This is a genomic window from Micromonospora musae, assembly GCF_003626545.1.
GTDB classification, from domain to species: domain Bacteria; phylum Actinomycetota; class Actinomycetes; order Mycobacteriales; family Micromonosporaceae; genus Micromonospora; species Micromonospora musae.
Map to the genome: position 1 here is coordinate 343,905 of NZ_RAZS01000006.1, position 57,450 is coordinate 401,354.

General features: G+C 72.0%; 51 protein-coding genes (2 of these 51 running past the window's edge). 35 read left to right on the forward strand and 16 right to left on the reverse strand.

Annotated features, from left to right (window positions below; genetic code table 11):
* From thrB to D7147_RS18975, 3 genes are all read left to right on the forward strand, one after another.
* On the forward strand, positions 1–759 hold the 3' portion of the coding sequence (gene thrB / locus D7147_RS18965) for a homoserine kinase (RefSeq protein ID WP_120679463.1). Its footprint begins 186 nt before the window's first position; the window shows 759 of its 945 coding nt (coding positions 187–945); the start codon falls outside the window, past its left edge; its stop codon occupies positions 757–759.
* 294 nt (positions 760–1,053) lie between these two features.
* Positions 1,054–3,057 carry a transcription termination factor Rho gene (gene rho, locus D7147_RS18970; RefSeq protein ID WP_120679465.1) on the forward strand — a complete coding sequence of 668 codons (2,004 nt, stop codon included), beginning with the start codon at positions 1,054–1,056 and terminating at the stop codon, positions 3,055–3,057.
* Positions 3,058–3,247: 190 nt separating this feature from the next.
* Positions 3,248–6,667 (forward strand): phosphodiester glycosidase family protein, encoded by a 3,420-nt coding sequence (locus D7147_RS18975; RefSeq protein WP_120679467.1) that lies wholly within the window; start codon positions 3,248–3,250, stop codon positions 6,665–6,667.
* A gap of 37 nt (positions 6,668–6,704) precedes the next feature.
* On the opposite strand, the gene D7147_RS18980 is transcribed toward D7147_RS18975, so the two are convergent.
* A complete protein-coding gene (locus D7147_RS18980; RefSeq protein WP_120679890.1) occupies positions 6,705–7,601 on the reverse strand; it encodes a phosphatase domain-containing protein in 897 nt (298 codons plus the stop codon).
* A 302-nt stretch (positions 7,602–7,903) separates the two neighbouring features.
* On the opposite strand from D7147_RS18980, the gene rpmE reads away from it, so the two are divergent.
* Both rpmE and prfA read left to right on the forward strand, forming a co-directional pair.
* Positions 7,904–8,128, forward strand: a complete 225-nt coding sequence (rpmE, locus tag D7147_RS18985) for a 50S ribosomal protein L31 (protein WP_120679469.1) — start codon at positions 7,904–7,906, stop codon at positions 8,126–8,128.
* Between the two features lie 117 nt (positions 8,129–8,245).
* Positions 8,246–9,334, forward strand: a complete 1,089-nt coding sequence (gene prfA, locus D7147_RS18990) for a peptide chain release factor 1 (protein ID WP_120679471.1) — start codon at positions 8,246–8,248, stop codon at positions 9,332–9,334.
* Positions 9,335–9,473: 139 nt separating this feature from the next.
* Here prfA and D7147_RS18995 read toward each other — a convergent pair whose 3' ends face one another.
* On the reverse strand, positions 9,474–11,024 hold the full coding sequence (locus D7147_RS18995) for a GGDEF domain-containing protein (RefSeq protein WP_120679473.1): 1,551 nt from the start codon (positions 11,022–11,024) through the stop codon (positions 9,474–9,476).
* A gap of 73 nt (positions 11,025–11,097) precedes the next feature.
* Between D7147_RS18995 and prmC the strand changes: the two genes are divergently transcribed.
* The 4 genes from prmC to D7147_RS19015 all read left to right on the forward strand — a co-directional run bounded on the left by prmC (position 11,098) and on the right by D7147_RS19015 (position 15,521).
* Entirely contained in the window at positions 11,098–12,045 is a 948-nt protein-coding gene (gene prmC / locus D7147_RS19000) for a peptide chain release factor N(5)-glutamine methyltransferase (RefSeq protein ID WP_120679475.1), read from the forward strand.
* On the forward strand, positions 12,045–12,686 hold the full coding sequence (locus tag D7147_RS19005) for an L-threonylcarbamoyladenylate synthase (protein ID WP_120679892.1): 642 nt from the start codon (positions 12,045–12,047) through the stop codon (positions 12,684–12,686). The genes prmC and D7147_RS19005 overlap by 1 nt, the downstream gene beginning before the upstream one ends.
* Complete coding sequence (locus D7147_RS19010; protein WP_120679477.1) at positions 12,687–13,298, forward strand: arsenate reductase/protein-tyrosine-phosphatase family protein; 612 nt, start codon at positions 12,687–12,689, stop codon at positions 13,296–13,298. It abuts the gene before it with no gap.
* Positions 13,299–13,409: 111 nt separating this feature from the next.
* On the forward strand, positions 13,410–15,521 hold the full coding sequence (locus D7147_RS19015) for a transglycosylase domain-containing protein (protein ID WP_120679479.1): 2,112 nt from the start codon (positions 13,410–13,412) through the stop codon (positions 15,519–15,521).
* Here the strand turns inward: D7147_RS19015 and D7147_RS19020 are convergent.
* Entirely contained in the window at positions 15,496–16,983 is a 1,488-nt protein-coding gene (locus D7147_RS19020) for an SDR family oxidoreductase (RefSeq protein ID WP_120679481.1), read from the reverse strand. The genes D7147_RS19015 and D7147_RS19020 overlap by 26 nt on opposite strands.
* Before the next feature lie 35 nt (positions 16,984–17,018).
* Between D7147_RS19020 and D7147_RS19025 the strand changes: the two genes are divergently transcribed.
* From D7147_RS19025 to D7147_RS19085, 13 genes are all read left to right on the forward strand, one after another.
* Positions 17,019–18,308 (forward strand): serine hydroxymethyltransferase, encoded by a 1,290-nt coding sequence (locus D7147_RS19025; protein ID WP_199734205.1) that lies wholly within the window; start codon positions 17,019–17,021, stop codon positions 18,306–18,308.
* Complete coding sequence (locus D7147_RS19030; protein ID WP_120679483.1) at positions 18,301–18,732, forward strand: hypothetical protein; 432 nt, start codon at positions 18,301–18,303, stop codon at positions 18,730–18,732. Before D7147_RS19025 ends, D7147_RS19030 begins: the two co-directional genes overlap by 8 nt.
* Before the next feature lie 182 nt (positions 18,733–18,914).
* Entirely contained in the window at positions 18,915–19,151 is a 237-nt protein-coding gene (locus D7147_RS19035; protein ID WP_120679485.1) for an AtpZ/AtpI family protein, read from the forward strand.
* A gap of 11 nt (positions 19,152–19,162) precedes the next feature.
* Positions 19,163–19,960, forward strand: coding sequence for a F0F1 ATP synthase subunit A (gene atpB, locus D7147_RS19040; protein WP_120679487.1), 798 nt, complete (start codon positions 19,163–19,165; stop codon positions 19,958–19,960).
* Positions 19,961–20,027: 67 nt separating this feature from the next.
* On the forward strand, positions 20,028–20,270 hold the full coding sequence (locus D7147_RS19045) for an ATP synthase F0 subunit C (RefSeq protein WP_120679489.1): 243 nt from the start codon (positions 20,028–20,030) through the stop codon (positions 20,268–20,270).
* 30 nt (positions 20,271–20,300) lie between these two features.
* Positions 20,301–20,837 (forward strand): F0F1 ATP synthase subunit B, encoded by a 537-nt coding sequence (locus D7147_RS19050; protein WP_120679491.1) that lies wholly within the window; start codon positions 20,301–20,303, stop codon positions 20,835–20,837.
* The gene (locus D7147_RS19055) at positions 20,837–21,658 is read left to right on the forward strand and encodes a F0F1 ATP synthase subunit delta (RefSeq protein WP_120679493.1); all 822 of its coding nucleotides are present in this window, start codon (positions 20,837–20,839) and stop codon (positions 21,656–21,658) included. The genes D7147_RS19050 and D7147_RS19055 overlap by 1 nt, the downstream gene beginning before the upstream one ends.
* Before the next feature lie 93 nt (positions 21,659–21,751).
* Positions 21,752–23,404 (forward strand): F0F1 ATP synthase subunit alpha, encoded by a 1,653-nt coding sequence (gene atpA, locus D7147_RS19060; protein ID WP_120679495.1) that lies wholly within the window; start codon positions 21,752–21,754, stop codon positions 23,402–23,404.
* 4 nt (positions 23,405–23,408) lie between these two features.
* On the forward strand, positions 23,409–24,338 hold the full coding sequence (locus D7147_RS19065) for a F0F1 ATP synthase subunit gamma (RefSeq protein ID WP_120679497.1): 930 nt from the start codon (positions 23,409–23,411) through the stop codon (positions 24,336–24,338).
* The gene (gene atpD / locus D7147_RS19070) at positions 24,338–25,774 is read left to right on the forward strand and encodes a F0F1 ATP synthase subunit beta (protein ID WP_120679499.1); all 1,437 of its coding nucleotides are present in this window, start codon (positions 24,338–24,340) and stop codon (positions 25,772–25,774) included. The genes D7147_RS19065 and atpD overlap by 1 nt, the downstream gene beginning before the upstream one ends.
* A gap of 223 nt (positions 25,775–25,997) precedes the next feature.
* Positions 25,998–27,137 carry an LCP family protein gene (locus D7147_RS19075; RefSeq protein ID WP_120679502.1) on the forward strand — a complete coding sequence of 380 codons (1,140 nt, stop codon included), beginning with the start codon at positions 25,998–26,000 and terminating at the stop codon, positions 27,135–27,137.
* 89 nt (positions 27,138–27,226) lie between these two features.
* Positions 27,227–27,511, forward strand: coding sequence for a F0F1 ATP synthase subunit epsilon (locus D7147_RS19080; RefSeq protein WP_120679504.1), 285 nt, complete (start codon positions 27,227–27,229; stop codon positions 27,509–27,511).
* Between the two features lie 12 nt (positions 27,512–27,523).
* The gene (locus D7147_RS19085) at positions 27,524–27,979 is read left to right on the forward strand and encodes a DUF2550 domain-containing protein (protein WP_120679506.1); all 456 of its coding nucleotides are present in this window, start codon (positions 27,524–27,526) and stop codon (positions 27,977–27,979) included.
* A 15-nt stretch (positions 27,980–27,994) separates the two neighbouring features.
* Here the strand turns inward: D7147_RS19085 and D7147_RS19090 are convergent, their stop codons facing one another.
* The gene (locus D7147_RS19090) at positions 27,995–28,414 is read right to left on the reverse strand and encodes a VOC family protein (RefSeq protein WP_120679508.1); all 420 of its coding nucleotides are present in this window, start codon (positions 28,412–28,414) and stop codon (positions 27,995–27,997) included.
* On the reverse strand, positions 28,390–28,962 hold the full coding sequence (locus tag D7147_RS19095; protein ID WP_120679510.1) for a cob(I)yrinic acid a,c-diamide adenosyltransferase: 573 nt from the start codon (positions 28,960–28,962) through the stop codon (positions 28,390–28,392). The genes D7147_RS19090 and D7147_RS19095 overlap by 25 nt, the downstream gene beginning before the upstream one ends.
* Here D7147_RS19095 and murA point away from each other — a divergent pair.
* Together murA and D7147_RS19105 are read left to right on the forward strand one after the other, a co-directional pair.
* On the forward strand, positions 28,961–30,400 hold the full coding sequence (gene murA / locus D7147_RS19100) for a UDP-N-acetylglucosamine 1-carboxyvinyltransferase (RefSeq protein WP_120679512.1): 1,440 nt from the start codon (positions 28,961–28,963) through the stop codon (positions 30,398–30,400). The genes D7147_RS19095 and murA overlap by 2 nt on opposite strands.
* A 78-nt stretch (positions 30,401–30,478) precedes the next feature.
* Positions 30,479–31,327: a 3-hydroxyacyl-CoA dehydrogenase family protein gene (locus D7147_RS19105; protein WP_120679514.1), complete on the forward strand. Its 849-nt coding sequence runs from the start codon at positions 30,479–30,481 to the stop codon at positions 31,325–31,327.
* 37 nt (positions 31,328–31,364) lie between these two features.
* Here the strand turns inward: D7147_RS19105 and D7147_RS19110 are convergent, their stop codons facing one another.
* Positions 31,365–32,591 carry an MFS transporter gene (locus D7147_RS19110; protein ID WP_120679896.1) on the reverse strand — a complete coding sequence of 409 codons (1,227 nt, stop codon included), beginning with the start codon at positions 32,589–32,591 and terminating at the stop codon, positions 31,365–31,367.
* 59 nt (positions 32,592–32,650) lie between these two features.
* On the opposite strand from D7147_RS19110, the gene D7147_RS19115 reads away from it, so the two are divergent.
* Positions 32,651–33,607, forward strand: a complete 957-nt coding sequence (locus tag D7147_RS19115) for a helix-turn-helix domain-containing protein (protein WP_120679516.1) — start codon at positions 32,651–32,653, stop codon at positions 33,605–33,607.
* Between the two features lie 25 nt (positions 33,608–33,632).
* Here D7147_RS19115 and D7147_RS19120 read toward each other — a convergent pair whose 3' ends face one another.
* Positions 33,633–34,478 (reverse strand): ABC transporter permease, encoded by an 846-nt coding sequence (locus D7147_RS19120; protein ID WP_120679518.1) that lies wholly within the window; start codon positions 34,476–34,478, stop codon positions 33,633–33,635.
* Positions 34,475–35,323 (reverse strand): ABC transporter ATP-binding protein, encoded by an 849-nt coding sequence (locus tag D7147_RS19125; protein ID WP_120679520.1) that lies wholly within the window; start codon positions 35,321–35,323, stop codon positions 34,475–34,477. The genes D7147_RS19120 and D7147_RS19125 overlap by 4 nt, the downstream gene beginning before the upstream one ends.
* A 151-nt stretch (positions 35,324–35,474) precedes the next feature.
* Here D7147_RS19125 and D7147_RS19130 point away from each other — a divergent pair, with 151 nt between their 5' ends.
* Positions 35,475–37,481, forward strand: a complete 2,007-nt coding sequence (locus tag D7147_RS19130) for a protein meaA (RefSeq protein ID WP_120679522.1) — start codon at positions 35,475–35,477, stop codon at positions 37,479–37,481.
* A gap of 152 nt (positions 37,482–37,633) precedes the next feature.
* Here the strand turns inward: D7147_RS19130 and D7147_RS19135 are convergent, their stop codons facing one another.
* Positions 37,634–37,930 (reverse strand): DUF1540 domain-containing protein, encoded by a 297-nt coding sequence (locus tag D7147_RS19135; RefSeq protein ID WP_120679898.1) that lies wholly within the window; start codon positions 37,928–37,930, stop codon positions 37,634–37,636.
* A 1,226-nt stretch (positions 37,931–39,156) separates the two neighbouring features.
* Between D7147_RS19135 and D7147_RS19140 the strand changes: the two genes are divergently transcribed.
* Entirely contained in the window at positions 39,157–39,750 is a 594-nt protein-coding gene (locus tag D7147_RS19140) for a hypothetical protein (RefSeq protein WP_120679524.1), read from the forward strand.
* 221 nt (positions 39,751–39,971) lie between these two features.
* Here the strand turns inward: D7147_RS19140 and D7147_RS19145 are convergent, their stop codons facing one another.
* Complete coding sequence (locus D7147_RS19145) at positions 39,972–40,589, reverse strand: DUF4126 domain-containing protein (protein WP_120679900.1); 618 nt, start codon at positions 40,587–40,589, stop codon at positions 39,972–39,974.
* 71 nt (positions 40,590–40,660) lie between these two features.
* On the opposite strand from D7147_RS19145, the gene nucS reads away from it, so the two are divergent.
* Positions 40,661–41,320, forward strand: coding sequence for an endonuclease NucS (gene nucS, locus D7147_RS19150; RefSeq protein WP_120679526.1), 660 nt, complete (start codon positions 40,661–40,663; stop codon positions 41,318–41,320).
* A gap of 37 nt (positions 41,321–41,357) precedes the next feature.
* On the opposite strand, the gene D7147_RS19155 is transcribed toward nucS, so the two are convergent.
* Complete coding sequence (locus tag D7147_RS19155; RefSeq protein WP_120679528.1) at positions 41,358–42,854, reverse strand: aldehyde dehydrogenase family protein; 1,497 nt, start codon at positions 42,852–42,854, stop codon at positions 41,358–41,360.
* Positions 42,855–43,105: 251 nt separating this feature from the next.
* Between D7147_RS19155 and D7147_RS19160 the strand changes: the two genes are divergently transcribed.
* The 5 genes from D7147_RS19160 to D7147_RS19180 all read left to right on the forward strand — a co-directional run bounded on the left by D7147_RS19160 (position 43,106) and on the right by D7147_RS19180 (position 47,969).
* On the forward strand, positions 43,106–43,519 hold the full coding sequence (locus D7147_RS19160; RefSeq protein WP_120679530.1) for an FHA domain-containing protein: 414 nt from the start codon (positions 43,106–43,108) through the stop codon (positions 43,517–43,519).
* A gap of 146 nt (positions 43,520–43,665) precedes the next feature.
* Positions 43,666–44,739: an alpha/beta hydrolase gene (locus tag D7147_RS19165; protein ID WP_199716593.1), complete on the forward strand. Its 1,074-nt coding sequence runs from the start codon at positions 43,666–43,668 to the stop codon at positions 44,737–44,739.
* 198 nt (positions 44,740–44,937) lie between these two features.
* Positions 44,938–46,728 carry a 3-hydroxyacyl-CoA dehydrogenase family protein gene (locus D7147_RS19170; RefSeq protein ID WP_120679534.1) on the forward strand — a complete coding sequence of 597 codons (1,791 nt, stop codon included), beginning with the start codon at positions 44,938–44,940 and terminating at the stop codon, positions 46,726–46,728.
* 37 nt (positions 46,729–46,765) lie between these two features.
* On the forward strand, positions 46,766–47,092 hold the full coding sequence (locus D7147_RS19175; protein ID WP_120679536.1) for a hypothetical protein: 327 nt from the start codon (positions 46,766–46,768) through the stop codon (positions 47,090–47,092).
* Positions 47,093–47,159: 67 nt separating this feature from the next.
* Positions 47,160–47,969 (forward strand): alpha/beta hydrolase, encoded by an 810-nt coding sequence (locus tag D7147_RS19180; protein ID WP_120679538.1) that lies wholly within the window; start codon positions 47,160–47,162, stop codon positions 47,967–47,969.
* 80 nt (positions 47,970–48,049) lie between these two features.
* Here D7147_RS19180 and D7147_RS19185 read toward each other — a convergent pair whose 3' ends face one another.
* The 5 genes from D7147_RS19185 to mce all read right to left on the reverse strand — a co-directional run bounded on the left by D7147_RS19185 (position 48,050) and on the right by mce (position 55,738).
* On the reverse strand, positions 48,050–49,147 hold the full coding sequence (locus D7147_RS19185; protein WP_120679540.1) for an AI-2E family transporter: 1,098 nt from the start codon (positions 49,145–49,147) through the stop codon (positions 48,050–48,052).
* 365 nt (positions 49,148–49,512) lie between these two features.
* The gene (locus D7147_RS19190) at positions 49,513–51,777 is read right to left on the reverse strand and encodes a coiled-coil domain-containing protein (protein WP_120679542.1); all 2,265 of its coding nucleotides are present in this window, start codon (positions 51,775–51,777) and stop codon (positions 49,513–49,515) included.
* Between the two features lie 173 nt (positions 51,778–51,950).
* Positions 51,951–53,213: a DivIVA domain-containing protein gene (locus D7147_RS19195; RefSeq protein WP_120679544.1), complete on the reverse strand. Its 1,263-nt coding sequence runs from the start codon at positions 53,211–53,213 to the stop codon at positions 51,951–51,953.
* Between the two features lie 412 nt (positions 53,214–53,625).
* Positions 53,626–54,981, reverse strand: a complete 1,356-nt coding sequence (gene ccrA, locus D7147_RS19200; protein WP_120679546.1) for a crotonyl-CoA carboxylase/reductase — start codon at positions 54,979–54,981, stop codon at positions 53,626–53,628.
* 286 nt (positions 54,982–55,267) lie between these two features.
* Positions 55,268–55,738 (reverse strand): methylmalonyl-CoA epimerase, encoded by a 471-nt coding sequence (mce, locus tag D7147_RS19205; RefSeq protein WP_120679548.1) that lies wholly within the window; start codon positions 55,736–55,738, stop codon positions 55,268–55,270.
* 62 nt (positions 55,739–55,800) lie between these two features.
* Between mce and D7147_RS19210 the strand changes: the two genes are divergently transcribed.
* The gene (locus D7147_RS19210) at positions 55,801–57,000 is read left to right on the forward strand and encodes an acetyl-CoA C-acetyltransferase (RefSeq protein WP_120679550.1); all 1,200 of its coding nucleotides are present in this window, start codon (positions 55,801–55,803) and stop codon (positions 56,998–57,000) included.
* Positions 57,001–57,124: 124 nt separating this feature from the next.
* Positions 57,125–57,450, forward strand: partial view of a methylmalonyl Co-A mutase-associated GTPase MeaB gene (meaB, locus tag D7147_RS19215; protein WP_233563241.1) — the 5' end (the start) only. Its footprint extends 610 nt past the window's final position; only the first 326 of its 936 coding nucleotides appear in the window; the start codon lies at positions 57,125–57,127; its stop codon lies off the right edge, out of view.

The following is a 57,450-nucleotide window of genomic DNA, read 5'->3' on the forward strand; positions in this document are numbered from 1 at the left end:
GACCGTCACCTCGTGGTCCGGTCCATGCGTGCCACCTTCGACCGGCTCGGCGGGCAGCCGTCGGGGCTGGCCGTCGAGTGCGTCAACCGCATCCCGCAGGCCCGCGGGTTGGGCTCCTCCTCCGCGGCGATCGTCGCCGGTGTGCTGCTGGCCCGGGCGCTGACGGCCCACGGGGAGCGTCGGCTCGACGGCGCTGCCGTGCTCCGACTCGCCGCTGAGCTGGAGGGCCATCCCGACAACGTGGCGCCCTGCCTGCTCGGGGGTTTCACGATCGCCTGGACGGAGCCGTCCGGCGCGCGGGCGGTCACCCGTCCGGTCGCCGAGGGCGTACGCCCCACGGTCTTCGTGCCCGGCGGGCGCGGGCTGACCGCGGTGGCCCGCGCGGCGCTGCCGACCGCGGTGCCGCACGGTGACGCCGCGTTGAGCGCGGGGCGGGCGGCGCTGCTCGTGCACGCGCTCACCGCCGACCCCGCGCTGCTGCTGCCGGCCACCCTCGATCGGCTGCACCAGGATTACCGCGCGGACGGGATGCCCGAGACGGCCGCCCTGGTCAGCGAGCTGCGTGAGGCCGGTGTGGCGGCTGTGGTCAGTGGGGCCGGGCCGGCGGTGCTGGCGCTCAGCGCTCCGCCGGAGGGCTTCGACGCGGGAAGAGACTGGCAGGTCTGGCGGTTACCGATAGATGTCAGCGGTGCCCGGGTCACCCGGGGTAGACTTGGACACGCCGAGCGGGACCCTGTTGCCGCAGGTCGGAAGAGTTGATTACGCTCTAGACTTAGCACAGCCGCGAAGCATGCGATCTTCCTGCGGGTCGGCGCACCCCCGAAGCTCTCGGCGGTAAGCCCGTCACCCCTGCCAAGGCCACGCCGCACCGCAGTTTCCGCAGGTCGCCGCAGACGGCGAGACCTGCTCACCGAGGCTGGTGAGTCGGAAACGGACCGGCTGCTGTGTCACAGACTCCCGCGACGCGCTCACGCGAGGCGGGTGCACCGAGGCCGCCCGGCCACCTGCTTTGTCGACTCCGGGCAGTCACGGCCTATCGAGGGAAGGAATCCATTGAGCGACACCACCGACGTGACGTCGGATGTTTCCAACGTCGCTGGCGAAGCCACCACCGCCGCTCCCGCTCGTCGGCGGCGCAGCGGCACCGGTCTGTCGGCGATGCTGCTGCCAGAGCTCCAGAGCCTGGCCGCGTCGCTCGGCATCTCCGGCACGGCCCGCATGCGCAAGGGCGAGCTGATCAGCGCGATCTCCGAGCGGCAGGGCGGCGCCGCCGCCGGGACCCCTCGACCTCGGGCCGAGGTCGCGGCCGCGGCTGCTCCGGCCCGTGAGGAGGTGCACGCCGAGGTGCGGGAGACGACTGAGCGGCCGGAGGCCGAGAGGCGTACCGCCGAGGCGGCGCCCGCCGAGCAGGCCACCACCGAGACCGAGGGTCGCGGCCGGGGTCGGCGTCGGGCGCGTACCGAGGAGCGTGTCGCCGAGACTCGGACCGAGACGGCCGAGACCGGTGAGCGTGCCGATCGGGGCGAGGGCCGCGGTGGGCGTGACCGCAACGAGCGCGGCGACCGTGCCGAGCGCGGTGACCGTGCCGAGCGCGGTGACCGTGCCGAGCGTGGTGACCGCGGTGAGCGCAACGAGCGGGCCGAGCGCGGCGAGCGTGGGGACCGCAACGAGCGGGCCGAGCGCGGCGACCGGGCTGAGCGCGCGGACCGCAACGATCGCGGTGACCGCAACGACCGCGGTGACCGTGGTGACCGCAACGACCGTGGTGACCGGGGCCAGCGTGCCGAGCGGGAGCTCGACGGCGACGACGACGGCGAGGGCGGTGGCCGGCGGGGCCGGCGCAGCCGCTTCCGGGACCGTCGCCGCGGCCGTGGTGAGCGTGCCGAGGGCGGCGAGGGTGCCCGTGAGCCGCAGGTCGGCGAGGACGACGTGCTCGTCCCAGTGGCCGGCATCATCGACGTGCTCGACAACTACGCCTTCGTCCGGACCACCGGCTACCTCGCCGGCCCGAACGACGTGTACGTGTCGATGTCGCAGATCAAGAAGTACGGCCTGCGTCGCGGTGACGCGATCACCGGTGCCGTCCGGGCGGCTCGCGAGGGCGAGCAGCGGCGGGACAAGTACAACCCGCTGGTCCGGCTGGACACCATCAACGGGATGGAGCCGGAGGAGGCCAGGCGTCGGCCGGAGTTCTACAAGCTGACCCCGCTCTACCCGCAGGAGCGGCTGCGGCTGGAGACCGAGCCGCACATCCTGACCACCCGGGTGATCGACCTGGTCATGCCGATCGGCAAGGGGCAGCGGGCGCTCATCGTCTCACCGCCGAAGGCCGGTAAGACGATGGTGCTGCAGGCGATCGCGAACGCGATCACCCGCAACAACCCGGAGTGCCACCTGATGGTGGTGCTGGTGGACGAGCGTCCCGAAGAGGTCACCGACATGCAGCGGTCGGTGAAGGGCGAGGTCATCGCGGCCACGTTCGACCGTCCGCCGCAGGACCACACGACGGTGGCCGAGCTGGCGATCGAGCGCGCGAAGCGCCTGGTCGAGCTGGGACACGACGTGGTCGTGCTGCTCGACTCGGTGACCCGGCTCGGTCGGTCGTACAACCTGGCGGCCCCGGCCAGCGGCCGGATCATGTCGGGCGGTATCGACTCCACCGCGCTCTACCCGCCGAAGCGCTTCCTCGGCGCGGCCCGCAACATCGAGAACGGCGGGTCGCTGACCATCCTCGCCACCGCGCTGGTGGAGACCGGCTCGATGGCCGACACGGTCATCTTCGAGGAGTTCAAGGGCACCGGCAACGCCGAGCTGAAGCTGGACCGGAAGATTGCCGACAAGCGGGTCTTCCCGGCGATCGACATCAACCCCTCCGGTACCCGCAAGGAGGAGGTCCTGCTCGCGCCGGAGGAGCTGGCCATCATCCACAAGCTGCGGAAGGTCCTGCACTCGCTGGACTCTCAGGCGGCACTGGATCTGCTGCTGGACCGGCTCAAGCAGTCGCGTACCAACATCGAGTTCCTGATGCAGATCGCGAAGTCCACGCCGGGGGAGTGACCCCGGGGTAGGAGGCGACAGGAGGGGCACGGCCGGTCGGCCGTGCCCCTCCTGCTGTACCGGCCGGCGCGGCGACTTCCCCGTCCCATCGCTCCACTCCGGATCGACATCGCCGGACATGAGTGCAGCTTTCCTCCATTCATGCGGACGCTATTGAAACTTCTATTCAGTGTCCGGTTGACTGTCGTCCATGCGTACCCGCAGACGATTCGCCCACCTCGCCGGCGTCCTGCTGCTGACGCCGCTGCTGACCCTGGCCGGCCCACCACCGGCCACCGCCGCGCCGACCACCGCCGGCTACGCCGCGCCGGCCACCGCCACCGCCCCCGTCCCCGACGTCGACGTCGACGTCGAGCCGGCCGGTGGACTGGAGACCACGAGGACCAGCCGCCCCGTCGCGCCCGGAGTCCAGCTCACCTCCTTCGACCGGTACGACGCCGAAGGTTGGCTGCGCGCCGACGCGCTCACCGCCGACCTCAACGGCGGCGTCACCGTGGACTACGTCAACTCCGGCGTGGTCAGCGGAACAGAGCCGCTGCGCGCCGCCGTGGACCGTACCCGCGCGGTCGCCGCGGTCAACGGCGACTTCTTCGACATCAACAACTCCGGAGCCGCGCAGGGGGTCGGCATCCGCGACGGTGAACTCATCCAGTCGGCGGTAAGCGGGCACCGCAACGCGGTGGCGGTGACGAGCCAGGGCGTCGGCCGGGTCGTCGAGGTGAACTTCGACGGCACCGCCACCCTGCCCACCGGAGCGGTCACGCTCACCCAGTTCAACAACATGGTCCAGGCCGGCGGCGTCGGTGTCTTCACCGCGCTCTGGGGGACGTACCCCCGCGAGCAGGCGGTCTCCGGCGCGACGCGCGTCACCGAGGTCACCGTGGTCGACGGTCACGTGGCCCGGGTGGACCCGGCAGCGGGCAGCGGACCCATCCCCGCCGGGACCACCCTCCTGCTCGGCCGGGAGGGCGGCGCCGACGCGCTCGCCGGGCTGCGCCCCGGTGACCCGGTGGAGGTGGCCTGGCAGCCGAAGCCGTCCGACGGCAGCAACCTGCACGCCGCGGTCGGCGGCGGGAACGTGCTGGTCCGCGACGGCGTGGTGCAGACGATTGCGGATTCGTCGCTGGCGCCGCGCACGGCTGTCGGCTTCACCGCCGACGGCCGAAAAATGATCATGCTGACGGTGGACGGCCGGCAGGTCGACAGCCGAGGCGTCACGCAGACCGAGATGGGCCGGATGATGGCCGAGCTGGGTGCGCAGAACGCGCTCAACCTCGACGGCGGCGGCTCCTCGACGCTGCTCGCCCGCGAGCCGGGCGCGGCCGCCGTCCAGGTGGAGAACAGCCCCTCGGACGGCTCCGAGCGCCCCGTCCCCAACGGCCTCGCCCTCTACGCCCCGAAGGGCAGCGGGCGGCTGACCGGCTACTGGGTGGAGACGGCCGCCGACCCGACCGCCGCGCCGGGCGTCTCCCCGGTCCGCGGCGGCCGGCCGGACCGGGTCTTCCCCGGGCTCAGCCGCCGCCTCACCGCCGCCGGCCACGACGAGACGTACGGTCCGGCGGCCGGCAGGCCGAGCTGGCAGACCCGACCCGCGACGCGCGGCCGGGTGGATGGCGACAACGTCTTCCGCGCCCTGCTGCCCGGCCCGGCGACCGTCACCGCGCGCCGAGGTGGCGCCACCGGATCGCTCGACCTCACCGTCCTCGGGCCGCTCGCCGGCATCGACGCCACGGTCGAGCGGGTCGGCCTGACCGGGCTCGACGGCAGCGCACGCCTCGGCGTGGTCGGACGCGACGCCGAGGGGAACACCGCTCCGATCGAGCCCGCCGACCTGGAGCTGGAGTACGACCACGACCTGCTGCGGATCGTCCCCGACGACGACGGCAACCTCACGGTCACCGCGCTGCGCGACACCGGTGCCGCCCTCGTCACCGTCCAGGTCCGAGGGGAGCGCACCGTCGTCCCGGTCACCATCGGGCTGACCGACCAGCCGGTGGCGGACTTCGAGGACGCGGCCGCCTGGAGGTTCAGCCAGGCGCGGGCGAGCGGATCCGTCGCTCCCGTGCCGGGCCACACCGGCACCGGCCTGAAGCTCTCGTACGACTTCGGCCAGTCCACCGGCACCCGCGCCGCGTACGCGGACCCGCCGGCCTGGATCGAGGTCCCCGGTCAACCGCAGGCGTTCGGAATGTGGATCCACGGCAACGGCAAGGGGGAGTGGCCGAGCCTGCACCTGCACGACGCCCAGGACACCCAGCATGTGCTGCGCGGGCCGTACATCACCTGGACCGGGTGGCGGTACGTGGAGTTCGCCGTTCCGGCCGGGGTGCAGTACCCGGTGCGGATCCGGCGGTTCTACGTGGCCGAGACCGACGCCGCTGCCCAGTACACCAGCGAGATCGTCATCGACGACCTGGTGGCCAAGGTGCCGCCGTCGGTGGCCGTACCCGCCGAAGAGCCGGAGACCGACCGGGTGGTGGTCACCGACGGCACCGTCGACGCCGCGCCGTGGCGCTTCGCCGTGATGTCCGACGCCCAGTTCGTCGCGGCCGACCCGGAGAGTGAGCTGGTCGCCCAGGCCCGCCGTACGCTGCGCGAGATCAAGGCGTCCCGCCCGGACTTCCTGGTGATCAACGGTGATCTGGTGGACACCGCCTACCCGGCCGACTTCGAACTCGCGAAACGGCTGCTCGACGAGGAGCTCGGCGACGAACTGCCCTGGTACTACGTGCCCGGCAACCACGAGATCATGGGCGCGCCGATCAGCAACTTCCGGGCCGTCTTCGGCGACACGTCACGGGTCCTCGACCACCGGGGCACCCGCTTCGTGACGCTGGACACCTCGACCGGCTCCCTGCGTGGTGGCGGCTTCGACCAGGTGCGGATGCTGCGCGAGGCGCTCGACTCGGCGGCCACCGACCCGGCCGTCGGCTCCGTCGTCGTACTGCACCACCATCCGCCGCGCGATCCCAGCCCGGCGCAGGCGAGCCAGCTCGGCGACCGGAAGGAGGCGGCGCTGCTGGAGCAGTGGCTCGCCGACTTCCAGCACCGCACCGGCAAGGGCGCGCTCTTCGTCGGCGGGCACGTCGGCACGTTCCACGCCGAGCGGGTGGACGGCGTCCCGTACGTGATCAACGGCAACTCCGGCAAGACGCCCTCCACCCCGGCCGACCGGGGCGGCTTCACCGGCTGGACCGAGTTCGGCGTCGACCCGGTCAGCCCGGCCGAGGCCGACCGGGCCCGGCAGGACCCGCTCGCCGACGGGCCGCGCTGGGTGACGGCCGAGGTGCACGCGCACACCGACCGGCTCGCGGTGAACGCCCCGACCGGCGTCGCCCTCGGCAAGCCGGTCACGGTCACCGCCACGCTGACCCAGCCGGGTGGGCGTACGGTCCCGGTGGCCGCGCCGGTGAGCGCCGACTGGTCCGCGTCGCCGAACGTGCACATCGGGCCGCTGACCGGGCTGCGACCGTGGCACGTGGCCCGGTTCGACCCGGCCACCGGCCGGCTCACCGCGCTGCGCCCCGGCGCCTCGCTGGTGCTGGCGGTGACGGTCAACGGCGTACGCGCGCAGGCCACCATCACCACGGCGCTGCGCGCCGCCGCCTGAGCAGGGGAGGGGCCCCGGTCGCCGGGGCCCCTCCGCCTCAGAAGTCCCCGTCGGCGACCTGGAACACCGTGAGGCCCAGGGAACGCCACATCCGGACCACCTGCGCCCGGTCGTCGAAGACACCGACCACCCGGTAGCGGTCCCGCACCTCCCGCTCGTAGATCTCCCGCTTGACCATCGAGTCCTTCCGGGCGTCACCCACCGCCCGCAGGTGCAGCGCGAGGTACGGCACCCGGACGTGCCGCGCCAGCCAGGCCATCGTGTCGACCCGCGCCGAGGCGTCCCGGCCGGAGCAGAAGACCACCCCGTACCCGGCCGCGTGCATGGCCCGGACCGCGGCGATCACCGCCTCGTTCGGCTCGTCCTCGGCGACCCGCGTCATGTCGTACGGGCTGCGGGAGACGTGCAGCGCGACGGTGCCGTCGATGTCCACCAGAACGATCTCCGGCGCTCCCGCCGGGGCGGGGTGCACCCGCTTCGGGCGGCCGGCGCGGGCCTGCGGCACCGGCAGCGGCAGCGGACGCCCCGCCAGGTAGCGCTCGTGCAGCCGGCGGATCGCGGCCTCGCCGACCCGGTCCGGCTCCGGCCGGGCGGCGTCCCGGCGCAGGCACTCGTCCAGCGGGACGTCGGTGAAGTCGTGCACCTCGAACTCGGCGCCGTACCGTTCGGCCAGCTCGGCCCAGTCCCGCAGCGTCCGGGCGCGCAGGTTGGTGTCGTCCACGCAGACGTCGGCCCGGGCCCGGAGCAGCGCCTCGACCTGGGCCCGCTGGGCGGTGGTCACCTGGGCCTCCGCCCACTGGGTGAACAACCGCTCGCCGTGCAGCATCCGCCGCAGGTCGTCGCGGTTCACCCGGACCACGGACGGCTGGAGTGTACGGGCGAAGGTGGTCTTTCCCGAGGCGGGCAGCCCGCGGGTCGCGATCAGGCGGGGCATCGCGTACACCTCCGTCGTCGGCCTCCGGCGGGCGCCCTGCGGCGCGGGGTCGATCGTGCCCCACCCGGGGTACGACCCGGGGGGTGGGTGCCGGGTGAATGCCCGGACAGCGGACGGGAATGCCGGTGGGACGCCGTGCGTTGTCGAAGCCGGACCAGCGGTGCCGCCCGATGACGGGTCAGGCCGGCAGCCATGGCACACTGGTCAATCGGCCACCGGTTCCGGTTCACGCCTGAGCCCGTCGTACGTGCGGCGGGTGGCGACGGCGACCCGGCGACCACCGACGAAAGGACCGAGGCGACATGAAGCCCAACATCCACCCGGAGTACGTGACCACCGAGGTCCGCTGCTCCTGCGGCAACACTTTCACGACCCGCAGCACCGCCAAGGGCGGCGAGATCAGCGTCGAGACCTGCAGCGCCTGCCACCCGTTCTACACCGGTAAGCAGCGCGTGCTGGACACCGCCGGTCGGGTCGCGAAGTTCCAGCAGAAGTACGCCAAGGTTCAGGCCAAGAAGGCCAAGTAACTCCTCGTTCGGCGCCCGCGTCCGGTTTCCCACCGGACGCGGGCGCCGTCCGTATTACCGCCGGTTCCCCTCCGGTACGCCGGCCCTCCGTCCTCGCGTCGAAGGAGCATCCGCAGCATGAGCAGCGAGCGTCTGACCGCCCTTCTCGACGAGTACGCGGACCTGGAGAAGCGCCTGGCCGACCCGGCCATCCACGCCGACCAGGCGGTCGCCCGCCGGGTCGGTCGCCGGTACGCCGAGCTGGTGCCGCTGCACAAGGCGGCCGGTGAGCTGGCCCAGGCGCGCGCCGACCTGGCCGCCGCCCGGGAGCTGGCCGCGGAGGATCCGTCCTTCGCCGCCGAGGTCGACTCGATCGCCGGGACGATGCCGGCGCTGGAGGAGCGGCTGGCGGAGCTGCTGATCCCGCGCGATCCGCACGACGCCAAGGACGTGATCGTCGAGATCAAGGCCGGCGAGGGTGGCGAGGAGTCGGCGCTCTTCGCCGGTGACCTGCTGCGGATGTACACCCGGTACGCCGAGCGGCGGGGCTGGCTGGTCGAGGTGATCGACGCCCAGGACTCCGACCTCGGTGGGATGAAGGACGTCTCGCTGGCGATCAAGACCAAGGGCGTGCCGGAGGGCGGCAACGGGGTCTGGTCCCGCCTCAAGTGGGAGGGCGGGGTGCACCGGGTGCAGCGCGTCCCGGTCACCGAGTCGCAGGGCCGCATCCACACCAGCGCGGCCGGTGTGCTCGTCCTGCCGGAGGCCGAGGAGGTCGACGTCACGATCGACCCGAACGAGCTGCGGATCGACGTGTTCCGCTCGTCCGGCCCCGGTGGGCAGTCGGTGAACACCACCGACTCGGCGGTCAGGATCACCCACCTGCCGACCGGCATCGTGGTGTCCTGCCAGAACGAGAAGTCGCAGCTGCAGAACCGGGAGCAGGCGATGCGGATCCTGCGGGCCCGGCTGCTCGCGGCGGCGCAGGAGCAGGCCGACGCGGCCGCCTCCGACGCGCGTAAGGCGCAGGTGCGCACCGTGGACCGCTCGGAGCGGATCCGCACCTACAACTTCCCGCAGAACCGGATCACCGACCACCGGATCGGTTACACCGCGTACAACCTGGATCTGGCCCTCGCCGGTGACCTCGACGGCGTGCTCGACGCGCTGGCCGAGGCGGACCGCGCCGCCCGCCTGGCCGGCGACACCGAACTAACCCGCCGCTGACCCGGCCCCCGGCTCCCTGCCGCCGTCGCCCCGTTGATCAAGAGCTTCGCGTCACCTTCGATCACCCCGGTGACGCAAACCTCTTGATCACGCCCGGGGGACGGGGGAAGGGGAGGGGGAGGGTGTGCGTGGGGGAGGGTCAGGAGGCGCGGGGGCGGGTCTTGGCTCGGAGCATCTCGCGGTCGGCGATCTCGAACGCGGTGCTGAGCGCGTCGCGAAGCGCCGGCCCGGTGCCGGAGACCTCGGCGAAGCCGATGCTCACCCCGACGGGGGTGCCGGGGACCAGCGCCTCCCAGTCCTCGCTCGCCACCGCCGCGCCGACCCGGCGGGCCACCTCGGCGGCCTCGCTCATGCCCGCGCCGGGCAGCACCACCACGAACTCGTCCCCGCCGTAGCGGGCCACGAAGTCACCCCGGCGCATCACCCGGTTGATCACCCCGGCGATGCGCTGGAGGACCAGGTCACCCGAGTGGTGTCCGTGCCGGGTGTTGACCGCCTTGAAGCCGTCCAGGTCGCAGACCCCGATCACCACCTGCTCGCCCCGCGCCACCACGCTGGCGATGTAGCGCTCGAGCCGGCGGCGGTTGGGCAGACCGGTCAACGGGTCGGTGAGCGCCTCGCCCTCGTAGCGGGCGGCCTCCCGGCGCATCTCCTCGTGGTCGATGCGGGCCGCGATGCCGTCGATGTAGACGTCCCGCAGCCGGTCGTTGCGCTGCGCCGCCAGCCGGAACGCCAGCCGGTCCGCCCGGTGCGCGGCCGCGTGATCACCGGCCCGGGACAGGGCGATGCTGCGCAGCCGGGCCGGTTCGGCCGCGCCGAGCGTCTCGTTGGAGACCCGGACGGTGTCCAGCCGGGCCACCGCCTCGATCGGTCGGCCGGAGGCGATGGCGAGGCAGACGTGACCGAGTTCACGCATGTCCCGCGCCCGGGCGCTGTCGCCGCCGTGGGCGAGCAGCCGGGCGGGATCGGCGTCGCTGTTGAACTCGATCTCGTCGCCGAGCGCCGCCCGGCGGGCCGCGGCGTAGCCGTACGCGGAGAGGCTGCTGGGGCGCAGCTGCCCGGCCCGCCCGCCGTGCAGGAAGCGGGCCAGGTCGCTCGCCACATCGCGCAGCACCCGCAGGCAGCCGTCGCTGTCGCCGTTGTGGTCGAGCGCGACGGCGTTGCGCAGGCGGATGCCGGGCGCGGCGAACGTCTCCTCGGGGATCCCGGCGGCCATGCCGAGCTGCCGGGCCCGCTCGATCGCGCCGAGGGCGTAGCCGTGGAAGCTGAGGTAGGAGTAGGCCATCGCCAGGTCGTGCCAGCCCCAGGCGGTGTCCCGGTCCGGGTCCTCGACGGCGCCGAGCGCGCGGGCGGCCTTGACCAGGTGGGTGACGCAGCGGTCGAGCGCGCCCTGATGGTGGGCGGCGAGTGCGGCCAGGGCGTTGAGGTGCCCGTGCAGGTAGGGCTCGGCGAGGTCGCGGACGGCCGCCGACGCCTCCTCGATCGCGCGGGTGAACTCCGCCGTGCGCCCGAGATTGATCAGGGCGGAGAGGCGCTGCACCATGGCGTCGGCCCGGGTGCGTGGGCTGGCTGTGGTGCGCAGCACCCGTTCCAGCACCGTGTACGCCTCGGCGGACCGGCTGGCCTCCTGCAACGCCCGCGACTGCGTCAGCGCGTCAACCTGGTCTTCGACCCGGTCGAGCCAACCCACCAGCGACCTCCTGTCGGCATGCGCCTGTACGCACCCGCTCGTGACGTGCCCCGCGACGCTTCATGATTATGTCGTGACCATCGAGCCGCAACACCCCCCCGAAGGGACGAATAGGATTCGGCCATCGATCGCCGTGCTGCGGGCGGCCCGGATCCTCGACGATGCCGGGGTGCCGGCCGCCCGTACGGAGGCCGAGCTGTTGGCCGCGTACGTGCTGGATGTGCCGCGTGGCCGGCTGGCTCTCGCCGACGGGTTCGACGCGAACCAGCTCGCCACCTTCGACGCGCTGGTGACCCGCCGGGTGAGCCGTGAACCGTTGCAGCACCTCACCGGCAGCGCCGCCTTCCGGCGGCTGGAGCTGGCCGTCGGGCCGGGCGTCTTCGTGCCCCGGCCGGAGACGGAGCTGCTCGCCGGCTGGGGCATCGAGCAGGGGCGGGACCGGGACACGCCGCTGGTGGTGGATCTCTGCAGCGGCTCGGGCGCGATCGCCCTCGCGGTGGCCCAGGAGCTGCCGGCGGCCCGGGTGGTCGCGGTCGAGCGCTCCCCGGCGGCGCTGGACTGGCTGCGCCGCAACGCGGGGGACCGGGCCACGGCGGGAGACCGGCCGATCGAGGTGGTGGCGGCGGACGTCACCGCCCCCGACCTGCTCGACGATCTGGTCGGCCGGGTCGACGTGCTGCTCTGCAACCCGCCGTACGTGCCCGCGGACACGGTGGTGGCCCCGGAGGTGGCCGGGTACGACCCGGCGGAGGCGGTCTTCGGGGGCGCGGACGGGCTGTCGGTCATCCGCCCGGTGATCGCCCGCGCGGCGGCGCTGCTGCGGCCCGGCGGGATGCTCGGCATCGAGCACGACGACACGCACGGTGCGGACGTGCCGGCATTGCTCGTCGCCGACGGCCGGTTCGCCGCCGTCACCGAGCATCGGGACCTCACCGGGAGGCCCCGGTTCGCCACCGCGTCCCGACGTGCGGACGGCCGCCGCCCCGACCTCGGGCCGGCGTGGCAGACTGGCTCCTCGTGATGCTCTACGACTGCCGGTCGCCCGCCGACCGGGACCGCGGCATCGCCGCGGCCATCGAGGCGGTCAAGAACGGGGAACTGGTCGTCCTGCCGACGGACACCGTTTACGGCATCGGCGCGGACGCCTTCACCCCGTACGCCGTCAAAGCGCTGCTGGACGCCAAGGGCCGGGGTCGGCAGATGCCGCCGCCGGTGCTGATCGGCTCCCGGCAGACCCTGGACGGCCTGGTCTTCTCGCTGCCCCGGGAGGCCCGGGACCTCGTCGAGGCGTTCTGGCCGGGCGCGCTCACCATCGTGATCGAGCACTCGCCGAGCCTGCAGTGGGACCTCGGGGACAAGACCGGCACGGTGGCGGTGCGGATGCCGCTGCACCCGGTGGCGCTCGAGGTGCTGCGGGAGACCGGGCCGATGGCCGTCTCGTCGGCCAACAAGACGGGCCAGCCCTCCGCGCTCACCGCCGAGGAGGCGCGCGACCAGCTGGGTTACTCGGTGCGTGCGTACCTGGAGGCGGGCCCCTGTCCGGATCCGGTGCCGAGCACGATCGTGGATCTCACCGGCGAGGTGCCACAGGTCCTGCGCCAGGGCGCGATCCCGCTGGAGAAGCTGCGCGACGTGGTGCCGGACATCGTCGAGGGAGTCTAGGTGCCACCGTTCACCGTGCTGCACGTCTGCATGGGCAACATCTGCCGGTCACCGATGGCGGAGCGGCTGCTCGCGCTGGCCGTACGGGAGCGGCTGACCCGGCTGGGCCTCGACCCGGCCGGCGCCGACGAGCTGGTGCACAGCCACAGCGCCGGCACCGGGGGCTGGCACGCCGGTGAGGAGATGAACCCGCCGGCGGCCCGGCAGGTGGTGTCCCGGGGCGGCGACGCCGAGGGGTTCGCCGCCCGCAAGCTCCGCTCGGACCACATCGACGCCGCCGATCTCGTCCTCACGGCAACCGCCGACCAGCAGGACTACGTGGTGGCGCTGCGCCCCGACGCCGCGGCGCGCACCTTCGTGCTGGGGGAGTTCGGCCGGCTGCTGGGCGCGGTGGACGTGGCTGGGCTGCCGGAGTCCTCGGCCACGCCGGAGGCGGTACACGCCCGCGGGGTGGCGCTGGTGGCGGCGGTGCAGGCGGCCCGTCACGATTCCCATTCGCTCGCCACCGATGATCTCGACGATCCGTGGGGCCGGGGTGACCAGTGCTTCAGCCGGGTGGCCGACGAGATCGAGGAGACGGTGCAGCCGCTCGCCGCGGCACTTCTGCCCTGACCGTCCTCCTCGCGAGTTTCCTCCGGGTTTGAGGCGAATCGGCGGCGAAACAGGGCTTTCCGGGTCATTCTGAACGGGTCCTAGCGTGACCGGCTCCTGCGGGGAGAGCTGATGATCCGGGCCCATCTCGACAAAGTGCTGACCGTGTTGCTCGCCGGCGTGCTCGCCGGTCTGGTGCTGGCGGGAGCGGCCCTGCCGGTCGCGCTGGTCTTCGGGATCGGCTTCAGCGCCCTCTCCACGCCCTACTCGGAGCTGCCCAACACCCTGCGCACGTCGCCGACCGCGCAGCGCTCCAACCTCTACGCCAACGACGGCACCACCCTGATCACCTCCTTCTACCAGGAGGACCGGGTGGACGTGCCGCTGCGCGAGGTGGCTCCGGTGATGCGGCAGGCCATCGTGGCCGCCGAGGACCTCCGCTTCTACGACCACCGCGGGGTGGACCTGCGCGGCGTGGTACGCGCCTTCGCGGTCAACCAGCGCGGCGGCGAGACCCGGCAGGGCGCGTCCACGCTGACCATGCAGTACGTCCGCAACGTCCTGAGCACCGATCCCCGCCTCTCCGCCGATCAGCGCCGGGCGGCCACCGAGGTGAGCGCCGCCCGCAAGGTGCAGGAGATGCGGTACGCCCTCGCCCTGGAACGGGAGTTCGACAAGGAGGAGATCCTCACCCGCTACCTCAACATCGCGTACTTCGGTGCCGGGGCGTACGGGATCGCGGCGGCGAGCAAACGGTACTTCTCCAAGTCGCCCGCGGAGCTGACCCTGGCCGAGGCGGCACTGCTGGCCGGCCTGGTCCGCTCACCGCACACCGACGAGCCGATCAACGGCGACGCCGACGCCGCCCTCGGCCGCCGGTCGTACGTGCTGCAACAGCTCGCCGAGTCCGGCCAGGTTCCGCCCGAACAGGCGGCGCGCGCCAACGCGGAGCCGCTGAAGCTGCGCCCCAGCGAGACGCCGAACGACTGCACGGCGGTGCCCGAGGCGCAGAACGACTGGGGCTTCTTCTGCGACTGGTTCACCCGGTGGTGGAGCGACCAGACCGCCTTCGGCGCCACCGCCGACGAGCGGCAGCGGGCGCTGCGGCGGGGCGGTTTCTCGATCGTCTCCTCGCTCGATCCCGCCGTGCAGCGCACCACCGTCGAGCAGGTGCTGCGGATCTACCCGGAGACCGACCGCCGGGCGGCGCCGACCGCCGTCGTCCAGCCCGGCACCGGCCGGGTGCTCGCCATGGCCGTGAACCGCGACTACGGCGTCGACGAGAACCCCGCCGGGCAGAAGAACTACCCGAACACCGTGAACCAGCTGGTCGCCGGGGGCGGAGCCATCAACGGTTACCAGGGCGGCTCGACCTTCAAGCTCTTCACGATGCTCGCCGCGCTGGAGGCCGGCCTGCCGCTGCGGACCGAGTACGACGCGCCGGGCCGCCTGGTCACCGGCTATCGCGCAACGGGGCCGGCGAGCTGCGACGGCCAATGGTGCCCGCAGAACTCCTCTGCGTCGGTCGACGGCCGGCACACCATGTGGAGCGCCTTCGGCAACTCGGTCAACACGTACTTCGCCTGGCTGATCGAGCGGGTCGGCGCCGACAAGGCGGTGGAGATGGCCGAGCGGTTGGGCGTCGCCTTCCGGGCCGAGTCCGACGCCCAACTCGCCCGGCACGGCGCCAAGGAGTGGGGACCGTTCACCCTCGGCGTCTCTGCGACCACCCCGCTCGACCTGGCGAACGCGTACGCCACGCTGGCGGCCGAGGGGACCTGGTGCGCACCCTCGCCGGTGGTGTCGATCACCGACGCGTCCGGGCGGCCGGTGGAGGCGGCGCAGCCGGACTGCCGGCAGGTGCTGGACACCGATGTGGCGCGGGCGGCCGTGGACGCGGCCCGCTGCCCGGTCGGCGACCAGTCGATGTACAACGGGTGCGACGGCGGGACCGTGACCGACCTGCGGCAGCGGCTGGGCCGGCCGGTGGCCGGCAAGACGGGCAGCTCCGAGCGGTACGAGACGGAGACGGTGGTCGCCTTCACCCCGCAACTCGCGGTCGCCGCGATGGCCGCGAACCCGGACGACCCCCGGGACGCGGTCGGCAAGCCGGTGCAGGCCGAACTGGCCCGCTCGGTCGGGGAGGTGCTCTCGTTCGGGCTGCGGGACCAGCCGGTACGTGACTTCGTGCCGCCGAGCGAACGGATCGCCTTCGACCTCACCGGCCCCCGGACCGGGAACTGAGGTCACTGCCGCCCCGCTCCGCGCCGCGGGCGATGTTGCGGGCCATCCCACCGAAGACCACCGCGTGGAACGGGGTGACGGCGGCCCAGTAGGTGTGCCCGGCCAGCCCACGCGGCAGGAACACCGCCCGCTGCTGGTACCGGCTGCGCCCGTCGGCGGCCGGCAGAGCGCGCATCTCCAGCCAGGCCCGGCCGGGTAGCCGCATCTCCGCGCGCAGCCGCAGCAGCCGTCCCGGTTCGATCTCCTCGACCCGCCAGAAGTCCAGCGCCTCGCCGACCTGGAGCCGGTGCGGATCGCGCCGCCCGCGTCGCAGCCCCGCCCCGCCGATCAGCCGGTCGAACCAGCCCCGCACCGACCAGGCCAGCGGGAACGAGTACCACCCGTGCTCGCCCCCGACGCCCTCGATGATTCGCCAGAGCGCCTCAGGGGGCGCGTCGACGACCTGTTCGCGCAGGTCGGTGTAGGCGGTACCACCGGACCACTCCGGGTCGCTGGGCAGCGGCTCGGCCGGGGCGTACGGGCCGCTCGCGGTCGACCACCGAGTCTCCACCTGGGCGTCGCGCACCCGCGCCAGGGCCAGCTCGAGCGCCTGGTCGAAGCCGGTGAGCCCCTCGGGCGGGTCGGGGACGTACGCGGCGATGTCGTGCTCCTGCACGACCGCCTCGTGGATCAGGCTCTCGATCAGCGGTCGAGCGATCGCGTTCGGCACCGGGGTGACCAGTCCGACCCAGTACGACGACAGCGTGGGGCTCAGCGGGCGCACCGGCACGATGACGCGCTCGCGCAGCCCGGCCACCCGGGCGTACCGCTGGATCATGTCGCCGAAGGTGAGCACGTCCGGCCCGCCGATGTCGAAGGCGCGGTTGACCTCGGGCGGCAGGTCGACGCAGCCGACGAGGTAGCGCAGCACGTCCTCGACCGAGATCGGCTGGATCCGGTTGTGCACCCAGCGCGGGGTGACCATCGCCGGCAGGCGTTCGCTCAGGTAGCGCAGCATCTCGAACGAGGCCGAGCCGGATCCGATGATCACCGCGGCCCGGAGCACCGCCGTCGGCACGCCGCTGGCCAGCAGGATCCGCCCCACCTCGGCGCGGGACCGTAGGTGGGCCGAAGCCTCGTCGCGGGCCGGCTCGGGCCCGCCGAGATAGACGATGCGGCGTACGCCGGCGGCCCGGGCCGCCGCGGCGAAGGCCTCGGCGGCCTCCCGGTCGGCCGACTCGAACCCGGCCTGACCGAGCGAGTGCACCAGGTAGTAGGCGGTGTCCACGTCGGCGAAGGCGGGCGGCAGCGTCTCGGGGCGACGCAGGTCGCCCTCGACGATCTCCACGGCGGCGGCCCAGGGCGCGTCGCGCAGCCGGCCGGCGTGGCGGGCCAGGCAGCGCACCTGGTGCCCGTCGGCCAGCAGTCGCGGCGCGAGCCGCCCGCCGATGTATCCGGTCGCACCGGTGACCAGGCATCTCACAGTGTCCAGTCTGCGGCCCCATAGACTGCTTCGTCGTGGACACCGTGACGAGCACCTTCTGGGGGCCGGACTTCGAGCAGCTCCGCGCCACCGACCCGGAGATCGCCGGCGTGGTGCTCGGCGAGCTGGACCGCCTACGGGGCGGGCTGCAACTGATCGCGAGCGAGAACCTCACCTCGCCCGCGGTGCTCGCCGCGCTCGGCTCGACGCTCACCAACAAGTACGCCGAGGGCTACCCGGGGCGGCGCTACTACGGCGGCTGCGCCGAGGTGGACCGGGCCGAGGAGATCGGCATCGCCCGGGCGAAGGAGCTCTTCGGCGCCGAGCACGCCAACCTCCAGCCGCACTCCGGGGCGAGCGCCAACCTCGCCACGTACGCGGCGCTGGTGCAGCCCGGGGACACCGTCCTCGCCATGGACCTGCCGCACGGCGGGCACCTCACCCACGGCAGCCGGGTGAACTTCTCCGGCAAGTGGTTCGCCACGGTGGGCTACACGGTGCGGCGCGACACCGAGCTGATCGACTACGACGAGGTGCGGGACCTGGCCCGGGCGCACCGGCCAAAGATGATCATCTGCGGTGCGACCGCGTACCCTCGGCTGATCGACTTCGCGAAGTTCCGGGAGATCGCCGACGAGGTCGACGCGTACCTCATGGTGGACGCCGCCCACTTCATCGGGCTCGTCGCGGGCAAGGCGATCCCGTCGCCGGTGCCGTACGCCGACGTGGTCAGCTGCACCACCCACAAGGTGCTCCGCGGCCCGCGCGGCGGCATGATCCTCTGCCGGGAGTCGCTGGCCCAGCGGATCGACAAGGCGGTCTTCCCGTTCACCCAGGGCGGCCCGCTGATGCACGCGGTCGCGGCGAAGGCGGTGGCGCTGCGCGAGGCCGCGCAGCCCGAGTACCGGGCCTACGCCGACCAGGTGATCAGTAACGCGCAGGCGCTCGCCACGGGGCTCGCCGACGAGGGGATGCGCCCGGTCTCCGGCGGCACCGACACCCACCTGGCCCTGATCGATCTGCGAGAGCTCGGGGTGACGGGCGCGGAGGCGGAGGCGCGCTGCGACGCCGCCGCCATCACGTTGAACAAGAACGCCATCCCGTACGACCCGCAGAAGCCGATGGTCTCCTCCGGCATCCGGGTGGGCACGCCGAGCGTCACCACCCAGGGCATGCGGGAGCCCGAGATGCGGCAGATCGCGAGTCTGATCGCCCGGGCCGTGCGGACCGACCCGGCCACGGCCGGGGGCGCCGACGAGCTGGCCCGGATCGGCGTCGAGGTGACCGACCTGGTCGCCACTTTCCCGGCGTACCCCCGTGGCTGAGCCGGTGGCCCGCGCGGAGCGGGCAGCGGAGGACCGGGGCTGGCGGCTGCGGCACCTGCCGGTGCTGCTGATCGCGTCGGTGCTGCTGGCCGGGGTCGCGGCGGTGGTCGGCGGGGTGACCGGCGGGGCCGACGCGGCGCTCGGCGCCGCCGCCGGGGTGGCCGTCACGGTGATCAGCTACAGCCTCACCACTGTGGTGCTGGCCTGGGTCGACGCCCGCAACACGCAGTTGGTGCTGCCGTTCGGCCTCGCGCTCTACGTCGCGAAGTTCACGGTGATCGGCGCGGTGATGGTCGGGGTGGCCTCGACCGGCTGGCCCGGTCTCATCCCGATGTGCCTGGGCATCGCCGCCGGGGTGGCGGTCTGGACGGGCGTGCACATCTGGTGGCTCACCACGGTCCACGCGCGACGCGTGGCGGGTTGACGGGGGCCGGCGTCCCAGTTTTCGGAACGCGCGCCGATGTGTCCCCGATCGGTCATTCTCTCCCCTGCCGAAGGGGAGTAGCGTGCATCGCGACGACTTCGCCCACCCGTGTCCCACACAACCAGGTTGTGCGGGGGGTGAGGCACAGCCTTCTCTCCCCGACTGATATCGTTCGCCCCGTCATGGCCGGTGACCAGAAACCCCCCAGCGCTGGCGGCCCGGACGATGTTCCGTCCGGTGCCGGTCAGGGTTGGACCGCGCTCAGCTACCTGATCGCGGGCATGCTCGTGTGGGGCTTCATCGGCTGGCTGGTTGACGGATGGCTGGAGACCGGGGGCATCGCCACCGGCATCGGGATCGTGCTCGGCATGGCCGGGGGCATCGTCCTGGTCATCCGCAACCTCGGCACGCCTAAATAGGAAGGGACGCGGTGTTCGGACAGTCGAACGTCCTGGCACAGGGCGAGGTTAATTTCCCACCCAGCGTGGAGGACTTCTACCTGCCCAGCATCGCCCCGTGGGGCGCGGAGAACAACTACTGGTTCACCAAGATCACGTTCATGGTGTGGCTGGCGGTCGGGATCCTGATCCTGTTCTTCCTGCTCACCTACCGCAAGCCGCAGTTGGTGCCCACCAAGAAGCAGTGGCTCGCCGAGTCGATCTACGGCTTCGTGCGCAACAACATCGCGGTCGAGATGATCGGGCACCAGGGTGTGCGGTTCGCGCCCTACTTCACGACGCTCTTCTGCTTCGTGCTGCTGACGAACTTCTTCGCGATCGTGCCGTTCTTCCAGATCTCCCCGAACTCGCACATCGCCTTCCCGGCCTTCCTCGCCTTGATCAGCTACGTGCTCTTCAACTGGGTCGGTATCAAGAAGCACGGCTTCGGCGGGTACTTCAAGCGGGCCCTCATCCCCCCGGCGCCGTGGTACATCCTGCCGCTGCTGATCCCGATCGAGGCGTTCTCGACCTTCCTGGTCCGGCCCTTCTCGCTCGCCGTTCGTCTCTTCGCGAACATGTTCGCCGGCCACATGCTCCTGCTGGTCTTCACGCTCGGCGGCTTCGCGATGCTCAACGCCAACGCCCTGCTGGCGCCGATCTCGGTCCTGTCCTGGGTGATGACCGTGGCGCTCACCTTCCTCGAGTTCCTGGTGATCGTGCTGCAGGCCTACGTCTTCACGGTGTTGACCGCCAGCTACGTGCAGGGCGCGCTCGCCGAGGAACACTGATCCACTCGCACCAACCGTTGTCGTCCCGCGTGAGAGTCACGCGTGATAACCAGGAGGAACCACACCAATGGACGCTAGCGTTCTCGCCGCGGTAGAGGGCAGCACCGCCGCCATCGGCTACGGCCTCGCCGCCATCGGCCCGGGTATCGGCGTCGGCCTGGTCTTCGCCGCCTACATCCAGTCGACCGCCCGCCAGCCGGAGTCGTCGCGGATCACCCTGCCGTACGTCTGGATCGGCTTCGCCGTCATCGAGGCGCTCGCCCTGCTGGGTGTCGCATTCGGCTTCGTGTGGCAGGGCCCGATTCAGTAATTCCGCCCCCCTTCGACCGGGAGGTCTTCCATGTACTTCCTCGCCGCAGAAGGCGGTGAAGCGCACAACCCGATCCTGCCGCTCTGGCAGGAGATCGTGGTCGGTGGCATCGCCTTCATCGTGCTCTGCTTCGTGCTGATGAAGTTCGTCTTCCCGCGCATGGAGCAGACGTTCCAGGCCCGGGTCGACGCCATCGAGGGTGGCATCAAGCGCGCCGAGGCCGCGCAGTCCGAGGCGAACCAGCTGCTCGAGCAGTACCGTGCGCAGCTCGCCGAGGCGCGTACCGACGCCGCCAAGATCCGGGACGACGCCCGGGCCGACGCCGAGGGCATCCGGCAGGACATCCTCGCCAAGGCGCGGGAGGAGGCCGACCGGGTCATCCAGGCGGGCAAGGACCAGCTCGCCGCCGAGCGGGCCACCATCGTGCGCGAGCTGCGCGCCGAGGTCGGCACGATCGCGGTCGACCTGGCCAGCAAGATCGTCGGTGAGTCGCTCGCCGACGAGGCACGTCGCAAGGGCACCGTCGACCGGTTCCTGGACAGCCTCGAGAGCACGGGGGCCCGCTGATGCAGGCCGCCAGCCGGGAGTCGTACAAGATCGCGGCCGAGCGCCTCGACGAGTACGTCCGCGGCGCGGAGGCGTCGGCGGTGGCCACCACCGCCGACGACATCCTCTCCGTCGCCGCCCTGCTGCGGCGGGAGCCGCGGCTGCGCCGGGCGCTCTCCGACCCGGCCCGGTCCGGCGCGGACCGGTCCGGGCTGCTCGCGGGGATGCTCAGCGGCAAGATCGGCGCGGACGCGCTGACCCTGCTCACCGCGCTGGTCTCCGGCCGGTGGTCGGCGCCGTCCGAGCTTCTCGACGGCGCCGAGCGGCTGGGCGTGGAGGCGCTGCTGGCCAGCGCCGACTCCGCCGGCGAGCTCAGTGAGGTCGAGGACGAGCTGTTCCGCTTCGGGCAGGTCGTCGCCGGCTCTCCGGAGCTCTCCAACGCGCTCTCCGACCCGATGGTCCCGTCCGAGCGGCGGGCGACCCTGGTCGACCAGCTGCTCGCCGGCAAGGCCCGGCCGGTCACCGGCCGCCTCGTCGGGGTCGCGCTCGGTGGCTTCGGAGGTCGCTCCTTCAGCGGGGCGCTCACCCGGCTGGTCGAGCTCTCCGCCGACCGACGGGACCGGCAGGTCGCGTACGTGACCGTCGCCGCCCCGTTGAGTGACGGTGAGGAGCAGCGGCTGGGCGCTCGGCTCTCCGCGATATACGGTCGGGAGGTATCCGTGCGACAGACGGTGAACCCCGACGTTCTGGGTGGCGTGAGCGTGCGGGTCGGCTCCGACCTGTACGACGGCACCGTCCTGCGCCGCCTCAACGAGACCCGCAACGCGCTCGCGAAGCGCTGACCGGCTCAGCCGCGCAGCGCCCTCAACGACAGACGCCACTCGGACCGGTCGGTACTAGGTATCCCGGGCCCCTGATACATAAGGAAGCAGAGGATGGCCGAGCTGACCATCTCGACGGAGGAGATCCGCGGCGCCCTGGAGCGCTACGTCTCCTCCTACTCGACCGACGTCTCCCGCGAGGAGGTCGGCACCGTCTCCGACACCGGCGACGGCATCGCCCACGTCGAGGGCCTGCCTTCGACCAAGACCAACGAGCTGCTGGAGTTCGAGGACGGCACGCTCGGCGTGGCGCTCAACCTCGACGTCCGGGAGATCGGTGTCGTCGTTCTCGGTGACTCCGCCAACCTGGAGGAGGGGCAGCGCGTCAAGCGCACCGACCGGGTGCTCTCCGTGCCGGTCGGCGACGCCTTCCTCGGCCGCGTGGTCAACGCGCTCGGCCAGCCGATCGACGGCCTCGGCGACATCGCCGACGAGGGCTACCGCGAGCTGGAGCTGCAGGCGCCGAACGTGATGGCCCGGCAGTCGGTCTTCGAGCCGCTGCAGACCGGCATCAAGGCGATCGACGCCATGACGCCGGTCGGTCGGGGCCAGCGGCAGCTGATCATCGGTGACCGGAAGACCGGCAAGACCACGGTCGCCCTCGACGCCATCCTGAACCAGCGGGAGAACTGGCGCTCCGGCGACCCGAAGAAGCAGGTCCGCTGCATCTACGTCGCCATCGGCCAGAAGGCCTCCACGATCGCCTCGATCAAGGGCCAGCTGGAAGAGTCGGGCGCGATGGAGTACACCACCATCGTGGCCTCCCCGGCCTCCGACCCGGCCGGCTTCAAGTACATCGCCCCCTACACCGGCTCGTCCATCGGGCAGCACTGGATGTACGGCGGCAAGCACGTCCTGATCGTCTTCGACGACCTGAGCAAGCAGGCCGAGGCGTACCGCGCCGTGTCGCTGCTGCTGCGCCGCCCGCCGGGCCGTGAGGCGTACCCGGGTGACGTCTTCTACCTGCACTCCCGCCTGCTGGAGCGCTGCGCGAAGCTCTCCGACGAGCTGGGTGGCGGCTCGATGACTGGTCTGCCGATCATCGAGACGAAGGCCAGCGACATCTCGGCCTTCATTCCGACCAACGTCATCTCGATCACCGACGGCCAGATCTTCCTCGAGACCGACCTGTTCAACCAGGGCGTCCGGCCGGCCATCAACGTCGGCACCTCGGTCTCCCGGGTCGGTGGCGCCGCGCAGGTGAAGCCGATGAAGAAGGTCGCCGGCTCGCTGCGGCTCAACCTGGCCCAGTACCGCGAGCTGGAGGCGTTCGCCGCCTTCGCCTCCGACCTGGACAAGGCCTCCCGGGCCCAGCTGGACCGCGGCGCCCGCCTGGTCGAGCTGCTGAAGCAGTCGAACTACTCGCCGTACCCGGTGCAGGAGCAGGTCGTCTCGGTCTGGGCCGGCACCGAGGGCAAGCTGGACGACGTCCCGGTGGGCGAGGTCCGGCGCTTCGAGTCGGAGTTCCTCCAGTACCTGCGGCACAAGCACGCCGGTGTGCTGGCGGGGATCGCCGACAACAAGTGGGACGACGACATCATCGGCTCCCTGGACGCGGCGATCACCGAGTTCAAGCAGGTCTTCCTCGGCAAGGAGGACGAGCGTCAGGTCAACGACGCGCCGGCCGCGCCGCTGGAGGGTGACGAGAACCGCGAGACGGTGACCCGCTTCCGCGACGGCGCGACCGACCGCCCGGCCGAGAGCTGATCCCATGGCGGCCCAGGTACGCGTTCTTCGTCAGCGGATCCGCTCCGCTAAGGGGATGAAGAAGATCACCAAGGCGATGGAGCTCGTGGCGACGAGCCGGATCGCCAAGTCCCAGGCGCGGGTGGAGGCGTCCCTGCCGTACGCCCAGGCCATCACCGGCGTGCTCACCGCGCTCGCGTCCAACGCGCGGATCGACCACCCGCTGCTCACCCCGCGTGAGCGGGTGCGGCGGGCGGGCGTCGTGCTGGTAACCGCCGACCGGGGTCTGGCCGGCGGTTACAGCTCCAACGCGATCAAGACGGCTGAGTCGTTGATCGCCCGCCTCCGGGCCGACGGCAAGGAGCCGGTGCTCTACGTCGTCGGGCGCAAGGGCGTCAGCTACTACCGGTTCCGGAACCGGCCGATCGAGGCGAACTGGACCGGATTCTCGGAGCAGCCGTCGTTCGCGGACGCCCGCGCGGTGGGCGAGACGCTGATCAAGGCGTTCACGGCCGGTGCGGACGACGTCGACGGCGGCGCCGGGGTGGACGGGGTGCTCGGCATCGACGAGCTGCACATGGTCTACACCGAGTTCCACTCGTTGATGACCCAGACCCCGGTCGCCAAGATCATCGGGCCGATGCAGGTCGAGGACCGGCCGCGCTCCGAGGGGCTGCTCCCGGCCTACGAGTTCGAGCCGGAGGCGGAGGCGCTGCTCGACGCGCTGCTGCCGAAGTACATCAACACGCGGATCTACGCGGCGTTGATCGAGTCGGCGGCGAGCGAGTCGGCGGCCCGGCGGCGGGCGATGAAGAGCGCCACCGACAACGCCGAAGAGATGATCGAGAAGTACACGCGCGAGATGAACACGGCCCGCCAGGCCGGGATCACCCAGGAGATCAGCGAGATCGTCGGCGGCGCGAACGCGCTTGCCGCGTCGGGAAGTGAAGTGTGATGACTGCCCCAGTAGAGACCAAGACGGCCACCGGTCGCGTGGTCCGGGTCATCGGCCCGGTCGTCGACGCCGAGTTCCCGCGCGACGCCATGCCGGCCCTGTTCAACGCCCTGAACGTCGACGTGAACCTGTCCGGTGGTGAGAAGACGCTGACCCTGGAGGTCGCCCAGCACCTGGGTGACAACATGGTCCGGGCCATCTCGATGCAGCCGACCGACGGCCTGGTCCGCGGCGCGGAGGTGCGTGACTCCGGTTCGCCGATCACCGTGCCGGTGGGCGACGCGGTCAAGGGTCACGTGTTCAACGCGATCGGCGAGGTCCTCAACCTCACCGAGGGCGAGACGCTCACCCCGGACGACCACTGGGGTATCCACCGCAAGGCCCCGGCCTTCGCGGACCTGGAGCCGAAGACCGAGATGCTGGAGACCGGCATCAAGGTCATCGACCTGCTCGCCCCGTACGTCAAGGGCGGAAAGATCGGCCTGTTCGGCGGCGCCGGCGTGGGCAAGACGGTGCTCATCCAGGAGATGATCACCCGTGTCGCCCGTAACTTCGGTGGTACGTCGGTCTTCGCCGGTGTGGGTGAGCGGACCCGTGAGGGCAACGACCTCATCGCCGAGATGACCGAGTCGGGCGTCATCGACAAGACCGCGCTGGTCTACGGCCAGATGGACGAGCCGCCGGGCACCCGGCTCCGGGTCGCCCTCTCCGCGCTGACCATGGCGGAGTACTTCCGCGACGTGAAGAAGCAGGAGGTGCTGCTCTTCATCGACAACATCTTCCGCTTCACCCAGGCGGGTTCCGAGGTCTCCACCCTGCTCGGCCGGATGCCGAGCGCGGTGGGCTACCAGCCGACCCTGGCCGACGAGATGGGCGAGCTCCAGGAGCGGATCACCTCCGTCCGGGGCCAGGCCATCACCTCGATGCAGGCGATCTACGTGCCGGCGGACGACTACACCGACCCCGCCCCGGCCACCACGTTCGCCCACCTCGACGCGACCACCAACCTGGAGCGGTCGATCTCCGACAAGGGCATCTACCCGGCCGTGGACCCGCTGGCGTCCTCGTCCCGGATCCTCGCCCCGGAGTTCGTCGGCCAGGAGCACTTCGCGGTGGCCACCGAGGTGAAGCGGATCCTGCAGCGCTACAAGGACCTGCAGGACATCATCGCCATCCTCGGTATCGAGGAGCTCTCCGAGGAGGACAAGGTCACGGTCGGCCGAGCCCGCCGGATCGAGCGCTTCCTGTCGCAGAACACCTACGCCGCGGAGCAGTTCACCGGCGTTCCGGGCTCGACGGTCCCGATCAAGGAGACCATCGAGGCGTTCCGGAAGATCAGCGAGGGTGAGTACGACCACTTCCCTGAGCAGGCGTTCTTCATGTGCGGCGGTCTGGAGGACCTGGAGCGCAAGGCGGAAGAGCTGATGAAGGCCTGACGAGGCCCTCCACAAAAAGGCCGCCCCGGCAATGCCGGGGCGGCCTTTTGTTCACCTTTGGCATGTACGGTCGCCACTGCTCCGTTCCTCGCTTTCGGCGTGCGCGCGGATGCGAGGTAGCGTTCACCGCACCTTCACACCTGGTCAATGCGGATCGGTGCAACCTTTTCGAGGACGCACGCCGTCTTCAGTCAGGGAAGCGGCGTGACGAACGGAGACAGTCGTGGCCAAGGCCGGTAAGAACGGCCGGAAGCGATCCACCTGGCGGGCCATCCCGCGGTGGGCGCGGATCTGCACCATCTTCGGCACTGTGCTCATGGTGCTCAGCGGCACCGCGCTGGTCGGCACAGCGGCGCTGAAGTCCCGGTACGAGGGGGCCGTCGGCAAGGCCGATCTCTTCGGTGACGAGGCGGCCGGCGCCCCGGCGCCGCCGAAGAGCGACATCAAGGGGCCGCTGAACCTCCTGCTGGTCGGCATCGATCCGCGTAACCCGACGACGCCGCCGCTCGCTGACTCGATCATGGTGCTGCACGTGCCCGCCACCATGGATCGCGCCTATCTCTTCTCCGTGCCGCGCGATCTCTACGTGGACATCCCCGCCTTCCCGAAGGCGGACTTCGGCGGTGAGACCACGAAGTTGAACGCCGCGATGTCGTTCGGCAGCCGGGTGCCGGGGCAGAACCCGGACGCCGCCCGCGGTTTCGAGTTGCTGGCGACGACGGTGCAGGAGATCACCGGCATCAAGCGCTTCGACGCCGGTGCGATCATCAACTTCACCGGTTTCCAGAAGATCGTCGACGCGATGGGCGGCGTCGACATGTACATCGAGCGCGAGGTGCGCTCGGAGCACCGGCAGCCGGACGGCAAGCCCCGGGAGTTCAACCAGCACGGCGAGGGCTACGTCGGGCCACAGGCCGTGTACACGAAGGGCACTCACCACCTCAAGGGTTGGCAGGCGCTGGACTACGTCCGGCAGCGCTACCCGAAGAACGGTGTGCCGGATGCCGACTACGGCCGGCAGCGTCACCAGCAGCAGTTCGTCAAGGCGATGGTGGGCCAGGCGTTCAGCGCCGACGTGGTCTCCAACCCGATCAAGCTGGACCGGGTGATCCGAGCGGCGGGCCAGTCGCTGATCTTCAACGGTCGCGGCCACAGCGTGCTGGACTTCGGGCTCGCGCTGAAGGACATCCGCCCCGACACGATCCAGATGATCAAGCTCCCGGGCGGCCCGGTCTTCGACGGCAAGACCTACAAGGGGGAGCAGTTCCAGGACGGCGTCGACGACTTCTTCGCCGCGTTGAAGGACGAGCAGTTGGACGCCTTCCTCCTCGAGCACCCCACCTTCCAGAACAAGACCAAGTAGCCGCGGCACGTCTTGCGCCACCCGCGTTGGGTAAGCGGTGGTGGCAGGATTAGAATTTGCCCATTCCGCCGCCGCAGCAAGGAGACAGCGTGGCACAGCAGCTTCACGTCGAGCTCGTAGCCGTCGAGGAGAGGGTCTGGTCCGGCGAGGCCGAGATGGTCGTCGCCCGGACGACCGAGGGCGAGCTGGGCGTGCTGCCGGGGCACGCGCCGCTGCTCGGCCAGCTCGCCGAGCCCGGTCAGGTGCGCATCAAGCTCCCCGGCGGTGAGCAGGTCTCCTACGAGGTGGCCGGCGGCTTCCTCTCCGTGAGCGCCGAAGGCGTCACGGTCCTCGCCGAGAGCGCCACCCCGGTCTCCGCCGCGCAGGGTCGCTGACCCGCACCGTCGATGGAGATCGTCGAGGGGATCGGAATCGGCTTCGCCGTCGTCCTCTGCGCGCTCCTGACCCTCTTCGTTCGGCGGGCCCTCTTCACTCGCAGTGGGGGCACCATCCGGCTCAGTGTCCGGGTCTCCACGCTCCTCGACGGTCGTGGCTGGTCGCCCGGTTTCGGCCGGTTCGTCGGTGCCGAGCTGCGCTGGTACCGGTTGTTCAGTTTCGCGCTGCGCCCGAAGCGGGTGCTCGAGCGCGAGGGGCTCGCGGTGGAGCGGCGGCGCCTGCCCGAGGGGCAGGAACGCTTCTCCATGCCCGCCGACTGGGTGATCCTCCGCTGTACCAGTCACCACGCTCCGGTCGAGATCGCGATGGCACGATCGACCGTGACGGGTTTCCTCTCCTGGCTCGAGGCCGCCCCACCCGGGGCGGTCTCGCCGCGTCTGGCCTCCCAGGACTGGCCTGCCGCCTGACCCCGTCCTCCCCGGTCACCGGCCCGCTTCGGCGACCAGCTCGACCTCGTACCCCTGGCCGTCGGTGAGATAGCCCGCGTAGGTCTCCGGGCCGCCCGCGTGCGGGTGCCGGTCCGGGAAGAGCAGCGCCCAGCCGTACGCCGGCGCCGCGGCGACCAGCCGGTCCACGGCGGCCGGCGGGCCCGCGTGGAAGGCGAGATGGTTCAGGCCGGGTGCGAGCCGGTCGTGCCGCCGCCCACTCATCGCCGGGGACTCCTCCAGCACGAGGTAGGTCGGGCCGAGCCGCCAGGAGCGGCCGGCGGGCCACTCCTGAAAGATTTCCCACCCCAGCTCGCCCAGAAGCCAGCCCCAGGCATGTTCGGCGGCGGCCAGATCGGGGACCCACACCTCGACGTGGTGCAGGCCGCCGGTCAGCGCTTCCCGCCCGGAACCCATAGCACGTCCCCGGCCGGATTCGCCGCTCTTGCCAGGATAAAGAGCAAATCGGAGAGCCGGTTGAGATACTTTGCCGGGAGAGTGCTGGTCCGCTCCGGGTCGTGGCTGACCAGCGCCCATGCCGCACGCTCGGCGCGCCGGGCGATGGTCCGCGCCACGTGCAGCAGCGCCGCGCCCGCGGTGCCGCCGGGGAGGACGAAGGAGTCGAGCTTGCTCAGGCGCCCGTTGTACTCGTCGCACCAGCCCTCGAGGCGATCGACGTACTCCTCGGTGACGCGCAACGGTGGATACTTCGGCTCCGGCTCGACGGGCGTGGCCAGGTCGGCGCCCACGTCGAAGAGGTCGTTCTGGATCGACCCGAGCACCGCCCGCAGTTCGTCGTCGAGCTGGCCGAGGGCGAGCGCGACCCCGATCGAGGAGTTGCACTCGTCCACGTCGGCGTACGCGACGATCCGCGGATCGGTCTTCGGCACCTGCTCGTTGTTGTTCAGCCTGGTCGTGCCGGCGTCGCCGGCCCTGGTGTAGATGCGCGTGAGGTGGACGGCCATGACGAACAGCCTACGGATACCGGACCTGACCATCCCGGTGCGGCCGGGCGCGCCCGGTTGGCCGACCGCGGTCGGTCCCGGCGACGCCGGCGATCCCTCGGTCAACGACGTCGACGTCATCCGGGTCCACGGCGGCGCCCGGCTGGCGGGCACCGTGCACGTGGTCGGTGCGAAGAACTCGGCGCTGAAGTTGATGGCCGCCGCCCTGCTCGCCCCCGGGCGCAGTGTGATCACCAACGTGCCCCGGATCACCGACATCGCGATCATGGGGGAGGTGCTGCGCCGGCTCGGCTGTGACGTCGGGTTCGACGCGGACGACCCGGTGGATCCGATGGTGGCGGGGGGCGGGGTGGCCCGATCCAGGTCGGTGACCATCGACGTGCCCGACCAGTTGGGCACCGAGGCCGACTACGACCTGGTACGCCGCCTGCGCGCGTCGATCTGTGTGCTCGGGCCGCTGCTGGCCCGGCAGGGCTACGTACGGGTGGCGCACCCCGGCGGCGACGCCATCGGCTCGCGCGGGCTCGACATGCACATCTCCGGCCTGACCCGGATGGGCGCGGAGATCTCCGGTGAACACGGTTTCGTCATCGCCGCCGCGCCGAACGGCCTGCACGGCGCCGAGATCATGCTGGACTTCCCGAGCGTCGGCGCCACGGAGAACCTGGTGATGGCGGCGGTGCTGGCCCGCGGCGCCACGGTGATCGACAACGCGGCCCGCGAGCCGGAGATCGTCGACATCTGCACGATGCTCCGGGAGATGGGCGCGCAGATCTCCGGCGCAGGCACGTCCACCCTGCACATCGAAGGGGTGCCCGGGCTGCGCCCGGCGCGGCACGCCACCGTCGGCGACCGGATCGTGGCGGGCACCTGGGCGTTCGGCGCCGCCATGACCCGAGGCGACGTGACAGTGACCGGGGCGGACCCGGCCTTCCTGGAGGTGGCGCTGGACAAGCTGGTGGCCGCCGGTGGCCTGGTGGAGACCCGGGCGGACGCCTTCCGCATCCGGATGGACGAGCGGCCCTTCGCCGTGGACGTGGTGACGCTGCCCTTTCCCGGGTTCGCCACCGACCTGCTGCCGATGGCGATCGGGCTGGCCGCAGTGAGCGACGGCGCCTCCCTGATCACCGAGAACATCTTCGACGGCCGCTTCATGTTCGCCAACGAGATGATGCGGCTCGGCGCGGACATCAAGACCGACGGCCACCACGCGGTCGTACGCGGCCACGAGCGGCTCTCCGGCGCGCCGGTGCAGGCCACCGACATCCGGGCCGGGGCCGGCCTGATCATCGCGGGCCTCTGCGCGGACGGCGTCACCGAGGTGTCGCACGTGCACCACGTCGACCGCGGCTACCCGGACTTCGTGGCCGACCTGCGGGCCCTGGGGGTCGAGGTGGAGCGCGGCACCGCGCCGGAGGAGCCGGAGCTCACCATCTGAGCGCAACCGGCTTAGCCATCGTTCAGCGTCGCCGACTAGGGTGCTGGCAAGCACTCAATCAGGCGAGGGAGAGAGCAGATGGCGGGTCGACTCGCGGTCGTCGGGGCCGGGTTGATGGGTTCCGGCATCGCCCAGGTGGCGGCGCAGGCGGGCTGGCAGGTGACGCTGCGGGACCTGGACGACGCGGCCACGAAGCGGGGCGTCGACGGCATCCGGAAGTCGCTGGAGAAGTTCGCCGAGAAGGGCAAGATCGAGGCGTCCGAGGTCGAGGCGACGCTCGGTCGGATCAGCGTGACCACCGACCTGGAGGCCGCCGCCGACGCCGACATCGTCGTCGAGGCGGTCTTCGAGCGGCTCGAGATCAAGCACGAGGTGTTTCGGGCGCTCGACAAGATTTGCAAGTCCGACGCCGTCCTCGCCACCAACACCTCCGCCATCCCGGTCACCCAGATCGCCGCGGTCACCGAGCGCCCGGAGGCGGTGGTCGGCACCCACTTCTTCTCCCCGGTGCCGATGATGAAGCTCTGCGAGCTGGTCCGCGGCTACAAGACCAGTGACGCCACGCTCGCCACCGTACGGGCGTTCGCCGAGGAGATCGGCAAGACGGTGGTCGTGGTCAACCGGGACATCGCCGGCTTCGTCACCACCCGGCTGATCGCCGCACTCGTGGTCGAGGCGGTCAAGCTGGTCGAGTCGGGCGTCATCTCGGCCGAGGACCTGGACACGGCCTGCAAGCTGGGCTTCGGCCACGCCATGGGCCCGCTCGCCACCACCGACCTCACCGGCGCCGACGTGCTGCTGCACGCCGCGAAGAACATCTACGCCGACACCGCCGACGAGAAGTTCTTCCCGCCGGAGCTGCTCCAGCGCATGGTCACCGCCGGTGACCTGGGGCGCAAGACCGGCAAGGGCTTCTACACGTACTGAGGACGGCCAGGGCCCGCCACCGGCCGCCTGCCGTCCCTCAGGGTGCGGCGGCGGCCGGGTCGGGCCTGGTCCGATCCTCGACGCCGCCGATCGTGGCGGCGCGCGGAGAGGTACGTCGCAGCCCGGCGGTGAGGGTGAGCGTGGCGACCAGCGACGCCGCGGCCAACAGCGCGACGGCGTGGTACGCCGGCACCAGGTCCGCGACTGCGCCGGCGACGGCGGCGCAGAGCGCCTGCCCGGCCAGCATGCCGTTGTGGTGCAGACCGAGCACCTGACCACGGGCGTCGGACGGCGAGTGGGCGACCAGCCGCTCCTGCAGCGGGAGCGTGGCGGCGTAGCCGACCGAGGCGATCAGCGCGACGGCCATGGCCAGCGGCAGCGGCGGCGCGAGCACGAAGGCCAGGTACGGGAGAGCGAGCAGCAACCGCAGCGGGTGCAGCAACCGCTCGCGGCGGGCCGGGGTCAGGAACCGCCCGACCAGCACGTCCCCGACCAGCATGCCGAGGGCGGCGGCGGCGAGCAGGAAACCGGCGCGGTCACCCGCGTACGGGACGAACAACGCCTCGCAGCCGACGATCAGGCCGCCGGGCAGCCAGAGGTTGAGCAGCAGCGACCGCCGACCGGGGTCGGCCCAGAGCGCCCGGTTCACCCGGAGGGTTCGGGCGACCGTCACCCGCTCGGTCGCCCGAGCCGGATGTTCGGAGAGCCCGAACCAGCCGACCGCCGCGGCCACCGCGCGCAGGGCCAGGGCGAGCAGGAACACCTGGTACGGGCTGAGCCAGACGAGCAGGACGCCGGCCAGCCCGAAGCCGGCGATCTGCATGACGCCGACACTGGTGTTCATCGTGGCGCGAGCCAGGACGTAGGCGTTGGCCGGCAGGATGTCGGTGAGCAGGGCCCAGCGGGCGCCGCCGGTGACCGAGCCGACGTACGCGCTGCCGAAGATGACCGCGAAGCGCGCCCACAGTGGCAGCCCGGGCACGGCCTGCACCGCCGCCCCGGCGGTGACCAGCAACGCGGCGAGGGTCAGCGCCCGGCGGGGCGGCACACTGTCCGCGGCGGAGAGCAGCGTCAGGCTGCCGAGGACACCCGCCAGCGGTGCGCCGAACATGCTCAGCGCGGTGAGCAGAGCCGAGCCGGTCGACGCGTAGGTCAACGCGCCGAGCGCGAGCGCCGACGTGGTGTGCGCGGCGATTCCCGCGCAGTTCGCGAGGAAGAGGTTCCGGAACTCCCGGACCGCGAACAGTTCTGCGTACGTTCTCACGTGCACGATGGTCGGGGGTGCCGGGCCGGTTCTCACAGAGTTACGTCTGGAGGCGAAACGTGGGTGTCTGGCAGGTGCCGTCGGATCTACTCGCGGGCAGCCGCTTCACCGTCTCGCCGATGGTCGAGACGGTCGCGGCGCTGAAGGCGCTGATCAATCCGCGTACCCCGTGGCAGCGGGCCTGGCGAGAGCCGTACGTCGACGCGTTCCGACGGATGCTGGCCGCCCGGCCGGTGGTCCGGGCGCTGCTGCCCGCGTCGTTCTACCCGCGGTGGATGGCGGACTTCCTCACCGTCGCGCCCGCCCTGCCGGACCCGACGTTCGCCTCCGAGCTGGCGACCGTCGCGGCGCTGCCCGACGAGCGGATCCGGGCCGACCTGCGGGCCACCCGCCCGGAGCCGCTCGCCGCCGAGCTGCTGGCGGACGGCCTCACCGCTGAGGTGGTGGGGCTCCTGCGCTGGGTCTGGGCGCACACCGTCGAGCCGGAGTGGCCGGAGCGGGAACGCCGGCTGCGGGCGGACATCGTGGCTCGCACCGCGGCGTTGAGCACGCGCGGCTGGGCCGGGGTGCTGGCCGACCTCAACCGCGACATGCGGTGGTTGGGGGAGGGCCGCCTCCAGATCAACGACTACCCCGACCCGGCGCTGTCGCTGCACCGGGCCGAGCAGCTGATCTTCCTGCCCGCGCACTGCCCGCGCGGCTGGGTGGTCTGGGACCTGCCGACCCGGTTCGGGATGGTCTATCCGGCGCGCGGGATCCTGGTCGACCCCACCTCACCCGCGCCCGACGGACTGGCCCGGCTGATCGGCGCGAACCGGGCCGACATCCTGGCTCGGCTGGAGTCGCCGTTGAGCACGTCGCATCTGGTGGCGCTCACCGGGCTCTCCCTCGGGACGGTGAGCGACCACCTACGGGTGCTGCTCGACGCCGGGGCCGTCGACAAACGACGCTCCGGGCGCGAGGTGCTCTACTGGCGTACGCCGCTCGGTGCCGCGCTCGTCGCCACCGGCGGGTGACAGGTGTCGTCCGGCGACGATCGCGTCAGCCGTCGCGGCGGGTGGTCCAGCGGAAGGTGGTCAGGCAGAGCAGCAGGCCGATCACGCACCAGGCGCCGAGCACGAGCGCGACCCGGCCGAGCTCGAAGGAGCCGCCCGCCTCCTGCGCCCCGAAGCCGTCCGGCAGGAAGACCGAGCGCAGGCCCTGGCACATCCACTTGAGCGGGAAGAGCGCGGCCACCTGCTGCATCCAGGTGGGCAGCTCGGTGAAGACGAAGAACACCCCGGAGATGAACTGGAGCACCAGCGCCAGCGGGGTGACCACGGCGGAGCCGCTGCGTGCGGTGCGGGCCAGCGACGAGATGGCGATGCCACAGAGCGTGCAGGCGGTCACTCCGAGCACCGCCACCCAGGCGAAGGTGAGCCAGCGTCCGGCGGTGGCCGGCAGGTCGAGGTCGAAGAAGGCGGCCGAGACGGCGAGCAGCAGCACGGTCTCCACCACGCCGATCGCCACCACCATGATCACCTTGCCGGCGAAGTACACCCACTTCGGCATCGGCGTGCCCCGGTAGCGCTTCAGCACCCCGCGGTCGCGCTCGATGGGGATCCAGATCCCGAGGTTCTGGAAGCTGACGGTCATCAGGCCGGTGGCGATCATGCCGGTGATGAAGTACTGGGTGTAGCTGACCCCGGGCGCGATCTCGTTGTTGAAGATCGCCGCGAAGATCAGGATCATGATCACCGGGAAGCCCATCGTGAAGACGACGGACTCCCGGCTGCGGAGGAACTGGGTGATCTCCAGCCGGCCCTGCCGCAGCCCGAGCGCGACCGGGCCGACCCGTCGGGGCGCGGTGGCGGCGAGCGGCGCCGCGGGCTTCGTGGTGGTGGTCATCGGTGTCCGATCATCGTGAGGTAGACGTCTTCCAGGGTCGGCCGGGTCACGGTCAGGCCCGGCACCTCGCCGCCGAAACGCCCGGCCAGCTCCGCCACCAGCGCCGTCGGCGTCGCGCTCTGGACGCTCTCCACGACCCCCTCCGGGGTACGCCAGGAGACGGTCGTCAGGGCCGACTGCCGGTTGCCGAGCTGCTCGGGCGTGGACACCTCCACGATCCGGCCGCCCGCGATCACCCCGACCCGGTCGGCCAGCTCCTCGGCCTCGTCGAGGTAGTGGGTCGTGAGCACGATCGTGGTGCCCGCCGCGGCCAGGTCGCGGATCAGTCCCCAGAACTCCCGCCGCGCCTCCGGGTCGAAGCCGGTGGTCGGCTCGTCCAGGAAGAGCAGCTCGGGGCGGCCGACGATGCCCAGCGCCACGTCGAGGCGGCGCTTCTGCCCGCCGGAGAGGCTGTGCGTACGGGCCCGCGCCTTGTCGGTGAGCCCGACCCGGGCGATGACCTTCTCCGGATCGTCCGCGTCCGGGTAGAAGCCGGCGAAGTGCCGCACCACCTCGCCCACGGTCAGCTCGTCGAACTCGCCGGTGCCCTGGAGCACGATCCCGACCCGGGAGCGCCAGTCGGCGGCCGGGGCGGCCGGGTCGCTGCCGAGCACCCGGACCTCGCCCGCGTCGCGTCGGCGATAGCCCTCCAGGATCTCCACCGTGGTGGTCTTGCCCGCCCCGTTCGGGCCGAGCAGGGCGAAGACCTCGCCCCGGCGGACGTCGAGGTCCACGCCGGCCACCGCGACGTTGTCGCCGTACGCCTTGCGCAGCCCTCGTACGGCGATCGCCAGCTCGTTCTCCATGCCGTCAAGTGTGCTGCCTGGCTGCGGTGCCAGACCGCGCGGGGTGTGGTGATCGGAGCCAGGTCACGCCGTTCCTGCCCGGCTGTCTCCGCCATGGACGTGTGTAATTTTCCACAGCCGGTTTTACTGAACGGTAACTTAGACTCCCGTCATGGACGAGAAGGGTCTCCCTGGCCGGTTGCCCGAGCGCGACCGTCCGTGGGTGATGCGCACGTACGCCGGGCACAGCTCGGCCGCCGCGACCAACGCCCTCTTCCGCCGCAACCTGGCCAAGGGGCAGACCGGTCTCTCGGTCGCCTTCGATCTGCCCACCCAGACCGGGTACGACCCGGATCACGAGCTCGCCGTCGGCGAGGTGGGCCGCGTCGGCGTCCCCGTCGCCCACCTCGGCGACATGCGGGCCCTCTTCGACGGCATCCCGCTCGCCCGGATGAACACCTCGATGACCATCAACGCCCCCGCGATGTGGCTGCTCGCCCTCTACGGGACGGTCGCCACGGAGCAGGGCTGGACCGCCTCGATGCTCACCGGCACCACCCAGAACGACATCATCAAGGAGTACCTCTCCCGGGGAACGCACATCTTCCCGCCGGCGGCGTCGCTCCGGCTCACCGCCGACGTCGTCGCGCACGCCCTCGAGGCGATGCCGAGATGGAACCCGGTCAACATCTGCTCGTACCACCTCCAGGAGGCCGGCGCGACGCCGGTGCAGGAGGTGGGCTTCGCGCTGGCCACCGCGGTCGCCGTGCTCGACGCGGTCCGCGACTGCGGCCAGGTGCCCGCCGAGCGAATGGGCGACGTGGTGCAGCGCCTGTCGTTCTTCGTCAACGCCGGGGTGCGCTTCGTCGAGGAGGTCGCCAAGATGCGGGCCTTCGGCGCGCTCTGGGACGAGATCACCCGCGACCGGTACGGCGTGACCGACCCGAAGCAGCGCCGGTTCCGCTACGGGGTGCAGGTCAACTCGCTCGGCCTGACCGCGGCGCAGCCAGAGAACAACATCCAGCGGATCGTGCTGGAGATGCTCGGCGTCACGCTCTCCCGCGACGCCCGGGCCCGCGCGGTGCAGCTGCCCGCCTGGAACGAGGCGCTCGGTCTGCCCCGCCCCTGGGACCAGCAGTGGTCGCTGCGGATGCAGCAGGTGCTCGCGTACGAGTCGGACCTCCTCGAGTACCCGGACCTCTTCGCGGGCTCGCACGTGATGACGGCGCTGGTCGACGGGCTCGTCGCCGGGGCGCGGACCGAGCTGCAGAAGGTGCTGGAGATGGGGGGCGTGGTCGCCGCGGTGGAGACCGGCTACCTCAAGAGCGCCCTGGTCGCCTCGCTGGCACAGCGGCGGCACCGGATGGAGGTCGGCTCGGACGTGGTGGTGGGCGTCAACCGGTTCACCGAGACCGAGCCCTCCCCGCTCACCGCGACCGGCGCCGGGGCGATCGAGCAGGTCGACCCGGCGGTGGAGGCCGACGCGGCGATCGCCGTACGCCGCTGGCGCGCCGAGCGGGACGCGGCGGCGGCGGATGCCGCGCTGACCCGGCTGCAGGCCGACGCGGCGAGCACGACGAACCTGATGCCGGCCACGCTCGCCTGCGTACGGGCCGGTGTGACCACGGGGGAGTGGGCGGGAGCGCTGCGCCAGGTCTTCGGCGAGTACCGGGCGCCCACCGGGCTGACCGCGACCGCCGCCGCCGGGGCGGACCCGGGGCTCGCCGCCGTCCGGCAGCGGGTCATCGCGACCGCCCGCGACCTGGGTGCCGGTCGGCTGCGGCTGCTCGTCGGCAAGCCGGGACTGGACGGGCACTCCAACGGCGCCGAGCAGATCGCCGTACGCGCCCGCGACGCCGGCTTCGAGGTGATCTACCAGGGGATCCGGCTGACCGCCGGGCAGATCGTGGCGGCCGCCGTGGAGGAGGACGTCGACCTGGTCGGGCTCTCCGTCCTCTCCGGCTCCCACCTCGCGGCGGTGCCCGCCGTGCTCGACGGGCTACGTGCCGCCGGGCGGGGGGACCTTCCGGTGGTGGTCGGCGGCATCATTCCGGCCCCGGACGCGGAGCAGCTACGGGCCGCCGGGGTGGCCCGGGTCTTCACCCCCAGGGACTTCGCCCTCACCGGGGTGGTGGACGAGCTGGTCACCGTGATCCGCGAGGCGAACGGGCTGACCTGATCCCGCGCCCACGATGAGCGCCTCTCGGCGGTGCCGGCCTTCGGCGCTGTCGACGCTTCCTGGCGGGCGCCCGCCTCGGCGCTGCCGGCGCCCTTGGCGGTGCTGCTTCTGGCGCTGCGGCCGTCGGCGTTCGCGGGTGGCGGTTGCCGGCCTCAGCGTTCGGCGTAGGTGATGCAGTCGGCCAGGTCGTTGTCCGGGCCGACCCGGATGGCCGGTGCGTGGCACTCCAACTGCTCGTTGTGCCGGCAGTCGGCGCGCTGGCAGGCGCCGACCTGAGCGGTCAGTTCTGCCACCCCGGCGCGGACCGGCAGCTGTACGAAGGTGTGACAGTGGGCGTGGTCGGGGCTGCCGATCGTGATGGCGAAGGCGTGGCAGTCGCCGGTGTGGTTGTACGCGCACGAGGCGACCACACACTCCTCGACGCGGGGCATCTGCATCGCCGCGGTCATCTCGACCTCCTTGAGAGCCTGCGGGTCACCCGGCCGATCCGGACTCACCGGCTGCCAGAAATGGCGGCCGGCCCCGATCTCGCCGCGTACCGCTGTGACCTCCATCGGACCACCGCCGATCTCCCGATTTCCGGAATTCGAGCACTTTGACCCCCATGAACGTGCCGGAGCCTTTTCGCCGCCGGGTACCCGGGCCACCGGTGATCGACTCGGGGTCCGTGGAGGTCGGGGTGTCCGGGTGGTGCGGATGCCCCGACCTCAAGGAACCCGAGTCGACCCTTGACCTGATCGGCCGGCGGCACGGGCCGGATCGCGTGCGGGATGGCTGTCGTGCCGATCCCGGCCACTCTTGGGGTTGATCGACTCGACGTGCCTGCTTTTCGGGGCGTCCCGGCGGGGTGATGCCCCGACCTTGCGGCCCCGAATCGACCTATGAGGGGATCGGGCCGGTCCCCCCGGCAGAGCCGGGTCGCTGTGCGCGACCCATCGCCTTCTCCCGGGCTCGCAAACCGGATATATCGCGCTCATCGCCCCGTGCGCGTCGGTGATCGACTCGGGTTCCTTGATGTCGGGGTGTCCCGGTCGCGTGATGCCCCGACTTCAAGGACCCCGAGTCGATCACGAGCGGCGCCTGGGGTGATTGGCGAACGGTGTCCGGTTCACGTGCGCGCAGCCTGGGGTGCGGCCACCCCAGGCTGATGGTTTGGGCGGTTTCGGGGTGTGACCGGTGGCATCCTCAGGCCGGAATCGTGGCCGGGTCGCGGGCGTTGAACACCCCCGACGGCCGAGGTAGCAGCCCCGCCCGATGGCCCGTCCGCCCGGACCGAGCCGCGAGGCTCCCCGGGAATGACGGTGGCCTGCCGGTCGTTGAACACGGTCCCGCCGCACGACCCCCTCCCGGGTCGCAGCGGGCCACGGTCACCGAGCCTCCCGAAGCCCCGGGCACGTCGCCGGGAATCATGGCGGGCCGCCGGTCGTTGAACCCGGTCCCGCAAGCCCCCGAGACCCCCGGGCATGTCGCCGGGAATGATGGCGGGTCGCCGACCGTTGAACACCGTCCCGGCGCGGTGAAGCCCCCCCGCTTCGCCCCGGGACACCGGGCCCCGCGAACTCCCTCTCGCGGAAGCGCCCACTCAGACTTTCCCCCCTTTTTGAAGCGCCCGAGCGTGGCGCTGACCTGCACACCCCCCCCGGGTGTGGGTCATCACCCCCGAAGGAGCTTTGACATGAACACGATCATGCGTAAGAGCGTTCTCGGTATCGCTGGTCTCGCGTTCGCCGGTGGTGTCATCGGCGGCCCCGTCGCCGCCCACGCCGCCACCCCGGCGGTGGATGCCAAGCCCGTCGCTGTCGTGCAGGCTGACAAGCCGGGTGTGGACAAGGGCAAGCTGATGCCCAACGGCACCCACGGCACCCAGTCCCGCATCAACCTCGACGACGAGCAGACCGCCAATGTGAAGGCGATCATCGCCGCGACGAAGAAGTCGGACATGAACGAGCGGGCCGCGGTCATCTCCATCGCCACCAGCCTGCAGGAGTCGAAGCTGCACAACCTGGGTCACCTCGGTGACGCCAACGACCACGACTCGCTGGGCCTGTTCCAGCAGCGCCCGACCTCGGGTTGGGGTACGCCGGAGCAGATCACCGACCCGCAGTACTCCACCACCGCGTTCCTCAAGGGCCTCAAGCAGGTCGACGGCTGGCAGGACATGCCGCTGACCGACGCCGCCCAGACCGTGCAGGTGTCGGCCTACCCGGACGCGTACGCGCAGTGGGAGCAGCAGGCCGCCGACCTCGTGGCCCAGTACTGGAACAGCTGACAACCAAACAGCACGACCAACCGCTGGCCGGCACCCATCACGGGTGCCGGCCAGCGGCGTATCCACTTGGGTCTGTTCCATAAGACCGTGCCCGGCTGCGCCGGCCCCAGGCGGCGACGGTTCGTCCGGATACAACACCGGGGGTATCCGCACGAACCTCCGCCTTGCCGGACCGCCGTCTGGGGCTCGGCTCGCTCGGGCGAGCCTTGTGAAAACGGACCCTAGACGCGGAAGCCGGCTGCTCGGGCCGCCTCCAGCTCCCGGCGCCGGTCGGCGCGCCGGCGCCGGAACCAGAAGAGGAAGGCGAGCAGTCCGGCCAGGAACAGCAGGACGAGCACCGGCAGCAGGATCGCCACCACCGACACCACGGCGCTCGTCGCGTCCTCGGCGGTGCTCGCCACCGGCGCGCCCACCCCAGCGGTGGTCGCGTTGATGACGGGACGGGCGGCGGACTTGAGCAGGTGCACGCCGAACGCGATGAGCACGCCGGTCACGACCGGCACCCACTCGTGCGACGAGAAGAAGTTGCCCGGGTCGCTCACCGTGACCGTCTCGGCGGTCGAGCCCGCACCGAAGGCCAGACCGCCTGCGGTCGGGCGTACGACCGTCTGCACCACGTCGTTGACGTGGTCGAGCACCGGCACCTTGTCGGCGACCACCTCGACGGAGAGCAGCGCCGCCAGGATGACGAGGACCCAGCCGTCGCCGAGCCAGGCCCAGCCGCTCGGTAGGTCGATCAGGTCGGTGTAGCGGGCGAGCAGACCCATGGTGAGCAGGGGGATGTAGGCGTTCAGTCCGGCCGAGGCGGCGAGGCCGGTTCCGGTGAGGAGTTCGAACACGGTCACAGCATCCCATCGGCACGCCAGTGCCGCTCGACGGCGATCCCCGGCTACTCCGCTACCCTCGTCGGGTGCGGTTGGTGATTGCGAAGTGCTCGGTGGACTACGTCGGACGGCTCTCGGCTCACCTGCCGCCGGCCACCCGACTGCTCATGGTCAAGGCGGACGGATCGGTCTCCATCCACGCCGACGACCGTGCGTACAAGCCACTGAACTGGATGAGCCCGCCCTGCCGGCTGGAGGAGGCCCCCGGGGTGTGGCGGGTGGTCAACAAGGCCGGCGAGGAGCTGCGGATCACCCTCGAGGAGATCTTCCAGGACACCTCGTACGAGCTGGGGGTGGACCCCGGCCTGCGCAAGGACGGCGTCGAGGCGCACCTGCAGGAGCTGCTCGCCGCCAACCCGGAGACCCTCGGCGAGGGGTTCACGCTGGTCCGGCGCGAGTACATGACCGCCATCGGCCCGGTCGACCTGCTCTGCCGGGACGCCGACTCGGGTGCGGTCGCGGTGGAGGTGAAGCGGCGCGGCGAGATCGACGGGGTGGAGCAGCTCACCCGCTATCTCGAACTGCTCAACCGGGACCCGCTGCTCGCACCGGTCGCCGGCGTCTTCGCCGCACAGGAGATCAAGCCGCAGGCCCGGGTGCTCGCCACCGACCGGGGCATCCGCTGCGTGGTGGTCGACTACGACAAGCTACGCGGCATCGAGCGCGACGAGCTGACCCTCTTCTGAGGCTGCGCCGGCCCACTGCTGGGTCGGTCGCCGGCGCTCACCGGCCGTACATCGTCTTGACGACCTTCACGAGCCGGTCGACGTCGGCCGGGGTGCGGTCGAAGGTCATCGAGGGCAGCAGCGAGCGGGCTCGACGCCGGGTGATCGCCTTGGCTCGGCTGAACTCGCGCAGCCCGTCCGCGCCGTGGATCCGGCCGAAGCCCGAGTCGCCGACCCCGCCGAACGGCAGGGTGGACATTCCGGCGAAGGTCAGCGTCGAGTTGACCGAGGCCATGCCGGAGCGTAGCCGCCGGGCGGCCGCCATGGCGCGACGCCGGCCGAAGACCGAGCCGCCCAGCCCGTACGGGAGGGCGTTCGCGCGGTCGACGGCCTCGTCGACGTCGCGGACCCGGTTGATGGTGAGGGTCGGCCCGAACGTCTCCTCCCGTACGGCGGCGGAGTCCTCCGGCACGTCGACGAGCACCGTCGGGCGCACGTACGGCGGCTGCACCGCGTCCGTGCCGCCCAGCACGGCCCGCCCACCCCGGGCGAGCGCGTCGTCGATGTGCCGGCGGATCACGTCGATCTGGGCGGGCATCGTGATCGGGCCGAGGTCCGCACCGTCGGGGCCCACGGTCAGCCGGCCTGCCCGGTCGACCACCTTCGCCACGAACGTGTCGAAGACCGGTTCGACGGCGTAGACCCGTTCGATGCCGATGCAGGTCTGCCCGGCGTTGGTCAGCGCCCCCCAGACGCACGCCTCGGCGGCCGCGTCCAGGTCGGCGTCGCTGTCGACGATCATGGCGTCCTTGCCGCCCGCCTCGATGAGCACCGGCGTGAGCGACTCGGCGCAGGCGGCCATCACCTTCCGGGCGGTCGCGCTGGAACCGGTGAAGGCGAGCTTGCCCACCCCGGAGCGGCAGAGCGCCGCACCCACGTCGCCGAGCCCGTGCACCGCGGTGAGGACGGGCTGCTCCGGCGCCACCTCCGCGAACGTGTCCACGAGCCACTGCCCCACCGCGGGCGTGTACTCGCTGGGTTTCAGGACGACCGCGTTACCGGCCGCCAGCGCGTACGCCGTCGAGCCGACGGGGGTGAGGACCGGGTAGTTCCACGGACCGATGACGCCGACCACCCCGTACGGCTGGTACTCCAGGTGACCGGAGAACTCGGCGAGGATGAGCCGGGATCGGACCCGGCGTGGACCGAGCGTCCGCCGGGCGTTGCGGGCGGCCCAGTCGATGTGCTCGACGGCGGTGACGATCTCGACGATCCCGTCGGCGACCGGCTTGCCGCCTTCGAGGTGCATCAGCTCGGCGAGCTCTTCGATCCGCCGGGCGAGCAGGGCCCGCCAGCGCAGCAGCCGTTCCCGGCGACCGGCGAAGCCGAGCGACGCCCACCACTGTCCGGCCGTGCCGGCGCGTTCGACAGCCGCAGTGACGTCGGCCGGGGTGGCGACCGGGAAGCGTCCCGCCTCCGCACCGGTGGCCGGGCTGGTGGAGACCAGGAGGCCGTCTTCGATGGCCGGGGCGCCGGGGACATGCACAGCCGTCATGGCGGGAGTCTAGACCCGAGTATTACTCGCCGGTAGGGGTGATTCGACCGCTGTGCCCGGGTCTTCGGCGCGTCCCCGGTCCTCGCGACCAGCGCGGCGGCACGATGGAGCTGTCGGTCCGCCGCCCGAACCGGCTAACGGAAGGTGTACGGCCGGGGGCGTGGAGGTGTCCGCCCGGCCATGGAGGTGACTACCGTCTGGTGGCACTCTGATGCGGGGAGTGAGGGTGTGGGGTGGAGGGCTGACTGTCCATGGAGGAGCTTCCGGAACTGCTGCCGTTGTTGACGGTCGCCGGTGGTCCGATGCGCGGGGCGAGCTTCCGGCTTCGAGCCGAGGCTCAGTTGATCGGTCGGGCGCCGGCGGCCCACGTCTCCGTCGCCGACCCGCATCTGAGCCGGCGGCACGCCGAGGTGTGGCTCACGCCCGAGGGAGCCTGGCTGCGTGACCTCGGCTCGACCAACGGCACCTGGCTGAACGACCGCCGGATCGGGGGGCTGGAGCAGCTCACCGACGGGGATGTCATCCGGCTCGGCCGTACCGAGCTGCGCTTCTTCGACCCGGGGGTGGCCCGTACCGACCCGGTCGGGCTCCGGTTCGGCCCGGCCCGGCGCGACCACCGACCGACGTTGCCGCTGCCCTTGCCGACGCCTCCGGTGCTGCGCTGACACAGGCCCCACGCGGCGCGGAGAGTCAGGAAGGTCGACGGCACGTGTCGAGGGGTCTCCGGGCCGGAGCCCGGCGAACGACCACACCTTCGGCCCGCCCCGGATGGGAGTCGGCCACATGGACGGCCGGCAGCCGGGGTGGCAGCATGCCGCGGATGGAGACCGAGCAGCGGATCGTCACGGCGAACGGCATCACCCAGTCGGTACGGGTCGCCGGTCCGCCGGACGGAGTGCCGGTGCTGCTCGTGCACGGCAACTGCTCGTCCGCGCTGTTCTGGGAGCCCCTGGTCCGGCGCCTGCCGGGAACCCTGCGGATCGTCGCGCCCGACCTGCGCGGCTACGGCGACACGCAGACCGCCCCGGTGGACGCCACCCGGGGGCTGCGTGACTTCGCCGACGACGTGGCCGCCCTGCTCGACGAGCCGACCCTCTTCGCCGCGCCGGACGTCCGCCCGCTGGTGGTCGGGCACTCGCTCGGCGGGGGAGTGGCGATGAGCCTGCTGATCGACCACCCCGACCGGGTGGCCGGGCTGCTGCTCGCCGCCCCCGTCTCCCCGTACGGCTTCGGCGGCACCCGCGACGTGACCGGCACCCCGACCACCGCCGACTTCGCCGGCACCGGCGCGGGCACCGCCAACTCCGACTTCGTGCGCCGGCTCGCCGCGCAGGACCGCGGCGACGACGCCCCGGCGAGCCCGCGCAGCGTGCTGCGGGGCACCTACGTGGCGGACCCGACGTCGCTCGGCGGGGACGAGGAGCTGCTGCTCGACAGCGTCCTGTCGACCTCCACCGGGGACGACAACTACCCGGGCACCTCGGTCGCCTCGGTGAACTGGCCGGGCAGCGCACCGGGTGAGCGCGGCGTGCTGAACGCCCTCGCCCCCACGTACCTCCGGGTCGCCGACGACCTGGTCGCGGTCACGCCGAAGCCGCCGATCACCTGGATCCGCGGCGACGCCGACGTGATCGTGTCCGACACCTCGCTCTTCGACCTGGCGTACCTCGGTTCGCTCGGCGTCGTGCCCGGCTGGCCGGGCGAGGCGGAGTGTCCGCCGCAGCCGATGGTCGGGCAGACCCGGGCGGTACTGGACCGGTACGCCGCGGCCGGCGGCGCGTACCGCGAGGTGGTGCTCCCCGGCTGCGGGCACAGCCCGCACCTCGAACGGCCGGCCGAGTTCGTCGCGGAACTGCTGGCGCTGACCGATCACGCGGCCGTCTGACGACCCACCGCCGGGCCGGCGCCGGCCGCGCCCGGACGACGAGGCGAGGCCGCCGGTCGTGGCGGTCGCTGCCGGAAGCGGGCGCGCTGGGTGAAATATGCCACGGCTTCTCGACAACCCGGCGGTGCATGGCAGACTCGCGCGCATGACTTAGCGGCCGTTCAAGTGGCCGTGCGGAGCGTACTGGGGAGGCCGGTCATGGCACGCGAGTTCACCAGCGTGGGCGTCGTCGGGCTGGGCACCATGGGTGCCGGCATCGTGGAGGTCTTCGCCCGCAACGGCATCGACGTGGTCGCCGTCGAGATCTCCGCGCCGGCCCTGGAGCGCGGCCAGGCCACCCTCACCCGCTCCACCGACCGGGCGGTCGCCAAGGGCAAGCTCGACCCGGCCGACCGGGACGCGCTGCTCGACCGGGTCACCTTCGCCGTCGGCCTCGACGCGCTGCACGCCGTCGACCTGGTCATCGAGGCGGTCCCCGAGCACCTCGACCTGAAGCAGCGGATCTTCGCCGAGCTGGACCGGGTCTGCAAGCCCGACGCCATCCTGGCCACCAACACCTCGTCGTTGAGCGTCACCGAGATCTCCGTGGCCACCAGCCGGCCCAACCAGGTGATCGGCATCCACTTCTTCAACCCGGCGCCCGTGATGAAGCTCGTCGAGGTGATCCGCACGGTCGTCACCTCGGCCGACGTGGTCGCCGACGTGGAGGCGCTCTGCGCCCGGCTCGGCAAGGTCGACGTCACCATCAACGACCGCGCGGGCTTCATCGCCAACGCCCTGCTCTTCGGCTACCTGAACCACGCGGTCGCCCTGTTCGAGTCGAACTACGCCAGCCGGGAGGACATCGACGCCGCCATGAAGCTCGGCTGCGGCCTGCCGATGGGCCCGCTGGCGCTGATGGACCTGATCGGGGTCGACACCGCGTACGAGATCCTGGACACGATGTACCGGCGCGGTGGACGGGACCGCCGGCACGCGCCGGTGCCGCTGATCAAGCAGATGGTCACGGCCGGTCTGCTCGGTCGCAAGTCCGGCCGCGGCTTCTACACCTACGAGCGGCCAGGTTCGCCGGTGGTCGTACCGGACGAGGCGACGCCGGTGGCCCCGGCGGACGCGTTCAGCGAGGGCGGCCGGGCCATCGCCAAGGTCGGTGTGGTCGGCTCCGGGACGATGGCCACCGGGATCATCGAGGTCTTCGCCCGGGCCGGCTACGAGGTCGTCTCGGTGACCCGGGGCGCGGAGAAGTCCGCGAGCATCTGCGAGGCGGTGAAGACCTCGCTCAACAAGGGCGTCGTCCGGGGCAAGCTCAGCGAGGAGGAGCGGGACGGCGCGCTCGGCCGGATCACCTGGTCGGCCACGCTCGACCACCTCGCCGACGTCGACCTCGTCGTCGAGGCGGTCGTCGAGGAGCTGAGTGTGAAGAAGGCGCTCTTCGCCAGCCTCGACGAGATCTGCAAGCCCGGCGTCGTCCTCGCCACCACCACCTCCTCGCTGCCGGTGATCGAGATGGCGATGGCCACCCAGCGGCCGGCGGACGTGGTCGGGCTGCACTTCTTCAACCCGGCCCCGGTCATGCAGCTGGTCGAGGTGGTACGCACCATCCGGACCGCACCGGAGACCGTCGCCACCGCCCGTGCGGTCTGCGCCGCGCTCGGCAAGAGCTCGGTCGTCTGCGGCGACCGCTCCGGGTTCGTCGTCAACGCGCTGCTCTTCCCGTACCTCAACGACGCGGTGAAGATGCTGGAGGCGAGCTACTCGACCACGGACGACATCGACCACGCCATGAAGCTGGGCTGCGGCTACCCGATGGGCCCGTTCGAGCTGCTCGACGTGGTCGGGCTGGACGTCGCGCTCGCCATCCAGCGGGAGCTCTACCTGGAGCTGCGGGAGCCGGGCTTCGCCCCCGCGCCGCTGCTGGAGCACCTGGTCACCGCCGGCTACCTGGGCCGCAAGACCGGCCGGGGCTTCCGCGACCACACCCACCGCTGACCCCGGGCCTCCGCGAGCCAGCCGTACGCTTGACGACGTGAGTCCCCGTCGTAACCGTCCCCGCCGGGACGAGAACCCGGACCTGGACGCCGAGCGGGCGCGCCAGGGCATCGGCTCGGTGCAGCAGTGGCGCGACGGCGAGTGGCAGGTACGCGCGATCAGCGGGGGCTCCTCGGTCAAGACGTACCGCTGCCCCGGGTGCGATCAGGAGATCCGCCCCGGGGTGCCGCACGTGGTCGCCTGGCCGGCGGACGGCCGGGGCGACCTGAGCGACCGCCGTCACTGGCACCGCGGTTGCTGGGGCGCGCGGGACCGGCGCGGTCCGGTGATCCAGCGCGGCCGGGGCGCGCCCCGGTACGGCTGAGCGATCTGCGTCACCCTGTTTCCTCCCCGGGCGGGCGGGTTCCACGCCGTCGCGCCAGACTTGACCGGTGAGCACACCGATCCGCGCGTCCTCCGTCCTCCCCGCCAAGCGGGAGGAGATCGAGCTGCACACCGCCGACGGGCTGCGCCTCGTCGGCGAGCTGGCTCGCCCGCTCGACCGGGAACCGGTGGCCACCCTGGTCTGCCTGCACCCGCTGCCGACGCACGGCGGGATGATGGACAGCCACGTCTTCCGCAAGGCCGCCTGGCGGCTGCCCGCGCTGGCCGACGTCGCGGTGCTGCGCTTCAACACCAGGGGCACCAGCAGCCTCCGGGGCACCAGCGAGGGGACGTTCGACAACGCGGTAGGTGAGCGCTACGACGTGGCCGCCGCGATCGAGTACGCCGAGTTCGAGGAGCTGCCGAACATCTGGCTGCTCGGCTGGTCGTTCGGCACCGACCTGATCCTGAAGTACGGCTGCGACCCCGCCCTCACCGGCGCGATCCTGCTCTCCCCGCCGCTGCGCTACTCCAAGCCGGAGGACCTCGCCCAGTGGGCGCAGTCGGGTCGGCCGCTGACGGCGCTGGTGCCCGAGTTCGACGACTACCTGCGCCCGGAGGAGGCGCGGAAGCGGTTCGCGGCGGTGCCGCAGGCCGAGGTGATCGGGGTGTCCGGGGCGAAGCATCTCTGGGTCGGTGACGCGGAGCGGGTGCTCGACGAGGTGGTCCACCGGGTCAACCCGGCCGTCGCCGTGCCGCTCCCCACCACCTGGGACGGCCCGATGGAGACCGGCGACGTCAGCGCGTACGCCGACCGGACGGTGGCCTCCTTCGCCGACCGGCCGGTGCCGGGTCCGCCGCAGGCCCACGCGGGCTGAACGGGCCGGTGGGCGCGGCACCCGGCGCGGCACAGCCCACCCAGCCCGGGCGCGCGGGGCGCGGACCCGCCGACCGCCGGTCAGCGTGACTGCTGTCGGGGCAGCACCACCTCGCGCAGGATGATCTGGATGGCGGCCACCGTCGGGATGGCGATCACCGCGCCCACCACTCCGATCAGCCCGACGCCGAGCAGCGCGGCGAGCAGGGCTGCCACCTCGTTGACGTGCACCGAGCGGCGCATCACCTTCGGGTAGATGAGGTAGTTCTCCACCTGCTGGTAGACGAGGAAGAAGACCACGCAGGCGATGCCCGCGGAGAGGTCGGTGGCGAAGCCGACCAGGGTCACGATCACCGCGCCGAGAGTCGCCCCGATCTGCGGGATCAGGTCGGTCACCGCGACCACCACGGCCAGCGCCATCGGGTACGCCAGCCCGACGATCAGGGCGAAGACGAACGTGCTCACCCCGGCGAGCACCGCGATGCAGAGCGCGCCCACCATGTAGGCGCCGACCCGGGTGAGGATCTCGTCGCCGATGAGCTGCACCCGCTCCCGCCGCGACGCGGGCACCAGCGAGTAGCCGAGGGCCCGCAGGCGGTTGAAGTACGCCAGGAAGTAGATGGTCAGCACCAGCACGGTCAGGGCGCGGAAGATGGTGCCGAAGATCAGTTGGGCGCCGCCGAGCACGCCACCGAGGGCGCGTCCCACGGTCTCCGCGTTCACCGCGCCCTGCACCTTCTGCACCAGGTCGTACCGCTCGACCAGGTCGTTGACGGTCTCGCTGCGGCGCAGCTGCTCGATGTAGTTCGGCAGCTGTTCGATGAACTGCCCGGACTGGGTGATGATCGGCGGCACGAGCGCGAACACGCCGCCGCAGAGCAGCAGCAGCACGGCGAACGCGACGAGCGCGACGGAGAGGCCGTGCGGCAGGCCCCAGCGGCGCAGCCGGACCACCGCCGGATGGAGGCCGATCGCGAGGAAGAGCGCGATCACCACCAGGACGAGGATCCCGAACGCGTTGCGCAGACCGAGATAGAGGGCGTACGCGGCGAGCAGGCCGAGCCCACCGGTGAAGCCGACCAGGAAACTGTTGCGCCGCAGCGGACGCCCCCGCGGCCCGAAGCGCCCCGAGCCGGTGGCCGGTGCGGGGTCGCTCGGATCGTCCGGGGATTCCCCCACAGTGGTGGCGTCCGGGCGGGGCGGGCTCGCCCCCTGCGGTGCCGGAGTGCGCCGGGGCCCCCGGCCCCGCTCCGGCTGCCCCGCCTCGGCCCGCTCCGGATCCGGTCCGTCGGCCCTCGGCCCGTCCTGCGTCACCAGTCCTCCGGTCAGGTTCGGCGACTGCGCCGCCTCATCCGCGTCTCGGGCCTGCTCCTGGCACCGGCCCTGACCGGAGAGTACTGGCTGCCGGCGGGCCGTACCGTCCGCAATCCCGGTCGGCGGCCGCGCTGCCACTCAGCGGCGACCGCCGCGGGAGGGCGAGCGGTCCCGCCGGGTTCGGATCCGGTTCGGTGGGGCCGGCCGCCGCGTCCGTCCGGCGGGCCGGGTCACTCCTTCTCGACCGAGACCGTGTTGGGTTTGGCCGCCCGCTCGTCGGTGGTCGGCTTGCTGGGCCGCTTCCCGTTCTCACCCGTGCTGGTGATCTTCGTGGGGGTCGCGCCCCGGCCACCCTCGCCGGGTACCGCGGCGACCGTCGGCTCGCCGTCCACGGCCGCACCGGCGGCGCCGTCGTCGACGGTGGTGACCGGCTCGCCCACCGGGCGGGCCTTCGGCTGGCCGCTCGCCTGCGACTCGCCCTCGCCCTCGGCGGTCACCGGCTCGGGCCGGGTACCGGCGGCGCTCGCGCCCGCGGCGCCCTTTCCGGACGCGCTGCCCGCCCCGGCGGGCTGCGCCGGGCTCTCGGTGGCCTGCGCGGTCGCGCCGACCGGCTGGGGCTTGCCGTCCGGCTGCGTCCTGCCGCCGCCCGGCTCGCCCTTGACACCGCTCGGGCGGGACGTACCCGCCGGCGTCGCCGTCGGGTCGGTACCCGCACCGCGTCCCGCGTCGACGGGCCGGGCCGCCACGGCCGGACCCGCGGCCGCCGTGGTCGCGCCGGCGGGCGGAGGCGAGGTGGGGCCGTCGGAGCCGGCCGGCGCCGTCGCGAGCTGACCCCGCAGCTCGACCAGTTGCCGCTGGAGCTCGTCGGACTCCTGGCGCGACGTCCACGTCTCCTGGCGCAGATCGGCGAGCTTCTGCTGCGCCTGCGCGATCTCCAGCATCACCTGTGCGAGCTGCTGCCGGCCGGACGCGACCTCCTGCTGCGTCGCCGCGAGGTGCTGCTGGGTGGTGGCCAGGGCCTGCTGGGTCGTCGCCGCGTACTCCTCGAACTGCCGCCGGGACGTCGCGACGTGCTCGTCGGCCGTGCGACGCTTCTCGGTCGCCTCCGTCTCGGCCCGGCGCAGCAGCTCGGTGGCCTGCTCCTCGGCCTGCCGGCGCAGCGTGACGGCATCCCGCTCGGCGGCCTGCCGGACGCGGTCGGCGCCCTGCTCGATCTCGTTCTTGCGCGTCGTGTACTCGGTCTCCAGCTGGTCGCGCCGGGCGGTGAACTCGGTCTCGAGCTCCTGCTGGCGGCGCGTGGTCGTCGTCTCCAGCTCCTGCCGGCGGCGCGTGAAGGTCGTCTCCAGCTCCTGCTGGCGGGACTTGTGCTGCTTCTCCAGGTCGTCGCGGCGCTTCGCGAACTCCTGCTCGGCAGCGGCCCGGCGCTGAGCCAGCTCGCGATCCGCGGTCTCCCGTCGGGAGTTGACCTCCTTCTCCACGCCGGCCCGCCAGGCGCCCAGCTCCTGCTGGGTCTGCGCCCGCGACTGCTGCACGTACGACTCGGTCTCGCTCCGCATCCGCTGCACGTACGCCTCGGTCTCGGCGCGGCTGCGCTTTGCGGTCTCGCTCGCCTGCGTCGTGATCCGCTCCGCCTCCTGCTGCGCCTTCGCCCGGGTGGCCCGCCCCGCCATCGCGGCGTCGTCGATGGTCTGCTTCGCCTCCCGCTGTGCCTTGGCGTGGCTGGCCCGCCCGGCCTCGGTCGCCTGGTCGACGAGGCGCTTCGCCTCCTGCTGGGCCTTCGCGTGCACCTCCTTGGCGGCGTCCCGCAGGTCGGTGGCCTCCTGCTGCGCCTTGGCCAGCGTCGACCGGGCGGCCTCGCGCAGCTTGGTGGACTCCTGCTGGGCCCGGGTGTGGATCTCCTTGGCCGCCTCCCGGAGTTGGTTCGCCTCCTGCTGCGCCCTGGTCAGCTCGTCCTGCGCGTTGCGGCGCAGCTTCGCGGACTCCTCCTTGGCGGTGCGCAGCGCGGCCTCCGACTCGGCCTTGCGCGCGGCGGCCTGCCGCTCCTCCTCGGAGCGCCGCGCGGCGAGGGCGATCTCGAAGTCCTTCAGCGCCTTCTCGGCCTGCTCGCGGGCGTCCTCGATGATGTGCTCGGCGGCGGCCCGGCGGGAGTCGATCTCGTCGTTGGCGACGCGGAGGATCTCCTCCGCCTGCTCCTCGGCGAGGGTGAGGATGTGCTCGACGCGGGGGCCGAGGTGCCGGAAGGACGCCCGGTCCACCACGCCGACCTGTTTGCGCACCTGGGCGAGGTCGCGCTGGAGCACCTCGACCTGGCCGGCGAGCTTGTGGATCTGTGTGTACGCCTGCTCCCGCTCTGCCGCGAGAGCCGTGATCTCATGCTCCGCTCGCGCGACGTACCGGTCGACCTGCTTCTTCTCGTACCCCCGCAGAGCGGTCTCGAAGCTGGGCTCCGTGGCCACGTCCCCGCCGAGAGCGAACAGTTCCTCGCCGTGCGACATGCCCTCATCCTCACACGCAACGGGCCCTCCTGGGGCGATACGGACGCCCCTGTCGGCCCTACTTCACTCGGGTCGTACCGGTGGATAACAGTGGGTGGCGAAAAGCGTGCGGCGCGGGGGGCACCGGTCACCCGGTGCCCCCCGCGCCGCGTCATGCCCCGGCCTGTGGTTCGTCAGCCAGCCGATTCCGCGGCCACCTTGTCGCCGCCGGACTTGCCGGCCTCGGGCTTGGCCTCCGCCGCCGCGGCCTGCCCGTTCGGCACACCCGGCACGATGCCGGCGAGGCCGGAGAGCATCTGACCCAGCTGCGACGTCACCGCGTCCTTCTGGCGGGTGAGGTCCTCGACCTCGCGACGGGCCGCCTGCGTGGTCAGCTCGGCCTCCGTCCGCGCCTCGCTGAGCAGGCGCTGCGACTCCGCCCGCGCCTCGGTGAGGGTCTTGTCGGCGAGCGCCTTGGCCTTGTCGATCGTCTCGGCGGAGCTGCGCTCCGACTCGACCCGGCGGGCCTCCGCGCGCTGCTCGATCTCCTTCGCCCGCTCCTGCGCGGCGCGGGCCCGCTGCTCGGCCTCGCTGACCATCTTCTGGGTCTGCGCCACCTGGGCGGCGTGCCGCTCGGACTCCTCGCGCTCGGCCTTCTCCCGGCGCTCGGCGAGCTGGAGCTCCAGGGCCTGGAGGTCCTTGTCGCGCTTGTCCCGCGCGTCGGTGAGCAGCTTCGTCGCCTCGGCCCGCTTCTCCTCGGCCTCCCGGGCGGCCTTCGCCCGCTGCTGGGTGATCTCCCGCTCGGCGGTGGCCCGGAGGGTCGCCACCTCCCGCTCGACGGTGGACTTCAGCTCGGCCACCTCGTGCGCGGTCACCGTGCGCAGCTGCTTGGTCTCGCGGTCGGCGTCGGCGCGCAGCGTGTCGGCCTCGCGGCGGGCCTGGACGCGGACCTCGGCGGCCTCCCGCTCGGCGGCGGTGCGCAGGTTGCCGGCCTCGCGCTCGGCGGTGGCCTTCATCGCGGCCGCCTCGGCGCGGGCCTTGTCGGTGATCTCCCGCGCCTCGAGGCGGGCGGCGGAGAGAATCCCCTCCGACTCGCGCTTGGCCTCGTTGCGGTGGTCGTTGGCCTGCTCCTCCGCCAGTCGGAGGATCTGCTCGACGCGAGTGCCGAGGCCGGAGAGCGTCGGCCGGCTGTTCTCCTCGAGCTGCTTGTTGGTGTCCGTGAGCTTCTGCTCCAGTGCGGCCACGCGCTGGTCGGCCTGGCGGAGCCGACGCTGGGCGTCGTTCATCCGCTGCTCGGCCTCGGCGCGGGCCTGCTCGGACTGGGTGAGCGCGGCGGTCATCCGGCCGAGGAAGTCATCGACCTGGTGGGTGTTGTATCCGCGCAGGCCAACCGTGAAATCTGGCTGTGAGTTCGCGTTATCGAAGAACGCGAGAGGGGAGGATTGCTGCTGGGGCATTGGGACATACTGGCAGACGCCCCAGGGTGCTCCGCAAGAGCGGTACGAACCTTTCGAGTCCTCTTTACATGGTCAACTTCCGCTCGTCACGAGACCGGGCCGGGCACCGATCTTGGCAGCTCCGGGGTGGGTCGGGTCGGCCGCCGCCGGTCGGCGAAAAGGGGCTCACTACGACACCGGCCGGGCCCTTTGTGCGTACCCCGCGTCAGTACGCGAATGGGACGCCGACCGCCCGCCGGAAAGGCGGCGGTGTGGCCCCGCATTGGTCGACGAGTCCTCGCCCGGGTCGCCGGTCCCGCGCCGGCCGCGGGCGGTTCGCCGTGCGGGAGCGGCGGCGAACCGCTCCGCGCCGCGGCGGCCGGCGCGGACGCTCCCGACCGTCACGGCCGCACCGGGCGAACGGTAGTCGCCGTCAGTGACCGCGGAACCGGTTGATCGCGTGCTCGTGCCGGGCGCGCAGCTCCGGGTCGCGGACGCCGAGGCCGTCGCGGGGCGCGAGGCAGCGGACGCCGACCTTGCCCTGGTGGGCGTTGCGGTGCACCTCGTACGCGGCCTGGCCGGTCCGCTCCAGCGGGTAGGTCCTCGACACCGTCGGGTGCACCCGACCCAGGGCCACCAACCGGTTCGCCTGCCACGCCTCGTGGTAGTTGGCGAAGTGGCTGCCGATGATTCGCTTCAGGTGCATCCAGAGGTAACGGTTGTCGTACTGGTGCTGGTAGCCGCTGGTCGACGCGCAGGTGACGACGGTGCCGCCGCGTTTGGCGACGAAGACGCTGGCGCCGAAGGTCTCCCGGCCGGGGTGCTCGAAGACGATGTCCGGGTCCTCGCCGCCGGTCAGCGCTCTGATCCGTTCGCCGAAGCGGCGCCACTCGTCGGCGTCCTGGGTCTGCTCGTCCCGCCAGAACCGGAACCCCTCGGCGGTGCGGTCGATGACCAGTTCGGCGCCCATCTTCCGGCACAGCTCGGCCTTCTCCGGCGAGGAGACCACGCAGACCGGGATCGCGCCCCCGTTCAGGGCCAGCTGGGTGGCGTAGCCACCGAGGCCACCGGAGGCACCCCAGATCAGCACCACGTCGCCCTGCTTCATGCCGGCGCCGTGCTGCGAGACGAGCTGCCGGTACGCGGTCGAGTTGACGAGTCCCGGGCTGGCCGCCTCCTCCCAGCTGAGGTGCCGCGGCTTCGGCATCAGCTGGTTGGCCTTGACCACGGCCAGCTCGGCGAGGCCGCCGAAGTTGGTCTCGAAGCCCCAGATCCGCTGCTGCGGGTCGAGCATCGTGTCGTCGTGGCCGGCGGAGTCCTCCAGCTCCACGGAGAGGCAGTGCGCCACCACCTCGTCGCCGGGTTGCCAGCGGGTCACCCCGGGCCCGGTACGCAGCACCACGCCGGCCGCGTCCGAACCGACCACGTGGTACGGCAGGTCGTGCCGGCGGGTCAGCTCGGAGAGCCGCCCGTAGCGCTGGAGGAACTTGAAGGTGGGCAGCGGCTCGAAGATGCTCGTCCAGACGGTGTTGTAGTTGATGGCGCTGGCCATCACGGCCACCAGCGCCTCGCCGGGGCCCAGCTCGGGGGTCGGCACCTCCTGGACGTGCAGCGCCTTGCGTGGGTCCTTGTCGCGGGCCGCCATTCCGTCGAAGATGCGGGTCTCGTCGGCCCGTACCACGACGCCGTGGTAGCTCTCCGGCACCGGCAGGCCGGCGATCGCGGCGAGTTCCCGCCCCGGCTGGTCGGAGCCCTCGGCAGCCATGATTGCTTCGAGGATGTCCTGCACGGTGACCTCCCGTTCGTCCGCACCCGCACGCGCGGGACTGGGTGCTGCCATCGTCGGCGCCGGGACGAGCGGCCACCATGTCGGCGTCCGACACATCGTGGCGCGGTTGCGTCCCTGCTGGAGGCGGACGTTACTGAACGGTAGCTAGGGCGGGAAGTCCCCTGTGAACAATTGCATCCACCGATGCGTGAAGGTGTCCGGGCGGCCGTCGCACCGCGCAGACTCGCGCTCGCCGGGCGGTCCGCGGGGCCCCGGCCGCGCGACAGGCGGCGGCCGGGGCGCCCGGTCAGTGCGCCGCGGGTTCGACCAGCTCCACCAGCACGCCGCCGGCGTCCTTCGGGTGGACGAAGTTGATCCGGGAGTTCGCGGTGCCGCGTCGCGGCTCGTCGTAGAGCAGCCGCATTCCGCGCTCGCGCAGCGCCGCGCAGGCCGCGTCCACGTCCGTCACGGTGTACGCCACCTGCTGCACCCCGGGGCCGTTGCGGTCGAGGAACTTCGCGATGGTGGACTCCGGCGTGAGCGGGGCGAGCAGCTGCACGCAGCCCCCCTCGACGTCGGGGCCGACGGCGAGCATCGCCTCGCGTACGCCCTGCTCGGTGTTGGTCTCGGTGTGCACGCAGCGCATCCCGAACGTCTTCTGGTAGAAGTCGATCGCGGCGTCCAGGTCGGCGACGGCGATGCCGACGTGATCGATTCGCCGTAGCCCGATGTCTGTGACGTAGTCCGCAGCGGGCTCGGCGGGGGAGTTCTCTGCCATGACGCTAGTCTGGCCGAACAATCGTTAAGGCGTACAGGTCGGCACCCCCCTCGGAGGCAGCTATGGCTTCGGTGATCGTCAGCGGCGCGCGGACCCCGATGGGGCGACTGCTGGGCAACCTCAAGGACCTTCCGGCCACGAAGCTCGGTGGGATCGCGATCAAGGCGGCCCTGGAGCGCGGTGGCGTCAGCCCCGAACAGGTGCAGTACGTGATCATGGGGCAGGTGCTCCAGGCCGGCGCCGGTCAGATCCCGGCCCGCCAGGCGGCGGTAGAGGCGGGCATCCCGATGAGCGTGCCGGCGTTGACCATCAACAAGGTCTGCCTCTCCGGCCTGGACGCGATCGCCCTGGCCGACCAGCTCATCCGGGCCGGCGAGTTCGACATCGTCGTCGCCGGTGGCATGGAGTCGATGACCAACGCCCCGCACCTGCTGATGGGGCAGCGGACCGGCTACAAGTACGGCGACGTGGTGATCAAGGACCACATGGCGCACGACGGCCTCTCCGACGCCTGGGACTGCTGCTCGATGGGGGAGTCCACCGAGCGGCTCGGCGGCAAGCACGGCATCACCCGCGAGGAGCAGGACGCCTTCGCCGCGGGCAGCCACCAGAAGGCCGCCGCCGCGCAGAAGAACGGGCACTTCGCCGACGAGATCACCCCGGTGGTCATCCCGCAGCGCAAGGGCGACCCGCTGGTGATCGGCGAGGACGAGGGCATCCGCCCGGACACCACCGTCGAGACGCTGGCCAAGCTCCGCCCGGCGTTCACCAAGGACGGCACGATCACCGCCGGCAGCTCCTCGCCGATCTCGGACGGCGCCGCCGCGGTCGTCGTGATGAGCAAGGCCAAGGCGAAGGAGCTGGGGCTGACCTGGATCGCCGAGGTCGGCGCGCACGGCAACGTCGCCGGCCCGGACAACTCCCTGCACTCCCAGCCGTCGAACGCCATCCAGCACGCGTTGCGCAAGGCCGGGCTGACCGTCGCCGACCTCGACCTCATCGAGATCAACGAGGCCTTCGCCCAGGTCGGCATCCAGTCCGTCCGCGACCTCGGGATCAGCCCGGCGAAGGTGAACGTCAACGGCGGCGCCATCGCGCTGGGCCACCCGATCGGCATGTCCGGCGCCCGCCTGGTCCTCACGCTCGCCCTGGAGCTGCGGCGGCGTGGCGGCGGCACCGGCGCGGCGGCCCTCTGCGGCGGCGGCGGCCAGGGCGACGCGCTGATCATCCACGTTCCGGCCCGGGGCGAGAACGGCAAGTGAGCACCACGAGCGACCGGGTCGCGCGGACCCGCGCTCGCCGACCGAAAGTAGCCCCGTGAGCGGAACCATCGAGAACGCCCCGGCCGCGGCCACCGCTTCGGTGCGCCGCAGCCGGGACGTGCCCATGCTGGTCGAGCGGGCCCGCGCGGGTGACCACCGCGCGGTGGCCCGCCTGATCACGCTGGTGGAGAACGGCGACGACCTGCTCCGGGAGGTCGCGGCGGCGCTCGCGCCGTACGCCGGCCAGGCCCAGGTGGTGGGGTTGACCGGGTCGCCCGGCGTGGGCAAGTCCACCACCACCAACGAGCTGGTGCGGGCGCTGCGGGCGCGCGGACACCGGGTCGGCGTACTGGCGGTCGACCCGTCCAGCCCGTTCACCGGAGGGGCGATCCTGGGCGACCGGGTCCGGATGCAGGACCACGCCACCGATCCCGGCGTCTACATCCGCTC

What these genes read in the sequence shown, in the direction of transcription:
- D7147_RS18975 (WP_120679467.1), top strand. Translation starts at nt 3,248, where the DNA reads ATGCGTACCCGCAGACGATTCGCCCACCTCGCCGGCGTCCTGCTGCTG.
- D7147_RS18980 (WP_120679890.1), bottom strand. Translation starts at nt 7,601, where the DNA reads ATGCCCCGCCTGATCGCGACCCGCGGGCTGCCCGCCTCGGGAAAGACC.
- rpmE (WP_120679469.1), top strand. Translation starts at nt 7,904, where the DNA reads ATGAAGCCCAACATCCACCCGGAGTACGTGACCACCGAGGTCCGCTGC.
- prfA (WP_120679471.1), top strand. Translation starts at nt 8,246, where the DNA reads ATGAGCAGCGAGCGTCTGACCGCCCTTCTCGACGAGTACGCGGACCTG.
- D7147_RS19005 (WP_120679892.1), top strand. Translation starts at nt 12,045, where the DNA reads ATGCTCTACGACTGCCGGTCGCCCGCCGACCGGGACCGCGGCATCGCC.
- D7147_RS19015 (WP_120679479.1), top strand. Translation starts at nt 13,410, where the DNA reads ATGATCCGGGCCCATCTCGACAAAGTGCTGACCGTGTTGCTCGCCGGC.
- D7147_RS19035 (WP_120679485.1), top strand. Translation starts at nt 18,915, where the DNA reads ATGGCCGGTGACCAGAAACCCCCCAGCGCTGGCGGCCCGGACGATGTT.
- D7147_RS19045 (WP_120679489.1), top strand. Translation starts at nt 20,028, where the DNA reads ATGGACGCTAGCGTTCTCGCCGCGGTAGAGGGCAGCACCGCCGCCATC.
- D7147_RS19050 (WP_120679491.1), top strand. Translation starts at nt 20,301, where the DNA reads ATGTACTTCCTCGCCGCAGAAGGCGGTGAAGCGCACAACCCGATCCTG.
- D7147_RS19055 (WP_120679493.1), top strand. Translation starts at nt 20,837, where the DNA reads ATGCAGGCCGCCAGCCGGGAGTCGTACAAGATCGCGGCCGAGCGCCTC.
- atpA (WP_120679495.1), top strand. Translation starts at nt 21,752, where the DNA reads ATGGCCGAGCTGACCATCTCGACGGAGGAGATCCGCGGCGCCCTGGAG.
- D7147_RS19065 (WP_120679497.1), top strand. Translation starts at nt 23,409, where the DNA reads ATGGCGGCCCAGGTACGCGTTCTTCGTCAGCGGATCCGCTCCGCTAAG.
- atpD (WP_120679499.1), top strand. Translation starts at nt 24,338, where the DNA reads ATGACTGCCCCAGTAGAGACCAAGACGGCCACCGGTCGCGTGGTCCGG.
- D7147_RS19085 (WP_120679506.1), top strand. Translation starts at nt 27,524, where the DNA reads ATGGAGATCGTCGAGGGGATCGGAATCGGCTTCGCCGTCGTCCTCTGC.
- D7147_RS19090 (WP_120679508.1), bottom strand. Translation starts at nt 28,414, where the DNA reads ATGGGTTCCGGGCGGGAAGCGCTGACCGGCGGCCTGCACCACGTCGAG.
- murA (WP_120679512.1), top strand. Translation starts at nt 28,961, where the DNA reads ATGACGAACAGCCTACGGATACCGGACCTGACCATCCCGGTGCGGCCG.
- D7147_RS19095 (WP_120679510.1), bottom strand. Translation starts at nt 28,962, where the DNA reads ATGGCCGTCCACCTCACGCGCATCTACACCAGGGCCGGCGACGCCGGC.
- D7147_RS19105 (WP_120679514.1), top strand. Translation starts at nt 30,479, where the DNA reads ATGGCGGGTCGACTCGCGGTCGTCGGGGCCGGGTTGATGGGTTCCGGC.
- D7147_RS19120 (WP_120679518.1), bottom strand. Translation starts at nt 34,478, where the DNA reads ATGACCACCACCACGAAGCCCGCGGCGCCGCTCGCCGCCACCGCGCCC.
- D7147_RS19125 (WP_120679520.1), bottom strand. Translation starts at nt 35,323, where the DNA reads ATGGAGAACGAGCTGGCGATCGCCGTACGAGGGCTGCGCAAGGCGTAC.
- D7147_RS19130 (WP_120679522.1), top strand. Translation starts at nt 35,475, where the DNA reads ATGGACGAGAAGGGTCTCCCTGGCCGGTTGCCCGAGCGCGACCGTCCG.
- D7147_RS19135 (WP_120679898.1), bottom strand. Translation starts at nt 37,930, where the DNA reads ATGACCGCGGCGATGCAGATGCCCCGCGTCGAGGAGTGTGTGGTCGCC.
- D7147_RS19140 (WP_120679524.1), top strand. Translation starts at nt 39,157, where the DNA reads ATGAACACGATCATGCGTAAGAGCGTTCTCGGTATCGCTGGTCTCGCG.
- D7147_RS19155 (WP_120679528.1), bottom strand. Translation starts at nt 42,854, where the DNA reads ATGACGGCTGTGCATGTCCCCGGCGCCCCGGCCATCGAAGACGGCCTC.
- D7147_RS19160 (WP_120679530.1), top strand. Translation starts at nt 43,106, where the DNA reads ATGGAGGAGCTTCCGGAACTGCTGCCGTTGTTGACGGTCGCCGGTGGT.
- D7147_RS19165 (WP_199716593.1), top strand. Translation starts at nt 43,666, where the DNA reads ATGCCGCGGATGGAGACCGAGCAGCGGATCGTCACGGCGAACGGCATC.
- D7147_RS19170 (WP_120679534.1), top strand. Translation starts at nt 44,938, where the DNA reads ATGGCACGCGAGTTCACCAGCGTGGGCGTCGTCGGGCTGGGCACCATG.
- D7147_RS19190 (WP_120679542.1), bottom strand. Translation starts at nt 51,777, where the DNA reads ATGTCGCACGGCGAGGAACTGTTCGCTCTCGGCGGGGACGTGGCCACG.
- D7147_RS19195 (WP_120679544.1), bottom strand. Translation starts at nt 53,213, where the DNA reads ATGCCCCAGCAGCAATCCTCCCCTCTCGCGTTCTTCGATAACGCGAAC.
- mce (WP_120679548.1), bottom strand. Translation starts at nt 55,738, where the DNA reads ATGGCAGAGAACTCCCCCGCCGAGCCCGCTGCGGACTACGTCACAGAC.
- D7147_RS19210 (WP_120679550.1), top strand. Translation starts at nt 55,801, where the DNA reads ATGGCTTCGGTGATCGTCAGCGGCGCGCGGACCCCGATGGGGCGACTG.